This is a genomic window from Methylobacterium sp. TK26 (assembly GCF_055361565.1).
The window spans coordinates 1,137,501-1,193,031 of sequence record NZ_CM143965.1; the positions used below are offsets into that span (position 1 = coordinate 1,137,501).

The 55,531-nt window shown below is 68.7% G+C and carries 53 protein-coding genes, 1 tRNA gene and 1 pseudogene (1 of these 55 running past the window's edge); 25 read left to right on the top strand and 30 right to left on the bottom strand.

The genetic code is table 11. The features are described from left to right. Positions 1-646 precede the first annotated feature (646 nt). Both ACXJ1Y_RS05620 and ACXJ1Y_RS05625 read left to right on the top strand, forming a co-directional pair. The gene (locus ACXJ1Y_RS05620) at positions 647-1,759 is read left to right on the top strand and encodes a replication protein RepA (RefSeq protein ID WP_463849134.1); all 1,113 of its coding nucleotides are present in this window, start codon (positions 647-649) and stop codon (positions 1,757-1,759) included. Positions 1,760-1,842: 83 nt separating this feature from the next. Beyond that, on the top strand, positions 1,843-2,331 hold the full coding sequence (locus tag ACXJ1Y_RS05625; protein ID WP_463849135.1) for a hypothetical protein: 489 nt from the start codon (positions 1,843-1,845) through the stop codon (positions 2,329-2,331). Positions 2,332-2,395: 64 nt separating this feature from the next. Here ACXJ1Y_RS05625 and gspG read toward each other — a convergent pair whose 3' ends face one another. Then, the gene (gspG, locus tag ACXJ1Y_RS05630) at positions 2,396-2,827 is read right to left on the bottom strand and encodes a type II secretion system major pseudopilin GspG (RefSeq protein WP_463849136.1); all 432 of its coding nucleotides are present in this window, start codon (positions 2,825-2,827) and stop codon (positions 2,396-2,398) included. A 196-nt stretch (positions 2,828-3,023) separates the two neighbouring features. Here gspG and ACXJ1Y_RS05635 point away from each other — a divergent pair, with 196 nt between their 5' ends. Next, complete coding sequence (locus ACXJ1Y_RS05635; RefSeq protein WP_463849137.1) at positions 3,024-3,800, top strand: hypothetical protein; 777 nt, start codon at positions 3,024-3,026, stop codon at positions 3,798-3,800. A gap of 5 nt (positions 3,801-3,805) precedes the next feature. Continuing rightward, the gene (locus ACXJ1Y_RS05640) at positions 3,806-4,255 is read left to right on the top strand and encodes a prepilin peptidase (RefSeq protein ID WP_463849138.1); all 450 of its coding nucleotides are present in this window, start codon (positions 3,806-3,808) and stop codon (positions 4,253-4,255) included. Positions 4,256-4,346: 91 nt separating this feature from the next. Here ACXJ1Y_RS05640 and ACXJ1Y_RS05645 read toward each other — a convergent pair whose 3' ends face one another. Continuing rightward, positions 4,347-5,561 (bottom strand): type II secretion system F family protein, encoded by a 1,215-nt coding sequence (locus tag ACXJ1Y_RS05645; protein WP_463849139.1) that lies wholly within the window; start codon positions 5,559-5,561, stop codon positions 4,347-4,349. Further along, positions 5,561-7,342, bottom strand: coding sequence for a GspE/PulE family protein (locus tag ACXJ1Y_RS05650; RefSeq protein WP_463849140.1), 1,782 nt, complete (start codon positions 7,340-7,342; stop codon positions 5,561-5,563). The genes ACXJ1Y_RS05645 and ACXJ1Y_RS05650 overlap by 1 nt, the downstream gene beginning before the upstream one ends. A gap of 172 nt (positions 7,343-7,514) precedes the next feature. Here ACXJ1Y_RS05650 and ACXJ1Y_RS05655 point away from each other — a divergent pair, with 172 nt between their 5' ends. From ACXJ1Y_RS05655 to ACXJ1Y_RS05670, 4 genes are all read left to right on the top strand, one after another. Then, positions 7,515-8,594, top strand: a complete 1,080-nt coding sequence (locus ACXJ1Y_RS05655) for a hypothetical protein (protein ID WP_463849141.1) — start codon at positions 7,515-7,517, stop codon at positions 8,592-8,594. Continuing rightward, the gene (locus tag ACXJ1Y_RS05660) at positions 8,591-9,121 is read left to right on the top strand and encodes a hypothetical protein (protein ID WP_463849142.1); all 531 of its coding nucleotides are present in this window, start codon (positions 8,591-8,593) and stop codon (positions 9,119-9,121) included. The genes ACXJ1Y_RS05655 and ACXJ1Y_RS05660 overlap by 4 nt, the downstream gene beginning before the upstream one ends. Next, positions 9,118-9,618, top strand: coding sequence for a hypothetical protein (locus tag ACXJ1Y_RS05665; protein WP_463849143.1), 501 nt, complete (start codon positions 9,118-9,120; stop codon positions 9,616-9,618). Before ACXJ1Y_RS05660 ends, ACXJ1Y_RS05665 begins: the two co-directional genes overlap by 4 nt. 97 nt (positions 9,619-9,715) lie before the next feature. Beyond that, a complete protein-coding gene (locus ACXJ1Y_RS05670; protein ID WP_463849144.1) occupies positions 9,716-10,861 on the top strand; it encodes a glycosyltransferase family 2 protein in 1,146 nt (381 codons plus the stop codon). On the opposite strand, the gene ACXJ1Y_RS05675 is transcribed toward ACXJ1Y_RS05670, so the two are convergent. Both ACXJ1Y_RS05675 and gspD read right to left on the bottom strand, forming a co-directional pair. Further along, complete coding sequence (locus ACXJ1Y_RS05675) at positions 10,845-12,068, bottom strand: glycosyltransferase family 61 protein (RefSeq protein WP_463849145.1); 1,224 nt, start codon at positions 12,066-12,068, stop codon at positions 10,845-10,847. The genes ACXJ1Y_RS05670 and ACXJ1Y_RS05675 overlap by 17 nt on opposite strands. Positions 12,069-12,242: 174 nt before the next feature. Next, positions 12,243-14,624 (bottom strand): type II secretion system secretin GspD, encoded by a 2,382-nt coding sequence (gene gspD / locus ACXJ1Y_RS05680; protein WP_463849146.1) that lies wholly within the window; start codon positions 14,622-14,624, stop codon positions 12,243-12,245. 536 nt (positions 14,625-15,160) lie between these two features. On the opposite strand from gspD, the gene ACXJ1Y_RS05685 reads away from it, so the two are divergent. After that, complete coding sequence (locus tag ACXJ1Y_RS05685; protein WP_463849147.1) at positions 15,161-17,842, top strand: RICIN domain-containing protein; 2,682 nt, start codon at positions 15,161-15,163, stop codon at positions 17,840-17,842. 16 nt (positions 17,843-17,858) lie between these two features. Here the strand turns inward: ACXJ1Y_RS05685 and ACXJ1Y_RS05690 are convergent, their stop codons facing one another. Both ACXJ1Y_RS05690 and ACXJ1Y_RS05695 read right to left on the bottom strand, forming a co-directional pair. Further along, complete coding sequence (locus tag ACXJ1Y_RS05690; protein WP_463849148.1) at positions 17,859-19,214, bottom strand: HlyD family type I secretion periplasmic adaptor subunit; 1,356 nt, start codon at positions 19,212-19,214, stop codon at positions 17,859-17,861. After that, positions 19,214-20,953 (bottom strand): type I secretion system permease/ATPase, encoded by a 1,740-nt coding sequence (locus tag ACXJ1Y_RS05695; protein ID WP_463849149.1) that lies wholly within the window; start codon positions 20,951-20,953, stop codon positions 19,214-19,216. The genes ACXJ1Y_RS05690 and ACXJ1Y_RS05695 overlap by 1 nt, the downstream gene beginning before the upstream one ends. 535 nt (positions 20,954-21,488) lie before the next feature. Between ACXJ1Y_RS05695 and ACXJ1Y_RS05700 the strand changes: the two genes are divergently transcribed. Both ACXJ1Y_RS05700 and ACXJ1Y_RS05705 read left to right on the top strand, forming a co-directional pair. Then, a complete protein-coding gene (locus tag ACXJ1Y_RS05700; RefSeq protein WP_463849150.1) occupies positions 21,489-22,193 on the top strand; it encodes a sugar transferase in 705 nt (234 codons plus the stop codon). Positions 22,194-22,576: 383 nt separating this feature from the next. Next, complete coding sequence (locus ACXJ1Y_RS05705; RefSeq protein WP_463849151.1) at positions 22,577-22,870, top strand: hypothetical protein; 294 nt, start codon at positions 22,577-22,579, stop codon at positions 22,868-22,870. 5 nt (positions 22,871-22,875) lie between these two features. Here the strand turns inward: ACXJ1Y_RS05705 and ACXJ1Y_RS05710 are convergent, their stop codons facing one another. After that, the gene (locus ACXJ1Y_RS05710) at positions 22,876-24,483 is read right to left on the bottom strand and encodes an acyltransferase family protein (protein WP_463849152.1); all 1,608 of its coding nucleotides are present in this window, start codon (positions 24,481-24,483) and stop codon (positions 22,876-22,878) included. 191 nt (positions 24,484-24,674) lie between these two features. Here ACXJ1Y_RS05710 and ACXJ1Y_RS05715 point away from each other — a divergent pair, with 191 nt between their 5' ends. Continuing rightward, positions 24,675-24,908 carry a hypothetical protein gene (locus ACXJ1Y_RS05715; RefSeq protein ID WP_463849153.1) on the top strand — a complete coding sequence of 78 codons (234 nt, stop codon included), beginning with the start codon at positions 24,675-24,677 and terminating at the stop codon, positions 24,906-24,908. Positions 24,909-24,927: 19 nt separating this feature from the next. On the opposite strand, the gene ACXJ1Y_RS05720 is transcribed toward ACXJ1Y_RS05715, so the two are convergent. Then, on the bottom strand, positions 24,928-25,668 hold the full coding sequence (locus ACXJ1Y_RS05720; protein WP_463849154.1) for a DUF3750 domain-containing protein: 741 nt from the start codon (positions 25,666-25,668) through the stop codon (positions 24,928-24,930). 74 nt (positions 25,669-25,742) lie between these two features. Continuing rightward, complete coding sequence (locus tag ACXJ1Y_RS05725) at positions 25,743-26,162, bottom strand: RNA polymerase sigma factor region1.1 domain-containing protein (RefSeq protein ID WP_463849155.1); 420 nt, start codon at positions 26,160-26,162, stop codon at positions 25,743-25,745. Positions 26,163-26,296: 134 nt separating this feature from the next. On the opposite strand from ACXJ1Y_RS05725, the gene ACXJ1Y_RS05730 reads away from it, so the two are divergent. Next, positions 26,297-26,749 carry a CBS domain-containing protein gene (locus ACXJ1Y_RS05730; protein ID WP_463849156.1) on the top strand — a complete coding sequence of 151 codons (453 nt, stop codon included), beginning with the start codon at positions 26,297-26,299 and terminating at the stop codon, positions 26,747-26,749. On the opposite strand, the gene ACXJ1Y_RS05735 is transcribed toward ACXJ1Y_RS05730, so the two are convergent. Then, positions 26,750-27,322 (bottom strand): hypothetical protein, encoded by a 573-nt coding sequence (locus tag ACXJ1Y_RS05735; protein WP_463849157.1) that lies wholly within the window; start codon positions 27,320-27,322, stop codon positions 26,750-26,752. Between the two features lie 17 nt (positions 27,323-27,339). Between ACXJ1Y_RS05735 and ACXJ1Y_RS05740 the strand changes: the two genes are divergently transcribed. Next, positions 27,340-29,103: an SLC13 family permease gene (locus ACXJ1Y_RS05740; RefSeq protein WP_463849158.1), complete on the top strand. Its 1,764-nt coding sequence runs from the start codon at positions 27,340-27,342 to the stop codon at positions 29,101-29,103. 18 nt (positions 29,104-29,121) lie between these two features. Here ACXJ1Y_RS05740 and ACXJ1Y_RS05745 read toward each other — a convergent pair whose 3' ends face one another. Beyond that, complete coding sequence (locus ACXJ1Y_RS05745; RefSeq protein WP_463849159.1) at positions 29,122-29,820, bottom strand: glutathione S-transferase family protein; 699 nt, start codon at positions 29,818-29,820, stop codon at positions 29,122-29,124. Between the two features lie 200 nt (positions 29,821-30,020). On the opposite strand from ACXJ1Y_RS05745, the gene ACXJ1Y_RS05750 reads away from it, so the two are divergent. The 3 genes and pseudogenes from ACXJ1Y_RS05750 to ACXJ1Y_RS05760 all read left to right on the top strand — a co-directional run. Next, positions 30,021-30,097, top strand: a tRNA-Arg gene (locus ACXJ1Y_RS05750). Positions 30,098-30,579: 482 nt separating this feature from the next. Beyond that, positions 30,580-30,813 (top strand): hypothetical protein, encoded by a 234-nt coding sequence (locus tag ACXJ1Y_RS05755; RefSeq protein WP_463849160.1) that lies wholly within the window; start codon positions 30,580-30,582, stop codon positions 30,811-30,813. 58 nt (positions 30,814-30,871) lie between these two features. Beyond that, positions 30,872-31,099 (top strand): annotated as a pseudogene (locus ACXJ1Y_RS05760) (tyrosine-type recombinase/integrase); the annotation flags it as partial. An 81-nt stretch (positions 31,100-31,180) separates the two neighbouring features. Here the strand turns inward: ACXJ1Y_RS05760 and ACXJ1Y_RS05765 are convergent. Together ACXJ1Y_RS05765 and ACXJ1Y_RS05770 are read right to left on the bottom strand one after the other, a co-directional pair. Then, positions 31,181-32,257, bottom strand: coding sequence for a hypothetical protein (locus ACXJ1Y_RS05765; protein WP_463849161.1), 1,077 nt, complete (start codon positions 32,255-32,257; stop codon positions 31,181-31,183). Between the two features lie 39 nt (positions 32,258-32,296). After that, positions 32,297-32,833 carry an ImmA/IrrE family metallo-endopeptidase gene (locus tag ACXJ1Y_RS05770; protein ID WP_243952201.1) on the bottom strand — a complete coding sequence of 179 codons (537 nt, stop codon included), beginning with the start codon at positions 32,831-32,833 and terminating at the stop codon, positions 32,297-32,299. A gap of 452 nt (positions 32,834-33,285) precedes the next feature. Here ACXJ1Y_RS05770 and ACXJ1Y_RS05775 point away from each other — a divergent pair, with 452 nt between their 5' ends. The 3 genes from ACXJ1Y_RS05775 to ACXJ1Y_RS05785 all read left to right on the top strand — a co-directional run bounded on the left by ACXJ1Y_RS05775 (position 33,286) and on the right by ACXJ1Y_RS05785 (position 34,734). After that, positions 33,286-33,660: a hypothetical protein gene (locus ACXJ1Y_RS05775; protein WP_463849162.1), complete on the top strand. Its 375-nt coding sequence runs from the start codon at positions 33,286-33,288 to the stop codon at positions 33,658-33,660. Between the two features lie 405 nt (positions 33,661-34,065). Beyond that, positions 34,066-34,212 carry a hypothetical protein gene (locus ACXJ1Y_RS05780; protein ID WP_463849163.1) on the top strand — a complete coding sequence of 49 codons (147 nt, stop codon included), beginning with the start codon at positions 34,066-34,068 and terminating at the stop codon, positions 34,210-34,212. A gap of 183 nt (positions 34,213-34,395) precedes the next feature. Next, entirely contained in the window at positions 34,396-34,734 is a 339-nt protein-coding gene (locus tag ACXJ1Y_RS05785) for a hypothetical protein (protein ID WP_463849164.1), read from the top strand. Positions 34,735-34,978: 244 nt separating this feature from the next. On the opposite strand, the gene ACXJ1Y_RS05790 is transcribed toward ACXJ1Y_RS05785, so the two are convergent. The 9 genes from ACXJ1Y_RS05790 to ACXJ1Y_RS05830 form a co-directional block, all read right to left on the bottom strand. After that, on the bottom strand, positions 34,979-35,641 hold the full coding sequence (locus ACXJ1Y_RS05790) for a hypothetical protein (RefSeq protein ID WP_463849165.1): 663 nt from the start codon (positions 35,639-35,641) through the stop codon (positions 34,979-34,981). 175 nt (positions 35,642-35,816) lie between these two features. Beyond that, positions 35,817-36,008 carry a hypothetical protein gene (locus ACXJ1Y_RS05795; RefSeq protein WP_463849166.1) on the bottom strand — a complete coding sequence of 64 codons (192 nt, stop codon included), beginning with the start codon at positions 36,006-36,008 and terminating at the stop codon, positions 35,817-35,819. A 261-nt stretch (positions 36,009-36,269) separates the two neighbouring features. Then, complete coding sequence (locus ACXJ1Y_RS05800) at positions 36,270-36,890, bottom strand: hypothetical protein (RefSeq protein ID WP_463849167.1); 621 nt, start codon at positions 36,888-36,890, stop codon at positions 36,270-36,272. 520 nt (positions 36,891-37,410) lie between these two features. Then, positions 37,411-37,848, bottom strand: coding sequence for a hypothetical protein (locus ACXJ1Y_RS05805; protein ID WP_463849168.1), 438 nt, complete (start codon positions 37,846-37,848; stop codon positions 37,411-37,413). A 159-nt stretch (positions 37,849-38,007) separates the two neighbouring features. Next, a complete protein-coding gene (locus ACXJ1Y_RS05810; RefSeq protein WP_463849169.1) occupies positions 38,008-38,490 on the bottom strand; it encodes a hypothetical protein in 483 nt (160 codons plus the stop codon). Positions 38,491-38,703: 213 nt separating this feature from the next. Beyond that, positions 38,704-40,437 (bottom strand): AAA family ATPase, encoded by a 1,734-nt coding sequence (locus ACXJ1Y_RS05815; protein WP_463850046.1) that lies wholly within the window; start codon positions 40,435-40,437, stop codon positions 38,704-38,706. A gap of 316 nt (positions 40,438-40,753) precedes the next feature. Next, positions 40,754-40,924 (bottom strand): hypothetical protein, encoded by a 171-nt coding sequence (locus tag ACXJ1Y_RS05820; RefSeq protein ID WP_463849170.1) that lies wholly within the window; start codon positions 40,922-40,924, stop codon positions 40,754-40,756. 275 nt (positions 40,925-41,199) lie between these two features. Beyond that, positions 41,200-42,174: a TRAP transporter substrate-binding protein gene (locus ACXJ1Y_RS05825; RefSeq protein ID WP_463850047.1), complete on the bottom strand. Its 975-nt coding sequence runs from the start codon at positions 42,172-42,174 to the stop codon at positions 41,200-41,202. A 216-nt stretch (positions 42,175-42,390) separates the two neighbouring features. Next, the gene (locus ACXJ1Y_RS05830; RefSeq protein ID WP_463849171.1) at positions 42,391-43,107 is read right to left on the bottom strand and encodes a TetR/AcrR family transcriptional regulator; all 717 of its coding nucleotides are present in this window, start codon (positions 43,105-43,107) and stop codon (positions 42,391-42,393) included. A 112-nt stretch (positions 43,108-43,219) separates the two neighbouring features. On the opposite strand from ACXJ1Y_RS05830, the gene ACXJ1Y_RS05835 reads away from it, so the two are divergent. Genes ACXJ1Y_RS05835 through ACXJ1Y_RS05855 form a run of 5 tightly spaced genes read left to right on the top strand, consistent with a single transcriptional unit; the run spans position 43,220 to position 47,758 of the window. Then, entirely contained in the window at positions 43,220-44,425 is a 1,206-nt protein-coding gene (locus tag ACXJ1Y_RS05835; RefSeq protein ID WP_463849172.1) for an acyl-CoA dehydrogenase family protein, read from the top strand. Positions 44,426-44,442: 17 nt separating this feature from the next. After that, positions 44,443-45,621: a beta-ketothiolase BktB gene (bktB, locus tag ACXJ1Y_RS05840; RefSeq protein ID WP_463850048.1), complete on the top strand. Its 1,179-nt coding sequence runs from the start codon at positions 44,443-44,445 to the stop codon at positions 45,619-45,621. Between the two features lie 19 nt (positions 45,622-45,640). Further along, complete coding sequence (locus tag ACXJ1Y_RS05845; protein WP_463849173.1) at positions 45,641-46,408, top strand: SDR family NAD(P)-dependent oxidoreductase; 768 nt, start codon at positions 45,641-45,643, stop codon at positions 46,406-46,408. A gap of 2 nt (positions 46,409-46,410) precedes the next feature. Beyond that, complete coding sequence (locus ACXJ1Y_RS05850; protein WP_463849174.1) at positions 46,411-47,442, top strand: phosphotransferase family protein; 1,032 nt, start codon at positions 46,411-46,413, stop codon at positions 47,440-47,442. Next, positions 47,435-47,758: a DUF6285 domain-containing protein gene (locus tag ACXJ1Y_RS05855; RefSeq protein ID WP_463849175.1), complete on the top strand. Its 324-nt coding sequence runs from the start codon at positions 47,435-47,437 to the stop codon at positions 47,756-47,758. Before ACXJ1Y_RS05850 ends, ACXJ1Y_RS05855 begins: the two co-directional genes overlap by 8 nt. Before the next feature lie 38 nt (positions 47,759-47,796). Here the strand turns inward: ACXJ1Y_RS05855 and ACXJ1Y_RS05860 are convergent, their stop codons facing one another. The 7 genes from ACXJ1Y_RS05860 to aldA all read right to left on the bottom strand — a co-directional run. Further along, positions 47,797-49,524, bottom strand: coding sequence for a 2-hydroxyacyl-CoA lyase (locus tag ACXJ1Y_RS05860; protein WP_463849176.1), 1,728 nt, complete (start codon positions 49,522-49,524; stop codon positions 47,797-47,799). Positions 49,525-49,556: 32 nt separating this feature from the next. Next, positions 49,557-51,152 carry a class I adenylate-forming enzyme family protein gene (locus ACXJ1Y_RS05865; RefSeq protein WP_463849177.1) on the bottom strand — a complete coding sequence of 532 codons (1,596 nt, stop codon included), beginning with the start codon at positions 51,150-51,152 and terminating at the stop codon, positions 49,557-49,559. Positions 51,153-51,241: 89 nt separating this feature from the next. Next, positions 51,242-51,736 carry a hypothetical protein gene (locus ACXJ1Y_RS05870; protein ID WP_463849178.1) on the bottom strand — a complete coding sequence of 165 codons (495 nt, stop codon included), beginning with the start codon at positions 51,734-51,736 and terminating at the stop codon, positions 51,242-51,244. After that, positions 51,733-53,583 carry a PQQ-dependent dehydrogenase, methanol/ethanol family gene (locus ACXJ1Y_RS05875; RefSeq protein WP_463849179.1) on the bottom strand — a complete coding sequence of 617 codons (1,851 nt, stop codon included), beginning with the start codon at positions 53,581-53,583 and terminating at the stop codon, positions 51,733-51,735. The genes ACXJ1Y_RS05870 and ACXJ1Y_RS05875 overlap by 4 nt, the downstream gene beginning before the upstream one ends. 38 nt (positions 53,584-53,621) lie before the next feature. After that, on the bottom strand, positions 53,622-54,182 hold the full coding sequence (locus ACXJ1Y_RS05880) for a QcrA and Rieske domain-containing protein (RefSeq protein WP_463849180.1): 561 nt from the start codon (positions 54,180-54,182) through the stop codon (positions 53,622-53,624). A gap of 180 nt (positions 54,183-54,362) precedes the next feature. Then, positions 54,363-55,250 carry a transporter gene (locus ACXJ1Y_RS05885; protein ID WP_463849181.1) on the bottom strand — a complete coding sequence of 296 codons (888 nt, stop codon included), beginning with the start codon at positions 55,248-55,250 and terminating at the stop codon, positions 54,363-54,365. 179 nt (positions 55,251-55,429) lie between these two features. Beyond that, positions 55,430-55,531, bottom strand: partial view of an aldehyde dehydrogenase gene (gene aldA / locus ACXJ1Y_RS05890; RefSeq protein ID WP_463849182.1) — the end only. Its footprint extends 1,338 nt past the window's final position; 102 of the gene's 1,440 nt are visible here — the last part of the coding sequence; its start codon lies beyond the right edge, outside the window; it ends in the stop codon at positions 55,430-55,432.

The window sequence follows — 55,531 nt, forward strand, 5'->3', positions numbered from 1 at the left end:
GGCGGGCTCCTTCGAACCATGCCTGGAGGAATGAGCCTTGGGTGAAGCCTTCGCCTCGGGTTTCGTCAAGTCGGAGCTTGCTCGGGTCGTCTCACGCGCCCCGTTCTGTGGACGAAACGGGGTTATTCCCTTCAAAACATGTTCATTCCTTCCGATCTTTCCGTCCGGTTTGGCGAACGATCCTCGCGCGCATTAGGAAAACTATCAAACCATCTTTATCAGAGAGTCTGTTCAGCAGGTTATATGCCCGTGCCGTTCCTCCTGTCCGACCAAGGGGTTGAGGCCCATTCCGGTATCCGACTCTGCGCGGATACGTATGGAACTCTGCGCGGATGCGTATGGGAGTCTGCGCCCGGCCGGCGCCCTAGCGCATGGGATTCTGCGTGGCCGCGTATGCAATTCGGCGTCGATCGGCAGGGAAGGGTGTGAAGTTCGGGGACAAGGGGGCGTATCGAACTCTGCGTGAGCCTCGGAACGATGCGCCCCCGCTCCGCACCCGCGCGGGGCAAGCGTGCTGGGGAAGCGTGGCGGGGGAAACGTGGATTGCCGGGACAAGTCCGCCGCGGTCACGCCCCGCGCCCGCGAATCGTGCCATGTCCTACCGGTGGTCCGTCCGATGCGGGCCGGGGTTCGAGCACGGGACGCAATGGGGATCGAGGCAATGGTCGCGGAGATCCGCGATCCCGACCTCCTGGCCGAGCTGGAGGCCGCCCGGGGCGGCTTCCTGTTCGCGCCGATCGTCGCCCACCTGCACCACCGGCAGCGGGAGCGCGACGCGACGCGCGCGGCGCAGGGCGAGGAGGAGGCCCGCCGGGCCGACCTGTCCCGCGACCAGCGGCGGCGGGACGCGGTGCGCCTCGTCATCGAGAACGAGCCCGCCCTGCCGGAGAACCTCCAGCATATCCATTCGGTGCTGGCCCTGTGCGGCCTGCCCTATCGCGATCCCGGGGCGGTGCGGGAATTCTCCCGGACCTACGGGCGCAACTCGCTGAACCTCATCGCCGGCCGGCTCAAGGACCCCGCGACGGGCGCCTTCGAGCCCCAGGGCCTGCCCTACGGGCCGAAGGCGCGGCTGATGCTCCTGCACCTCTGCACGGAGGCCGTGCGCCAGCGCAGCGCCGTGGTGCAGGTGGCCGACACCCTCTCGGGCTTCATGCGCGAGATGGGCTTCGCCGTGACCGGGGGCGAGCGCGGCACGATCCGCCAGTTCAAGGAGCAATTGAACCGGCTGGCCGCCTGCACCATGCAGATCGGCCTGTGGGACGGGCGCGACAGCGCCACCACCCTCAACGTGCCGCCCTTCCGCAGCCTCGAACTCTGGCGCCCCCGCGCGGGAGAGGGGGACGAGGTGCAGGATGGCGGGCGCACCGTCCGCTTCGACCAGGAATTCTACGAGACCCTGATCCGCCACGCCCTGCCCGTCGACATGCGGGCGGCGAAGGCGTTCTCCGGCTCGGCGCGCAAGCTCGACCTGCTGTTCTGGCTCGGCTACCGCCTGCGGGCGCTGCCCCGGCCCCTGCGGCTCACCTGGAGCAACCTGCACCAGCAGTTCGGGGCGGAGAACGCCTCGATCCGCAGCTTCCGGCAGGGGTTCAAGGCCGACCTCGCCCACCTGCAGGAGGTGTTCCCCAAACTGCCGGCGAGCCTCGATGAGAACGGGCTCGTTCTCTCCCCCGCCGACGAGACCGCCCTGCTCGTTCCCCCCCGGAAGGGAACGAAACGGAAGATCGCAGAGAAGACGATGGAAGAGATGGAATAAGGGCAGGGAACGAGGATTATTCCGTTGCGTAGGGGCAGTCTATTCCGTTATTCCGTGCAGGGAATTGACGCGGTGGGAACGGAATGGGCCTCTCGGAACACGAGGCGGAAGAGCGGCTGGCGCAGCTGAGGCGGCAGCGGGAAACCCTCGACCGCGAGATCGCCGACCTCGTCCTCTACCTCGAACTCGGCCGGCGGCTGAATGCCGGGATCCCGCGGCCCGCCCCCGGGCCTGCCCCGGAGCCCGTCGAGGAGAGGGAAGCCCCCGCCCCGCCGACCCGCGTCCGCCGACCCGCCGCGCCCGAGCCCGTCGCCTTCGCCGAGGATCCCACCGGCGCCCGCCGCTACGGCCGCGCCCTCGTCGAAGCCGCCTGCGCCGTCATCCACGAGGCCGGGCAGCCCCTCCATGCGCGGGAGATCCACGATGCCCTGATCGCGCGGGGCTTCGCCATTCCGGGTCGCGATCCCGTGGCGGCCCTCAACACCCGGCTGTGGAAGCGCTCGGGCGAGGGCGGGCCCCTCCGGCGGCACGGGGAGGCCGTGTATGGGTTGGCTGGCGGCGGGGACACATAAAAAAACAAAGAGCCCAGGGGCCTTGCCCCTGGACCCCACCAAAGGACGCGTCCTTTGGGATCCCTCAGTTGCTGGCGACGTCGGCGCTCTCGCCCGAACCGCCGATCTTGCCGTCGCTGCCCAGCGAATAGACCTCGTAAGGCGACGCGCCGAGGCCCGGTGAGCGGTAGAGGTAGGGGTGGCCCCACGGGTCCACCAGGCCGCGCGCGTCGCGCACATACGGGCCGCGCCAGCCGGGGCCGGTCGGCTGCACCAGCGCCTGGAGGCCCTGGTCGGAGCTCGGGTAGCCGCCGAGGTCGAGGTAATACAGCTCCACCGCCTGCGCGATGTTCTTCACCTGGATGCGCGCCGTCTCGCCCTTGGCCCGGCCGAGATAACCCAGCACCTGCGGCGTCACCATCGTCGCGATCATGCCGATGATCGCCAGCACCACCAGCAATTCCACCAGCGAGAAGCCCGCCTCCCCGGCCTCCGCGCGGCCCATGGTCCCGTTCATCTCCCGGCTCCGACAATCACGACGTCTATAGGCAGGCATGATGGCGGGGCTTTCTAAAGATTTCGCTGGCGCGAGAGTGGTCGATCGGTGGTTTTCGCGGCAGGTTCCGTCGCCGGTTTTCACCTTTGTTAACGCCGTCCTGCGACAAAACCATCGCACTCCCGGAGGGACGGGCCCGCGAGGGCCGGCAGAGACGATGAGCGGTTTGCGCGCGAGCCTTGTTCTTCCCATCGGCGCGGGCCTCATGCTCGGCCTCCTGGGCGCGAGCCCGGCGCTGGCGGAGCCGCTGACCCTCGCCCTGCCGGGTCCGCTGCCGCCGGTGCGGGTGCTCACCCTGCTGGTGGGGCTGCATCTCGTCGGCCTGTGCTTCGGCCTCGGCGGGGCGACGATGCTCGATTTCTGGATCCTGCGCTGGATGCGCTGGGGCGGGCTGCCGCCGGAGATCGCGCGGATCTTCCTGTTCGTTAGCAAGGTCTGCACGGTGGGCATCGTGCTGCTGTGGCTGTCGGGGCTCGGCTTCCTCGCGGTCTACGCGGCGGAATCCCCGGAGAAGCTGCAGAACCCGAAGCTCTGGGCGAAGATCACCGTCGTGGTGGTGCTCACCCTGAACGGGCTCATCATCCACAGCGCGGTCCTGCCCGGCATCCTGCGCGATGTCGGCCGCCCGATGCTCGACGGCATCTCGGGGGCGCGCACCGGCATCTTCCTCGTCTCCGGCGCGGTTTCGGGGGTGTCGTGGTACACCGCCTTCGTGCTGGGGCTGATGCGCGAATTGAACAACGTCGTCGCCTACGGGACGCTGATCGGCCTCTGGCTCACGGGCGTGGCGGCGGGCTCCGTCGGCGCCTACACCCTCTGGCTGCACCTGCGCGAATGGAGCGCCCTGCGCCGGGGCGGGGCGGCTCCGGCCGCGTCCCGCCCCGCGCGCATCCCGGCGAGCCAGTTCGTGCGGGTCGGCGCCGCCCGAGCCTGAGGCCCGTGCCCCCCGCCGACCTCCTCCTCGCCCTCGCTCCGTTGCCTCTCACCCTGCCGATCGCCTGGATCGACCTGCGGCGGCGGATCATCCCGGACGGGCTGAACCTCGCGCTGCTCGCCGCCGGGCTCGGGCTCGCGGCCTGGCAGGACCCGGATTCCGTGCTCCTGCGCGCCGGGGAAGCGGCGGTCGCTTTCGGCCTGTTCTGGGGGGTGAGGGCGCTCCATGCCCGCCTGCGCGGCCGGATCGGGCTGGGGCTCGGGGACGTGAAGTTCCTCGCCGCCGCCACGGCCTGGACGGGCCTCGCCGGTCTCCCCTTCGTCCTCCTGGTGGCGAGCCTGTCGGCGCTCGTGGTGGTGGTGCTCGCCCGCCTCGACGCGACGACGCGCCTGCCCTTCGGGCCGTTCCTGGCGCTAGGCCTGCACGCGGCGCTGCTCCTCACGCCAGTGGCGTGAGGGCGAATAGCGAATAGGGAGTAGCGAATAGGGGCCTGACATGAGGCGGCCCGCACCGCGCTTCACCGCCCCATCTACTCCCTATTCGCTCCTACTGCGCGAGCTGCCCGACGCTCAGGATCGCCCCCATCACCGACACGATCAGCCCGCCGATCAACCCGCCGATGGCGACGGTGACGAGGGGCGTGAACAGGGCGAGCATCCCGTCGATGCGCTGGCGGGTCTGGGTCTCGTGCATCTCGGCGGCGTGGCCGAGCACGCTGCCGAGGCGGTTCACCTGCTCGCCGCTGGCGATGAGGTTGAGGGTGGAGGGGGCGTAGGGGCGCAGGCGTCCGAGGCCGGAGGCGAGGCTGCCGCCCTCCACGAGGCGCTGCCCGGCCTCGTCGAGGGCGAGGCGGAAGACGCGGTTGCCGGCGAGCGGCTTGGTGGCGGCCACGGCATCGGGCACCGGCACCTGCGCCTGCAGGAGGGTGGCCAGCACCCGGCAGATCCGCCCAAGTTCGATGCCGATCACGACCTCGCGCACCAGGGGCAGGCGCAGGGCCAGCGCCGAGCGGGCGGCGGCGAAGCCGGGCCGGCGCCAGCTCCGCGCCACCAGGGCGAGGGCGGCGGCGAGCCCGCCGAGGAGCACGGGCCACCACGCGGAGACGAAATCCCCCAGCGCCCCGGCGGCGCGGATGGCGAAGGGCGGCTCCTGCCCGCTGCCCTCGAACATCGGGGCGAGCGCGGGCACCAGCACGCCGACGATCATCGCGACGGTGCCGATCGCCATCAGCACCAGCAGGCCGGGATAGATCATCGCGGAGGCGAGGTGGCGGCGCACCGCGTCGCGGCGGGCGATGGAGGCGGTGAGCGAGGCGATGACGTCGGTGAGGGTGCCGGTGGCCTCCCCCGCCCGGACGATGTCGACCATGTCCTGCGGGAAGGCCTGCGGATGCGCGCCCATGGCCCGCGACAGGGAGGCGCCGCCGACGACCCGCTCCAGCAGGTCGGTGAGGATGGGGCGCAGGGCCTTGGAGGCCTGCCGCTCGGTGAGCCGGAGCGCCCGGTCGACGGTGAGGCCGGCGCCGAGCAGGGTGCCGAATTCCCGCAGGAAGGCGACGCGGGCGGCATCGTTCACCCGGTCGCGGCCGAACAGGTCGCGCTTCCAGAAGGCGTCCGGCCCGGCGGCGGCGGGTTCGATGGCGAACACGCGCAGCCCCTCGCCCTGCAAGAGCGCCACGGCCCGCTGGCGGGTCTCGGCTTCCACCTTGCCGGCGCGGGTGCGCCCGTCGGCGGCGTAGGCCCTGTAGGCGAAATGGCCCATCAGGCGATCCCCTCGAGGACGCGGCCGACCTCGTCGAGGCTGGTGCGTCCGGCCATCGCCAGCGCCCGCCCGCTCTGCGCGAGGGAGGTCATGCCGCCGGCCTGGGCGTGGGCGGCGAGGGCCCGTTCCCCGGCGCGCTCGGCGATCATCCCGCGCAAGTCCCCGTCGAGGAGCATCACCTCGGACACGACCATCCGGCCCCGGTAGCCGGTGCCGTTGCAGGCGGGGCAGCCGCAGGGGCGGCGCAGGGTCAGGGGGCTGCCGGGGGGCAGCCCCAGCGCGATCCGGTCCCGCTCCGTGCCGGGCACGGGCTCGGCGCAGTCGTCGCAGAGGCGGCGCACGAGGCGCTGGGCGACGACACCGTTCAGGGTCGCGGCGATGAGATAGGGCTCGACGCCCATGTCCATCAGCCGGGTCACGGCGGCGGCGGCCGAGTTGGTGTGCAGCGTCGAGACCACGAGATGGCCGGTCAGCGACGCCTGCACGGCGATCCGCGCGGTCTCGCCGTCGCGGATCTCGCCGACCATGACCACGTCCGGGTCCTGGCGCAGGATGGAGCGGAGCGCGGCGGCGAAGTCGAGGCCGATGCCGGGATGGGCCTGCACTTGGTTCACGCCGGCCATCCGGTATTCCACCGGGTCCTCGACGGTGACGACCTTGAGATGCGGTCCGTTGAGGCGCTTCAGGGCGGCGTAGAGGGTGGTGGTCTTGCCCGAGCCGGTCGGGCCGGTGACGAGGACGAGGCCGTTCGGCCGGTTCGTCATGGCCTCGATCCGCGCGATGGCCGGGGCGTCGAAGCCGAGATCGGAGAAATCCTCCACCCGGCGGGAGCCGTCGAGGACGCGCAGCACCACGCTCTCCCCATGGGCGGTGGGCAGGGTCGAGACGCGGATATCGACCTCCTGGCCCCGGTCGGGGGCCTTCATGCGCCCGTCCTGGGGCAGGCGCCGCTCGGCGATGTTGAGCCCGGCCTGGATCTTGATGCGGGTGGTCAACGCGAGCTGCACGGATTTCGCGAGCCGCTCGGCTTCGATGAGCACGCCATCGACCCGGTAGCGCACCCGCATGTCGGCCTCCTCGGCCTCCAGGTGGATGTCCGAGGCCGAGAGTTCGAAGGCCTTGCGCACGAGGCGGGCGGCCAGCCGCACGATGGGCGCTTGGCTCGCCACGTCCTGCAGGCGGGCGAGGTCGTCGTCGACGGCGCCGTCCTCCTCCGGCGCGGCATCGCCGTAGACGGCCCGGTGCGCCCGCTCGAATCCGCCGGGGCCGAGGAGGCGCCGCTCCACCGGCCGGTCGGCGAGGTGTTCGAGCGCCGGGACGGTCTCGGGGTCGAAGGGATCGACCACGGCCACGGTGAGCCCGTCCGGCCCGGCGGCGACGGGCAGGATCCGGGCGCGGGCACAGTATTCGGCGCCGATCGCCTCCGGCAGGACGGGGGCGGGCGGGATCTCCTCGGGGTCGAGGATCGGCAGGCCCGTCGCCTCCGACAGGGCGGTGACGAGGGTCGCCTCGTGGATCAGCCCGAGTTCCACCAGCAGCACCGGCAGGGCGCGCCGGCCCGGCAGGTCGAGGGCGGCGAGCGCCCGCTCGTGCCCGGCCGCGTCCAGCGCCTCGCGCTCGGCGAGGAAGGCGATGAAGTCGCGCGCCGCGTCGCGGGCCCCGCGCCGGTCGCCGCGCCGGTCGGGCACCGCCCGCAGCGGGCGGCTCTTGGCGGCCCAGATGTTCAGCATCGCCCGGTCGTCCCGTAAGGGCTGGGAGGAGGCCCCGATGGTCCCATCCATCCCCCTCATCCCGAGGTGCCCGCCCCGGCGGGCCTCGAAGGATGAGGATCGGGATGGGATGGATGTCGCGGCGATCCCCACGCGGTGGAATCAGGTTTCGTCACTACAACCTTAAGCGGTTAGCAATACCGGAGGCTTAACGAAGGCTCATGCGATGAACCGGAGCCTGACCGTGAGCGCCCCATCCGCCGTTCCGTCCGCGTTCCGCCACTGGCTGGCCGGGGCGGCGCGGCTGCGGCCGATCCTCGATGCGGCGGTGCACCTGTCGGGCTTCGCGGAGCCCCGGGCCGACCGCCTGCCCGCCGCCCTCACCGTGCGCCTCGGCGCGCCGGGGGACGCGGCGGTGACGGTGATCGACCGCCGCGAGGGCGTGGCGCGGACCTACCGGTTCGAGGCCGGGGCGGCGGACCTGTCCGAGCGCATCGCGGCGGTCGCGGGCGGGCGCGGGGGAATGCGGGCCAAGGTGCTCCTCGACCCCGCCGCCTGCTTCATCCGCTGCCTCGACGTGCCGAGCGCCGCCCTGCCGCGGATGCGCGCGCTGCTGGCGGAGGAGCTGGAGGCCGCCACCCCGTTCCGGGCGGCGAGCGTCTACAGCGACTGGTTCGTGGAGGGCGAGGACGTCGCCGCGCGCGCCCTGCGGGTGCGGCACGTGGTGGTCAAGCGGGCGCGGCTCGATCCGGTGCTCGACGCCCTCGCCGCCGCCGGGCTGCCGGTCGGGCCGGTGGCGGTGGGCCGCGCGGAGGACCAGACCCTGCCGGTCGATCTCCTGAGCCACGGGCACCGGGCCCTGCCGGCCCTGCTCGGCGGCGCGGGCAGGGGCGACGCCGCCCTGTGGCTCGGGGCGGGGCTGCTCCTCGCGGTCGCCGTCTGGGGCTGGCGGGCGCAGCAGGACGCGACGCTCGCCGCCCTCGACGAGGGGTTCGCCGCCGCCCGCCACGCGATCGTGGGTGTGGCGCCGCCGGTCCAGGCGGGTCTCTCGACCATCCTCGCCACCCGCGCCCCACCGCTCGCCCGCACCTGGGACGCCCTGGCCGCCGCCCTGCCGGACGGGGCCTCGGCGGTGAGCCTCCGTCTCGACGGGACGGGGGCGCTCGTCACCCTCTCGGCGCGGGACGAGGCGGGGGCACTCGCCGCCCTCGGCCGGGTGCCGGGTTTCGGGCCGCCGGTCCTGCAGGGCGCGGAGGACGAGGCAGGGGGCACGCGGCGAATGACCGTGCGCCTGCCCCGCGCCGACCGGGGGGGCCGCCCGTGACGCTTCTGCCGGATCTCGCCCTGCGGCCGCTGCTGGTGCGGCTCGCCGGATGCGGGCTGCTCCTCGCCCTCGGGGCGGGGGCGGTCTCGTCCTCCCTCGACGCCTCGTCCGCCCTCGAGACCGCCCGCGACCGCCTGGACCGGGCGCGGGAGCGGGCGTCCCGGCCCGAATCCGTCCCGCCGCTGGTCGCGGCGGACGGGGAGGCGCTGCTCGCCGCCTTCCGCGCCCGGCTCGACGCCCTGGCGGCGGATAGGGCGGTGGTGATCGACGCGGCGACCCTCGATCCCGATCCCGCCCGCCCGGACCTGCCGCGCCTGCGCGGGATGCTGCGCGGCACGGCCGAGGGCCTGCACGGGCTGGTTTTCGCGCTGGAGACCGGCGCGCCCCTCGTCGCCCTGGAGGAGGCCGACCTCGGCATCGAGCGCCCGGCCGACGGGGAGATCGGCCGCCCGACGCTCATGCGCCTCACCCTCGTCACGCGCGGCGTGGTCGCGTCGCCCGCGCCCTCGCCCCGGAGGACACCGTGACGGCCCTCATTCGGATGCTCGCCGCCAGCGGCTGGGGATCGCGCAGCGCCTGCGCCCTGGCCGGTCTCGCGGCGCTGGCCGCCTTCGCGATGCCGGCGGAGGAGATCCCGGCCGTGACCCGCGCGGCCTCCATCGCCCCCGCCCAGGCCGAGGGCTCGGCGGTTCGCCGGCCGCTCTTCGACCCCGAGCGCCGCCCCTGGACGGCGCAGGGCAGCCGCGACCTGATCCTGCGGCCCGACCCGGCGGCGCCGGTCCTGGTGCTGCGCGGGCTGCGCCTCGACGGCGGCCGGGCGAGCGCCTTCATCGACGACGGCAGCGGCGCCCAGGGCTGGCTCGCGGCGGGCGAGGGCAGGGGCGACTGGCGCGTCGCGGACATCCACGCGGACCGCGTCTCCGTGGTCCAGCGCGGGCGACGCTACGAGGCCGCGTTCCTCGGCCGCCCGGCGACCCTGCGCCCGGCCCCGTTCGCGGATGCCCCGCCCGCCCTGAGGCCATAGAGAGGACGAGCCTGCGCGTGACTTGACGCGGCGAGCAAGATCCGTTTGGCAACATGAAATGCAATGCGATACGACATCGTCGTCATCGGAAGTGTACGTGCTCGTGCTGGACGATCTTTACAAGTATAACATACTGGAAGTTGCGCGGGATGACCGCGCGGCCAAGCCGGACCAGCGCCCGGACGTCATCGATGAACGCTATGATGGGCTGGTCGACCATACCGCGCCCTGGTCCGAGTGGAAGCGCGCCAACTTCGCGATGCTGCGCCGGATCCAGCCGAGCAAGACGGCGGCGGTCGTCGCGACGGTGCGGAACGAGGGCATCTACCTCGTCGAATGGATCGCCCATTGCCGGGCGATCGGGTTCGAGCGCATCTTCCTTTACACGAACGACAACACGGATGGATCGAGCGGCCTCCTGCAGCTCCTGCACCGGCAGGGCGTCATCCGGCTGATCGAAAACCGATTCGTGCCCGGCCTTCATCCGCAGATAAAGGCCTTCGAACATTCCCTGCACTTCCTGCACGAGTTGAGGGACTACGAATGGGTCGCCTATCTCGACGCTGACGAATTTCTCATCCCGCACGCCGATGCGGGCCATACGGTCGGCGGATTGATCGCGGCGCTGCGTGAGAGATATCCCGCTCAGACCCCCCTGGCGATCTGCCTGAATTGGTTCTGGATGCCTTCCGATGGGATCATCGAACGGCAGGCCGGGCTCATCCACGAGATCTTCCGGTCCGGTTTCTTCCACTCACATGTGAAATCGATCGTTCATCTGGCGAGCGTCAGCACCATGTGGGCCGTCCATATCCCGGATCCTGCCAGGAACTGGTGCGTGAATGGCAATCTCGATCCCATCTACATGGGCGGTGTCGATACCGATCCCAGATTCCACTATGCGCGGATCAACCACTATTATAATAAATCCTTCGAAGAGTACGCCTTCAAGATCGAGCGTTCCAAGGCCGGCGGGCCTTCTTTCGCCGGTAAGTCATACGAGACGTTCTTCCTGATGGACCGTGCGCCTAGAATCGTCTCGTGGCCCATTCCGGAAGGTATCTCCCTGCGGACGAAGGCGGAGATCGGGGTCCTGATGGACCTGCCGGGCATCGGCGAGGCCGTCGCCGAGGTGGAGCGATGCTTCCGCGCGCGCAGCCGGGCGATTTTCGTGGAGGGAGTGGACGCCGCGTATCGACAGGCGCGCGAGATCTTCGACGGCGCGATCACCGCCGGAGCGTGAGCGGTGCGCGATCTCGCTCGGTCGTGAGGCGCTTCAGCATGGCCGCCAGCGCCTGGGGATCGACGGAGAAGGATTTCTGGTGGAGGGGGCGCGGGTCGTCCGCGTCGGGCACGCCGAACAGCGCGTGGTAGGGCTGGCCGCAGGCGGCCGCCGCGTCCCAGAAGAAGGGCTCGGCCCAGCCGCTCGGCGCGAGGCAGAGGAGCGGCGTGCCGGGCGGGCTGAACACCGTGTTCGTCATGCCGGCCCCCATGATGCCCGCGACGATTCCCGCCCCCGCGAAGGCCGCGATCTGCTCCCGCAGCGACAGGTCGTCCGTCACGATCTCCTCGAAGCCGTGGTCGCGCAGGACCGGGGCGAGGTCCGCGAAGTTGCTCAGGCGGCGGGGCCACCGCTCCCCGCGGTTCACGAACAGGCGCCGCCCCGACGCGGCGGCGGGGGCCGCGCGCTGCCCGAGATCCCGCAGGTAGGCCAGGGCCTGGGGGTTCTTGACGAACGGGTGCTCGGAGCACGGCGTCACGTAGAGGAGGTCGCGCACCCTGAGGGGGATGTCGCGGTCCACGAAGCGGCAGGCGCAGGCCTGCGGCCCGGCGGCCAGGGCCACGCCCTCCTGCCGGATCCGGTCGATCGCCGGGTCGAACGACGAGAACAGGCACAGCGGGGGCCGTTCCGCCTCCGCGAGCACGGCGTAGCGCGGGAAGTCGTCGACGAGCCAATGGCCGTAATTGAACGATCCCACCGAGCCGTAGAAGATCACGTCGGCGCCGCCGCTGTCGAGATCCAGGATGGCGTGGCCCTTCAACTCTTCGGCGACCGCGCCGCCCCGCTCCTGCCTGTCGATGATCCGGAAGGTCTCGTAGAGGGGGATCGTGTCGCCGCCGGCCTCGACGAAGATCATGTTCCGCCAGACGACGGCGCTCCGGATCCGCACCCAATAGGAGGGGCTGGCGCTGGCATGGCTCCGGTTGACGTCCGCGTAATGGGCGCGCAGCGCGGCGATGTCGCCGGGCGACGGCCCGTCGAGGGCCGCCGGCATCGGGCGCTCCACCGCGTGCCGCCCGAAGACGGGCCGCAGGATCTCGAAGGCGGAGCCGGCGAGGGCGGAGAGGGCGTGGATCCGCGCGAAGGCGATGTGCGGATCGTGCCATTCGGCGTGTGTGTAGAGGTGATGGGGGGCGCACGACACGCCCTCGTGACTCGTTCTCCGCATCGCGCGCGGTCGCTCCCGGAACTCCCGCGCGATCCCCGATTCCCCCGAGCGTAATGCGGTGTCGAATGAGGCTTCGCGCAAGAAGAGTTGGCTATAAGGAGCGGGTGGAAGCCCGGTCCATTCCGCACAATACGCGAATTTACGCCCCGGTGGAAGAATGGGCGGGGTCTTCGTCTAGTCCATCATGCGCCGGAGCACGCCCTCGGTGCCGGGCAGCGGCATCGCCATGGGCGGGGGCGGGGGGACCGGGCGCACCGGCATCATCGCCCGGAACTGCTGCCGGAAGTCGTCGGCGATCCTGTCCGCCTCGGCGGTGCCGCGGATGACCTTCGGGCGAATGAAGACGATCAGTTCCGTGCGGACGCGGATGTCCGAACGGTTGCGGAAGGCGGTGCCGATGAGGGGCAGGTCGCCGAGGATCGGCAGACTCTCGTTCGAGAGCTGCGACTTCTCCTGCACGAGGCCGCCGAGCGCCAGGGTGTGGCCGTCGTTCACCGCCACGCTGGTCGCCACCCGCCGCTGGCGGATGGTCGGCGAGTTGATGGTCGAGGTGGTGGTTGGCACCACGTCGCTGACCTCCTGGTTGATGTCGAGCACCACGAGGCCGTTCTTGTTCACCCGCGGCGTCACCGAGAGGATGACGCCCGTGTCCTTCAGTTCGATCTGGTTCAGGATCGGCGCGCCGGCGGCGAGCGCGCTCTGGCCGCTCTGCCTCACGATCGGCACCTGGTCGCCGATCTGGAGCTTCGCCGTGCGGTTGTCGAGCACGGTGATGTTCGGCGAGGACAGGACATGCACCGTGGTGATGCCCTGCAGGGCGTTCAGCACCACGTTGAAGTTCGAGCCGCTCATCAGATAGTTGAAGCCGGGGATGCCCCGCGTCGCGGCGCTGATCAGCGCGGCGGTGCCGCTGACGGCGGTGCCGGTGCCGGTGACGGGCACGGCGGATTCCGCGAGGCCCGCCGAGGCGTTGGAGGCGAGGTTCAGCCGGTCGCCCCGGTTCTGCAGGAACCATTGCACGCCGAACTGCAACTGGTCGTTCAGCGTCACCTCGGCGATGACGGTCTCCAGCAGCACCTGCGTCGGCATCGCGTCGAGGCGCCCGAGGATGCGCAGGATCTTGTCGTACTGGTTGCGGGTCGCGGAGACGACGAGGCTGTTGTTGGTCTCGTCGGCGACGATGCCGATCATGTCCCGGCGCGGCAGGCCGGCGGCCATCCCGCCCCCCGCCATCCCGTAGCCGCCCCCGGCCTCGGCCCCGTAGCCGCTCGCGAAGCCCGAGGCGAAGCCGGCCCCGCCCGGCGCCCCGCCCCCGAATCCGGCCGGCTGCGCCCCGGCGCCCTGGCCGAACCCGCCGCCGCCGCCGAGCGGCGCCGTGGCGGCGAGGCTTCCCGCCCCGCCCGACACCCCACCCGAGGGGCCGCCGGAGAACCCGGCCTGCGCACCGGACCCGGTTGCGGGATCGCCGCCGAAGCCGGAGGTGCCGAGTCCGGCCCCGATCCCCGATCCGTCCGCGCCGAAGCCCGCCCCGCCGGCGGCGGCACCGAGGCCACCCGCGCCGAACCCGGCGCCGGAGGAGACGTTCACGCTGGTGCCGGTCTCGGCGGCGACGACGCTCTGGAGCACGGCGGCGAGTTCCTTCGCCGAGCGGTTCTGGATCCGGTAGACGAAGAGCTGCCGCTCCCGGTCGGCGGCGAGGGATTCCAGTTCGCCGAGCCAGATCCGGGCGCGGTCGAGATAGGCCGCCCGCGACGTGACCACGAGCACCGCGCTGAGGGCCTCGTTCGGCACGAAGCGGATGACGTCGCCGGTCCCGGCGGTCTCGCCGCCGAAGATCTGGGTGAGGTCGCGGGCGATGGCCCGGGGATTGGAGCTGCGCACCGGCAGCATCGCCGTCGACATGCCGCGCATCCAGTCGACGTCGAAAACCGCGATGGTCTGGCGCAGGGTCCGGATCTGGCCGGCATCCCCGGTGAGGATCAGGACGTTGCGCGCCCGGTCGGCCCGCAGCACCACCTCGCGCGGGGCGACGGCGGCCAGGATCGCCTGCATCTCGGCGGCCGAGATCCAGCGCAGGGGCACCACCACGGCGCCGGCCTCGGCGCCGACGCCGCGCACCGGCTGCAGGGAGCCCGCCCCCGCCGCCACGATCTGCGCCATGCGGCCCCGGCGCCTGAGGGCGAGGCCCCGGCTCGACAGGGCGCCCTCGAACAGCGCGAGCAGGGCGGCGCGGCTCACCGGCCCGCCGGTCTGGAGGGTGATCGGCCCGCCGGCCTCCGCGTCCAGGGTGTAGCCCCAGCCGAGGGTGTCGGTGAGCACCGCCTTGGCCGCCACGGGCAGGGGCACGTCCACGAGGTCGAGGCTCACCATCCCGGCGGGGAGGGAGTCCGGCGCGGCGCTCTCGCTGCCGACGAGCCGGTCGTTGCCCCGGACCACGATCCCGGAAGTCCCGCGCAGCCCGGCCCCGGGGATGTCCGACAGGGGTTCGGCGGCCGGCGCTGCGGTGGCCGCGGCGCACAGGAGTGCCGCGCCGATCATCTGTGCGCGACCCTTCATACGACCTACGGTCCCCGCTTCGGCTCTGCGTTCCGGGGACAGGAATAGGATTTCGTGGTTAATAAATCGCTTATTTACAACTTACGATCATTTCTAACACCCGATAAGCTCCTAAAACCACAGAGCAAGTCAAAATTGAGCGGACACTGAGCGACCGATCACACTGTTTGGAGTTGCATCACCTCTCAATCGAAGATGCAATCTCGGGTTACATCAGAACAACAGTCCATCTCCCCGCGACCCACCCTTGACGCGGTTCGGAGCGGGCGGGATCGGTGGGCGCATCCCCGACTTACTTGCCGCACGGGCCGCGCGCGGGGGCCGCAGGACCCGCCGAATCGATTTACCCTGGCGCCGGGAATCGGCTGGAAGGGATAGTTTTCGGCGCTGTCCGTCGCTTAAAACAGGACTGTTCATCGCGATTGGATTGTCTATCGCACAATCCATTTGCCGTGAAAGCAGTTCATTCCGCTCGAGGCGCCGGGCGGAGATCCTGAGAGTAGCGCGCCGCTCCGTTCATTACCCCGAGGAACATCATGTCCCGTGCCGCTCCCCGGCCCCTCCGGCTCCGCAGCGCCCTGCTCTGCGCGACCGTGCTCGCCAGTGGCCCCGCCCAGGCCGCCCTGTACGGCATCGTCGTCAATCCGGTCGCCGACCCGCTGCTCGCGGGCCTGTCGATCCCGGCCTCGGCCCCGAGCGCGGGCCTGTTCTCGCCGGTGCGCGACTGGCCGATGAACGCCGTCACCCTCGGCCTGCTGCCGAGCGGCAAGGTCGTGTCCTTCGGCACGCCCGGCGGGAATCCCGGCGTGCAGGACGGCCGGACCTTCGACATCTGGGATCCGACCCTGGGCTTCACCGGGGGCAGCCACAAAACCCTGCCGGGCATCACCGGCGTGAACAGCTTCTGCGGCGCGCAGGCCTTCCTCGGGGACGGGTCGCTGCTCGTGGCCGGCGGCATCTTCGACAACGGCAACGACAAGGGCAGCGTCGTCCTGAACAACCAGGCTTCGGGCCTCGGCGCCCTGCAGGCCAAGCTCGCCAACGACCGCTACTATTCCACGATGATCACCCTGCCCGACGGGCGCCAGCTCATCATGGGCGGGTCCTATCCCTATCTCGGCGGGTTCAACGACCCCCAGGGCAGCATCGACAAGGGCTACATGACCGGCATGACGCCGGAAATCCTGGCCGGAGGCCAGTGGAGCAGCCTGTTCGGCGCCAAGAGCCGCGACGCGTTCGGGCCGGACAACAGCCGCTGGTGGTATCCCCGCGCATGGGTCGCGCCGAACGGGCAGGTCTTCGGCATCTCCGCCGACAAGATGTGGGTCCTGAACTCCTCCGGCACCGGCTCGGTGACGACGTGGGCCTTCAAGCAGCCGCAGCGCAACGCCGCCAGCGCCACCGACGCGCCGAATGTCGGGCCGGTCTCGACGGCGGTGATGTACGACACCGGCAAGATCCTCCAGGTCGGCGGCAACAGCTACACCAACGGCGACGGGTTCCTGTCGTCGAGCCTCGCCACCACGATCGACGTGAACGGCGCCACCCCCGTCGTCGCGGACACGGCGCCGATGAGCGTGGGCCGGGCCTGGGCGCAGGCGACCGTCCTGCCCACGGGGCAGGTCGCCGTCACCGGCGGCAGCAAGTACAATGATCAGGCGGGGGACAACGCGGTCCTGCAATCGGAGATCTGGGACCCCCGCACCGGCAAATGGTCGGTCGGCGCCTCGGGGGCGGTCTATCGCGGCTACCACTCGACGGCGATCCTGATGCAGAACGGCGCCCTGCTGATCGCCGGGGGCGGCGCGCCCGGCCCGGTGAACAACCAGAACGCCGAGATCTACTACCCGCCCTACCTGTTCACCGCCGCCAACGGCACCGCCGCCCTGGCGACGCGGCCCCGGATCGTCAGCCTCGCTTCGATCACGCCGGGCTACGGCCAATCCCTGTCATTCGAGCTGAACTCGCCGAACGGCCTGTCTCAGGTGGTGCTGGTCGGGCTCAGCGCCGTCACCCACAGCTTCAACGCCACGCAGCGGCGCTACGTGGCGAGCTTCAGCGTCTCCGGCCAGGGCGTCACCGCCAGGATGCCGGCCTCCGGCGCCGTCGCGCCCCCCGGCTATTACCAGCTCATCGCCATCGACACGAAGGGCGTGCCCTCGCCGGGCGTGATCGTCGGCCTCGGCGGCGTCACGGCGCCGGTCCAGGTGATGACCCCCGTCGCCCCCTCGGCCGTGGCCTCCAACGGCGGCGGCACCGGGACCGGCGGCACCGGCACGGGTGGGACCGGCGGCGGCGGGACCGGCGGCACGGGCACCGGCACCGGGGGCAACGGCGGCACGGGGAGCCTCGGCGCCACGATCGGCCCGGTCGGCCTCGCCCTCAGGGCGGCGCAGTCCGGCCAGTGCCTCGCCGTCCCGGCGGGCAACACCGCCGACGGTGCCCCGGTCACGCAGCAGCCCTGCACGGGGGCGGCCGAGCAAACCTGGCAGGTCGCGGCCGGCAATGGCGGGCGGACCCTCGTCAACGCGGCGACCGGCAAGTGCCTGGACATGACCCTGGCGGGGACGCCGGGGCCGGCCTCGCAGGTCTACCAATGGACCTGCAACGGCGGCACGAACCAGGGTTGGACTCCCCGCGGCCAGGGTGCGGGTAACGCCCTCGTCTCGGCCTACAACGCCAACCTCTGCCTCGACGTGAACGGCGCCTCCACGGCGGCGGGGGCGGGGGCCATCGTCTGGTACTGCCATGGCGGCGCCAACCAGACCTTCACCCCCGGCCCGGCGCGGATCGCCCTGAAGGCCGCCCATTCCGGCCAGTGCCTCGCGGTCCCGGCGAACAACGGCAACGACGGCGCCCCGGTGACGCAGCAGCCCTGCACCGGCGCGGCCGAGCAGGCGTGGCAGGTGAAGCTCACCGGCGGCGGCCAAACCTTCGTCAACGCCGCCAACGGCAAGTGCCTGGACCTGACCCTGGCGGGGACGCCGGGCCCGGCCTCCCAGGTCTACCAGTGGGGCTGCCACGGCGGCACGAACCAAGCGTGGCTTGGCCGGGCGCAGGGCAGCGGCGCGTCGCTCGCCTCGTCCTACAATGCCGGCCTCTGCCTCGACGTGAACGGCGCGGCGGTCACGAGCGGCGCGGGGACGATCGCCTGGACCTGCCAGGGCAGCGCCAACCAGACCTTCGGCGCGGTGGCGGTGACCTCCGCGACGCAATAGGCCCCGGCGGGGGCCCTCACCGTTCCTTCCAGGCCTTGGCGATCTGGTCGGTGAGGGGCTTCGTCAGATAGGAGAGCACCGAGCGCTCGCCGATCTGCATGTAGGCCTCCACCGGCATGCCCGGCACGAGGCGCAGGGCGCCGAGGGCCTCCTTGGCGCTCGGCTCCAGGCGGACGCGGGCGGTGTAGTAGGATTGCCCGGTCTTCGGGTCCTGGGTCACGTCGGCCGAGACCCGTACGACCTCGCCCGCCACCTCCGGCGTGGTGCGCAGGTTGAAGGCCGAGAAGCGCAGCATCGCGCTCTGCCCGATGCGGACGTTGTCGATGTCCTGGGGCTGGACCCGCACCTCCACGAGGAGCTGGTCGGCCTGGGGCACGATCAGCATGGCGGGCTCGTTCGGGGTGACGAGGCCCCCCACCGTGTGGACCGTCAACTGGTGGACGACGCCGTCCTGCGGGGCGCGCATGTCGATGCGCATCAACTGGTCCTGCGCCGCCACCCGCTTCTCGATGAGCTCCGACCACTTGCCCCGGATCTCGGCGAGGTCCTTGCCCACCTCGGTGCGCATCTCCCGGTCGATCTGGTAGATCTGCAACTCGGTCTCGGCGATCTTGCCGCGCGAGGAGGCCGTGGCGGCGACGAGCTGCCCGCGCTCGCCCTCCAGCCGCGCCGCGTCGCGCTCCAGCCCCGTCACCCGCGAGATCGGCACGAGGTTCTTGGCGAAGAGGTCGCGCACGCCCGTGAGTTCCTGCTGGATCAGGGCGATCTCGCGGTTCTTGGCGCCGGCCTGCTCGCCGAGGCCCCGGATCTCCTGGCCCAGCTGCGCGATGCGCTCGGTCAACTGCGCCTTCTGGCCCTCGCGGGCGGCGACCCGCGACTGGAACAGCCGCGCCTCGCTCTCGATCAGGTGGGCGATGGTGGGGGTGCCGCGGGCGCGGGAGACGAGGTCGTCGGGGAAGGCGACCGCCGTCGCCCCGTCGCGCTCGGCCTCGTCCCGCGCGCGGCGGGCGGCGAGCTCGTCCAGGGCGTTCAGGACGATGTCGAGGTTGGTGCGGATCTGCGTCCCGTCGAGGCGCACGAGGACGTCGCCTGCCTGGACCCGGCTGCCCTCGCGCACCAGGATCTCGCCGATCACGCCCCCGGTCGGGTGCTGGACCTTCTTCACGTCCGACTCGACCACGAGCAGGCCGGGGGCGATCACCGCCGCCGAGAAATGGGTCAGGGCCGCCCAGCCGCCGATGCCCGGCACCAGCACGAGGCCGAGGCCCAGCGCCGCGATGAGGTGGCGGCGGATCGAGGGCAGGGCCAGCGCCGGGGGCGGCGCGAGGGGCGCCCCGAGGGAGCCGATGGCGGGGACGGTGGTCGTGCTCATCACGCGCTCTCACGCAGGGTCGCGACGGCCTGGGCCGGGGAGGGGGCAGGAACCGGGGTCGCCGGACGCAGGACGTGCTTCAGCACCTCCTCCTTGGGCCCGAAGGCCTGGACCCGTCCGTCCGACAGGACGAGGACCATGTCGAGGGCGGCGAGCGCGCTCGGCCGGTGGGCGATCACCACGCAGATGCCGCCCCGGCGGCGCACGCCGACGATGGCCTCGGTGAGGGCGGCCTCGCCCTCCGCGTCGAGGTTCGAGTTGGGCTCGTCGAGGACCACGAGGAACGGGTCGCCGTAGAGGGCGCGGGCGAGGCCGATGCGCTGGCGCTGGCCCGCCGAGAGGCCCGCGCCGTTCTCGCCGATGCGGGTGTCGTAGCCCTCCGGCAGGCGCAGGACCATGTCGTGGACGCAGGCCGCTCGCGCCGCCGCGAGCACCTTGGCCGGGTCCGCCCCGTCCTCGAACCGGGCGATGTTCTCGGCCACCGTGCCGGGGAACAGCTCCACCTCTTGCGGCAGGAAGCCGAGATGCGGGCCGAGGGTCTCGCTCGACCATTGGTCGAGGGCCGCGCCGTCGAGGCGGACCTGGCCGCGCACCGGCGCCCAGATGCCCACCAGGGCGCGGGCGAGGGAGGACTTGCCCGAGGCGCTCGGGCCGATCATCCCGAGCCCCTGGCCGGCGGCGAGGGCGAAGGTCGCCTCCTGCACCGCCAGCCGCCGGGAATTGGGGGGCGAGACGGCGATCCCCTCGACCGCCAGCGAGCGCATGGGGGCGGGCAGGGCGTGGGGCCGGGGCGCCTCCGGCAGGCGGGTGAACAGGTCCGACAGGCGGCGCCAGCTCTGCCGCGCGGCGGCGAAGCCCTTCCAGTGCGCGATGGCGAGCTCGGCCGGGGCGAGGGCGCGGGAGACGAGGATCGAGGAGGCGATGATGATGCCGCCCGTGGCCTCGTTGTGGATCACCAGCCACGCGCCCAGCGCCAGCACGCCCGATTGCAGGGCGGTGCGGAACACCTTCGACAGGGCGCCGTAGCCGCCCACCGCGTCCGAGGCGCGCTGCTGGGTGAGGGCGTAATCGCGGCTCACGAGGCCCCAGCGCCGGCCGAGCCGGCCCTGCATGCCCAGCGCCGCCAGGGATTCGGCGTTGCGCCGGGAGACCTCTGCGAGGACGCTGCGCTGCTGGGCGTGGACGGCCGATTGCACGGTGGGCTTGCGGGTCGCCCGGTCGTTGAGCAGCGTCACCGCCACCAGGACCAGCATGCCGACGACCGCCGCCACGCCGATGAGCGGGTGGAACAGGAAGCAGATGGCGAGGTAGACCGGCATCCACGGCAGGTCGAACAGGGCGGACGGCCCGCCGCTGGACAGGAAGGCGCGCAACTGGTCGAGGTCCCGCAGGGCCATCGTCCCGTCGAGGCCGAGGCCGCCCCGCAGGGGCGCGCGCACGGTGACGTCGAAGACCCGCCCGCTCAGGGATTCGTCCAGCGCCATTCCGATGCGGACCAGCACCCGCGCGCGGATCGCCTCCAGCAGGCCCTGCATCACGTAGAGGATGAGGGCGAGCACGCAGAGGCCGATCAAGGTCGGCACCGACCGGCTCGGGATCACCCGGTCGTAGACTTCGAGCATGAAGAACGAGCCGGTGAGATAGAGCACGTTCACCAGCGCGCTCATGCACGCCACGCCGATGAAGGCCATCCGGCAGCGTTCGAGCGCCGCGACGAGCGTGGGAGGACTGCCTGTCATCACAGCCGTAACTCGCGTGGAGTGGCGTTTCAGGCGTTTTACTTGTGCGGATGCTTGCAAGTACGCCGGATCGTCGCCGTTGCCGACGAATCGGGACCATGATCGCGATTGGTTAAGATTTTTCCGTGACATCCGCGGCGTCGGCGCCGCAGGGGCATCGGCCCAGGCCGGGCGCCCCAGCCCGCTGAGAAACAGCCACGTTTCCGAACGCCGAAAATTTTTTGGGCCAGAATGTTTTCCAAACCGGGCCGCGCGCGCCGGGACCCGTCGAACCGTCCCGGGCCGTCCCGAAACCGGAATACCGCAGTGCAACCTGGGCCTTGCCGGCAACCCTCGCAGTATTCAGTCAAGCTTCGAGATTTGAAGAATATAGTCCTGGAAAATTCTGAGTTGCGAAACCGTTCCACACTCAAATTCAAAAAATTAGGCAAAATGCCCCAAGTCTCGCCTTGAGTTGTGCAACGCAATCTGGCAATCGAAACTTAATACCCCGTAAAAATTGACGACCACATTTGTGCGTCGAGAAGGATGCGGCATGCTGCTTCACAACCTGTCTCCGGTCGCGTGGCGATCCCGCAAGGTCGCCACCGGCACACAGACCGGGGCTGGGTATGGCCGCAGCCTCATCCTGGACCGGGCGCCCAAGCGTCTGTTCGACCTCAGCGTCGCCCTGAGCTGCCTCTTCCTGCTGCTGCCGCTCTTCGTGCTGGTGGCGTTCCTGGTCTGGGCCGTCGATCGCAAGTCGCCGTTCTACAGCCACCTTCGCCTCGGGAGAGGTGGTAAGACCTTCGGCTGCCTGAAGTTCCGCTCCATGCGCATGAACGGCGACGAGATCCTGCGGCGCCACCTCGCCGAGAATCCCGCCGCGATGGCGGAGTGGACGCAGAACCGGAAGCTCAAGAACGACCCCCGCATCACGATCATCGGCCACGTCCTGCGCAAGACCAGCCTGGACGAGCTGCCGCAGCTCATCAACATCCTGCGCGGCGAGATGAGCCTCGTCGGCCCGCGCCCGATCGTCGATGCCGAGTTGGAGAAGTACGGCGACGCGGCCTCCGCCTATTTCGCCGTGCGGCCGGGCCTGACCGGCGCGTGGCAGATCAGCGGCCGGTCGGACACGACCTATGCCGAGCGCGTCCGCCTCGACCGGCAATACGTCGAGTCGCGCAGCTTCGCCGGCGACATCGCGATCATCCTCCGCACGGTCCCGGCGGTGTTCCTGGTCAAGGGCTCCTACTGAGCCCCACGCCCACCTCGGATCCGGTTCGACGAACCCCCGCGCGGTCGCCCGCGCGGGGGTTCGTCGTTGCGCGGCCGGGCTGTCCGGGATCGGGAAATCGCATTATGAATGAATCTTGTGCCACTGATCTATGTAATCGTGGCTGTGATCCGTTTTCCGTCATGCTGCGGATCGGGCGCGGCGCTCACGGCGTCGTGCTGGTGTGAATTGTTTCGATCTCGGAAAATTGTCTTTCTTTTCGGGGGTCGAATGCGGACAAGGCACACCTATATGAGTTTCTTTATGGATGCGGCGCATGGTGTCCGCATCAGGCACGGATGAGACGCCCGGATCTCGCTGCCTAGCCTTCGCGATGCCGTGGAACCGGAAGTCGGAGTAGACCGATGGAGACGACGGGAGTTCTGGGACTCTTCGGCCTGTTCGGAATCGTGTGCGGCTTCTACGTTTCCGTGGTGGGCTTCGCCGTGACCGCCGTGGCGATCGTGAGCGTGCTCGGCCTCCTGGCCCTGTTCTTCGGGGGGCCGCTGGGGGGCTGGATGCCAGCGGGCGCCTTCGTCGCCATGCAGGTCGGCTACTTCCTCTGTCTCGTCGGCACGGCCTTCGTCGGCCATCTCCGGGGCCTGTCGCCCAAGGATGCGCGCCGCACCGAGCGCGACCTGCACATCCACCACGAGTAGGGACCTCACCCCCCGGATGGGAGGGTGAGCACCGCCATCCGGCCCGATTCGTCGATGGCCACCGGCACGAGCGGGCCCGCGCCGCAGGCCCCGGCCGGCACGCGCACCCGGTAGCCGATCCGCCGCTGGCCCATGCCCGCGAAGCCCGGCTGCCCGGTCAGGTCCCGGCGCAGGCGGCGGGGCCGCTCCACGGCGACGAGCCGCCCGCCGCAGAACAGCGCCAGCTGCATCCCCCGCCCCGGCTTCGCCGGATCGAAGGCGTAGGCGCCCACCAGGATCTCGTCCGCCCCGAGGGGCTCCAGGCTCTCGACCCGCGCCAGCAGGGTGTCGGGCAGGGCGAGGCCGCGCGCGGCGATGGCCGTGCCGGCGGAGGCGGGGGACGCGAAGGCGTCGGGGGGCAGGGCGGCGATGGCGCCCTTGGCCCGGTACTCGGCCCAGTCGTTGCGGGCGGTCTCGGTGCTGCCCCAGAGGGCGCAGGCCGTGAACACGACGAGGAAGGCGCTCACGCCCCGCGTCAGCGCCTCCGGGCGCGCCCCGTCGAGGCGCGCGCGCAGGCGCCGGTAGAGGGCGACGTCGAGGGGCCCGAGGAGCGCCGCGACCGCCAGCGCCCCGGCGAGGCTCACCGCCGCGTAGGCGGCCCCGTTCCAGTGGGGCGGGCAGGCCCAGTTGGCCAGCATCAGCACCGGTGGGTGGGCGAGATAGAGCACGTAGCTCCAATCCCCCAGGGCGATCAGCCCCCGCGCCGCCCGGCCCTCGCGGCGGATGGGCGTCGCGGTGACGGCGGCGCCGACCAGCAGCACCGCCGCGATGCCGCCGAGCCAGCGCGCGGCGGCGGTGTCCACGAAGAAGCACGCCGCCGCGAAGGGCAGGATGAGGAGCGCCGCCGGCGGGCGCACCCAGCCTGCCGCGATCAGGCGCGGCAGGAGCAGCCCGCCCGCGAAGGGCACGCAGGCGGCCGTCACCGGCACGAGGTAGAGCGGCGGCGGCATCATGTTGCGGCTGTCGGGGGGCAGCAGCGGGAAGGCCACGGCGAGCAGCACGAGCCAGCCGGCCGCGACCGGCACGAGGCGCCGCGCCTGCCCGGCCAGGGCGAGGAGGAACAGGCCGACGTAGAACGTCACCTCCAGAACGAGGGTCCATTCCACGTTGAGGGGCGACGAGCGCGGCCCCCCCGGCGCGAGGGACAGGGCGAGCACGGAGAGGCCGCCGAATTCCTGGCGCAGGGCCGCGAACAGGGCGGCGAACAGGGCCACCACCGCGAGATAGGTCGGGAAGATGCGGCTCACCCGGTGGGCGAGGAAGACGAGGGGCGGATCGCGGGTGACGAGCCGCGCCATCAGGAACCCGGACAGGGCGAAGAAGATCGCCACGCCCCAGACGCCCATTAGCCCGTCGAGGGCGGCGAAGGGGCGCCCGGCCCCGCGCAGGGTCTGCCCGTAGACCGCGACGTGGTGGACGAGGACGAGGCTCGCCGCCAGCGCCCGCAGGAGCTGCAGGTTGGTGAGTTCCCCGCCCGCCCGCGCGATGCCCTCGGCCGGCGCCACCGCGCCGGGCGCGGAATGGGGCGCGGCGGCCGCGATCTCCGGAACGTCCCGGCTGAGGCGTGTCGGCATGGTCCTGGTCCCGGGCGGCACCGGTCCCCGGCCGGCGCGCCCGTGCCCGATGGGCAAGAAACATGGCTCCCGTGTGGTCGGCCCGGCAGGGGATGGGGCGGGGATGGGGCGGCCGGCCGCACGGAACGTGATCGGCCCTGCCCGGTTGGCCCCCCACACCCACCCCCATCGACACCCGAAGGACAAGAGCCATGGCCAAGGCGAGCAAGCACAGCGTCGGCTCGGGCGCGCAGGGCAAGGGCTCCGGCTCCGGCGCGATGACCGAATTGCCGGACGGCGTCCTCCCCGAGAACATGGTGCTGAGCAACCGCGACAAGGCTCAGCACAGCGACGAGCGCGGCCTCGACGGCAAGAACGTCCAGACCGAGCAGTACCAGGACCACGCGGGCAACCGCCGGAGCGACGACGGCCAGCAAGACGGCTGAGCCCGGCTCAGATCCCGGCTCAGATCCCGACCCGGCCGAGGCCGGGGAGCTTCAGGCCGGGTCGGCGCAGGTCGAACCCGGCCACCGCCCCGAGGAGGTTCACCTCGACCCCCTCCACCCAGGCCACCGTCAGCCCGACATAGCCGCCGAGGTTGATACGGAAGCCGGTGCCGGAGGGGGTGGGGCCGACCCAGCGCCCGTCATAGGGGAAGTCCTTCCCGATGGCGGTCGCGGGCAGGCTCGCCCGCATCTCGGGCACGGCGCTCATCACCGCCGCCACGAAGGTGTTGGAGTTCGGCCCCGGCCAGAGCCGGTAATCGCCGATCTTCGCGTAGCGGTAGGTGGCGATGGTCTCGCGGATGCGCGGCAGCATCCGTTCCGCCTCCGCGCCGTCGGCGGCGAAGACCACCTCCGGCACGCTGCCGAACCAGCGCCCATCCGGCACGAAGCGGTCCACCCAGATCGGCAGGCCCCAGGCGGTGTAGTCGAAGCGCCGGTAGGCGCGCTCGCCCGGCCCCTTCACGACGATCCAGCTATGGGTGGCGACGATGCCGCGCCAACTCACCGTCCGCGCGGAGAACACGCGCACCACCGCCTCGGGCTTGCGCGCGGCGGGGGGTAGCAGCCCCGCGCTCGACCGGTCGGCCGAGCGCCAGTCGGCGATGTCGTTGCTGAGGTAGTAGCGCGCCGCCGAGACGGCGATCGGCGCGAGGAACACGATCACGAAGGCGAGGAAGGCGATACGGAGCACGGGTCTCATCCGGGGGAGGGGGACCTCGCTGATCTAGGCGCCCGCGACGGCCGGCGGCAGGGCCGTGCGACCCCGCGTGTGCCTCAGAGCCACAGCAGGATCGCCCCGATGACCAGCACCACCGCGAGGCCGGCGAACAGGACGACCCGGCCGACGCCCTCGTCCCCGGGATCCGCGCGGCCCGGCTCCGCCGCCGGGGGCGGCTGCGCCCCGGGGGCGGGCCTATCGCCGGGACGGGTGGAGGCGAGGGCGGGGGGCGGATCGGGGTCCGGCGCGGCGAGGGTGAAGCGTGGGGCGGCGACGGTCTCGCCGCGCGGGCCGAACGCGTCCGGCTCGACGCTCACCCCGGCCGCCTCCAGTTCGAGCATGACGAGGACGAGGACATCGACATCGAGGGCCTCGACCGGCAGGGCCGCCTGAAGCTCGCTGGCGGTGAGTTCCCCGCGCTGCCGCCCGAGGGCGATCAGTCGGTCCAGGGTCGCGCGGTCGATCGGAGCAGCCATGGACATCCGTCAGCGGGCTCGGGGAGGGGGCGTCTCGCCTTGGATGTAGGGCGGAGGGAGAACCCGGCCGAGGCTGCCCTAGATCGAGGGCCATGCGCGACGGCCCCCGGCCGCCGCGCCCTGCCGAGAGCGCGATGCCCGACCTGCCCGCCGAACACCTGCGTGTCGCCGACGTGATGGCCCGCGACGTCGAATTCATCGAGCCGCAGGCGAGCGCCCAGGCGGCGGCCGTGCTGATGGGCGAGATCGAGGTCGGGGCCCTGCCGGTCGGCTCGGCCGAGCACTGCGTCGGCATCGTCACCGACCGGGACCTGCTCTACCGCGTCGTCGCCCGCGGGCGCGATCCGACGTCCGTGTCGGTGCAGGACGTGGCCTCGCGCCCCGTCCTGTCCTGTAACCCGGACGACACGCTCCGCGCGGCCCTGGACGTCATGGGGGCGAACTATGTGCGGCGCCTCCCGGTCCTCGACGGGAACCAGCGCGTGGTGGGATGGCTGACCCTCGCCGACGTCGCGCGCCACCTGCTCGTGAACGACGACGCGCTGCAGGTCTCCCTGCAGGACCGCCTCGAAGGAACGGCGCGCTGATCACACCCGATACCGGCGCTCCGCCGCGCGGACGAGCGTCGAGGGCAGGGCGCGGGCGGCCGCGACGTAATCCGCGAAGGCCGAGGCCGCCGGCCCGGCCTCCCGCGCGGCGACCAGGCACAGGATGAAGGCGATCAGATCCGTCTCCGGCCGCGTCAGCCCGGCCAGGACCGCGCTGAGGGGCAACGGCGCGCGCAGGGCGTCCGCGAAGGCGATCAGCGTCCCGTCGTCGGCTCCGGCGGCCGCGAGCCACTCCCGCACCGGGCGCGGCGCCCCCACCGCGCCTCCCGCCAGCGCGGCCACGGCGGCGAAGCGGGCAATGGCCGCGCGATCCTCTCCGGTGAGCGCGGCGAGGTTGACGCTCAGGGGCATCAGGGTCTGGTGCCGGTTCTGCAGGAAGCCATGAAGGACCTTCTGGCCGACCGCGTCCAGGATCTGGCGACGGCCGGGGGCTATGTCGCGGTGGCGGCGATCGATCGCCTCGCGCTCCCCTGCGGTTGTCCGGTGGTCCTGCCGTCCCGCGACTCGCTCCAACGCCCGTCCCTTCCAGCCCGCGCCGCTGCGGCGGCGCACCGAACAGGTGCTCCCGAATGACCGTCGATCAAGTGCTCGCCTTCGGCCTGATCGGCGTGACGGTGGCCGCCTTCGTCTGGGACCGCCTGCCCTACGACGTCGTGGCGCTGACCGCGCTCGCCGCCGGGATCGCGCTCGGCCTCGTGCCGGCGGACAAGGCCTTCTCGGGCTTCTCCGACGACATCGTCGTCATCGTGGGCTCGGCCCTCGTCCTCTCCGCCGCCATCGCCCGCTCGGGGGCGGTGGAGACCCTGATGCGCCCGCTCATGCCGCGCCTGACGAGCCCCGGCCGGCAGGTGCCGATCCTCGTGGCCGGGGTCCTGCTCCTGTCGATGGTGACGAAGAACGTCGGGGCGCTGGCCATCTTCATGCCCATCGCCCTGCAGCTCGCCCGCCGCAGCGGCACGCCGCCCTCCGCGCTGCTGATGCCGATGGCCTCCGCCTCGCTCATCGGCGGCATCGTCACGCTGGTCGGCACCTCGCCGAACGTGATCGTCTCGAAGGTCCGCGCCGACCTGACCGGCAAGCCCTTCGGCATGTTCGACTATGCCCCCGTGGGGCTCTGCGTGGCGGCGGCCGGGTTCGCCTTCCTGTGCCTCGGCTGGCGCCTGCTGCCCCGGCGGGACGGGGGCTCGCGCTCCATGGAGGCCGCGTTCACCCTGGAGCGCTACACGACGGAGGCGCGCCTGCCGCCCGGCCACCCGGCCATCGGCGGCACGGTGGCCGCCCTGGAGGCGCAGGGGGACGGCGAGGCCGGCATCGCCACGATCCTGCGCGAGCGCTTCCGGCGCTATCCGGCGAGCCCGGATTTCCGCCTCAAGGCCGAGGACGTCCTCCTCCTCGACGGCGAGCCCGACGCCCTGGAGCGCTTCGTGGCCCGCACCGGGCTCACCCTGGCCGGGGCCGCGCCCACCGCCGAATCCGTGGTGATGGAGGGCGTGGTGACGGCGGAATCCGGCCTCGTCGGGCACACCGCCGCCCAGCTCGACCTCGCCGACAGCGCGGGCCTCGCCATCCTCGCGGTCAGCCGGCGCGGCCGGCGCATCGAGCAGCGCCTCTCCTCCGTGCGGTTCCGGGGCGGGGACGTGATCGTGGTGCGCGGGCGCGCCGCCGCCATCGCCCCCGCCCTCGGCACCCTCAAGGTGCTGCCCCTCGCCGCGCGGGAGATCGCGCTGGGCCGCAACGACCGGAGCTGGCTGCCCGCCGCGATCCTGATCGTGGCGATGGGCCTCGTCGCGCTGCACGTCGTGCCGGTGGCGGTGGCCTTCTTCGGCGCCGTCGTGGCGGTGCTGCTCCTGCGCTGCATGACGCCCCATGAGGCGTATCAGGCCGTGGAATGGCCGGTGCTCGTGCTGCTCGGCGCCCTGATCCCGATCTCCGAGACGGTCAGTACGACCGGCGGCGCCGACCTGATCGCCGGCCATCTCACCACGCTGGTGCAGGGCTTCTCGCCCGTGACGGCGCTCGGCGCGATCCTGATCCTGGCGATGGCGGTGACGCCGTTCCTCAACAACGCCGCCACCGTGCTGGTGATGGGCCCGATCGCCGCCAAGCTCGCCACCAAGCTCGGGCTCAACCCCGATCCGTTCCTGATGGCGGTGGCGCTGGGCGCGGCCTGCGACTTCCTCACGCCCATCGGCCACCAGTGCAACACCCTGGTGATGGGCCCCGGCGGCTACCGCTTCGGCGATTACGCCAAGCTCGGCTTTCCGCTCTCGCTCATCGTGATCGCGGTGGGCCTCCCCATGATCGCCCTGGTCTGGCCCCTGCATCCGGCGTGAGGCGGGACCGGCCCGGCGCTAGTTGGTCAGCCCGGCCAGTTCCTCGATTCCGCCGCCATCGGCGTAGGCCTTCCGGAAGCTGTCCCGCGCCTTCCACCGCTGCCAGAACCGGTCGAGCTGCTCGAAGCGCTCATCGAGCGGCGTGGCCACCGGCCCGAACTTCGAGAAGGCGATGGCGGTGCAGAGGGTGATGTCGGCGAAGGTCGGCTCGCCGCCGCCCAGCAGCCAGTCGCGGCCATCCGCGAGATGGCGATCGACGAGGCCTGCGTGGGACAGGGCCTCCTTGCGGCAATGCTCGCCCCATTGCGGATTGTGCGTCAGTTCGAGTTTCGGCCCGAGCCCCTGGTGCAGCACGTGGAACTGGGTGGTGAGCCGGTAGAGGATCTGCACCCAGACGCGATCGTCCCACATCGCATCGAGCCCCTGCTCCAGGGGCGTCGCGCCGGTGATCCTGCGGCCCTCGTGCAGGGCATCGAGGTAGCGCACGATCGCGGCCGATTCCGACAGGTAGGTCCCATCGGCCAGTTCGAGGGTGGGCGTCTCGCCCCACGGGTTCATCGTGAGATGACGCCAGCCGCGCTGCTCGCCGCCCGGCGCCATGTCGTAGATCACCTCGTCGTAGGCCCCAGCGATTCCCTTCTCATGCAGGAAGAGGCGCAGGCGCTGGGGGTTCGGGAAGGCGGACGGCGACGTGTAGAGGCGCGCTTTCGTCGACAAGGATCATCTCCGCTGGATGGGGCACCCGGTGAAGCAGGTGTTTGGCTCACCGGATCAACCTTTCAAGGCGGCATCACGAAAGGTCGCAGGGCGGCGGCGCATTTGTGGTGGGGCCGCTCGCGCCTCCCTGTCGAGCCCGAGAGGGCCCCACGCCACCGTTGCGCTCTCCGCCCGCTTGGGCTAGGTGAAAGACACGGTCAGCACCCGTAGCTCAGCTGGATAGAGCGTTGCCCTCCGAAGGCAAAGGTCACACGTTCGAATCGTGTCGGGTGCGCCAAATTTCCTTACATTTTGCAAGCACTTAGGCAGGCTCTCTTGAGGGCATCACTGTGTTGGTGCGCGGTTGGGTAGCACCGGGGTAGCACTCAGGCCTACCTCCACTGTCCCTCCGAGTCCGCCGGGAAGTGTTTTCGGATCGAGATTCGCTGAGTCGGTCCTGTGGCTCGGGGTGGGGGATGGACCTCCGCCGATCTTTAATAGGTGCTGGCACGGGCCGGGTGAGACCGCCGGGCAGGGCGGTCCGACCTGGAGCCAATCCGCCCCCTGGCCAGGGCGACCCGGCCCCCGGGGTGGAGGGCCGCTCATCCTTTCGTCGGTCCAGGATGCCGCTCGACAAATTTTAAATCGACCGGGATCCTCGGGCCAGGGGCTGTCTCGCCCTGTTCGAGCGGCTGGCCATGGGCCGAGGGGCGAACCGACAAGATCATCCGGCGTTGCAGCGTAGGTGTCGCGTAGCGCGGCGCTCAGTCTGAGAACCCGATGACATACACCCTTCAACGGCTTGCCCCAGGCAGCTTCGATCTTCTCTTAGACGGCGAGGTCGTCGGCAGCATCGTCCGCGAGGTATCCAAGGACGGCTACGAGGGCGACTGGGTGGTCGAGACGCTTACCGAGAGCCCGCCCTATCCTGCCCCGTTCACAGCCGAGACGCACAAGTTCGGGACGCTGAAGGCTGCAGCGGACTGGCTAGAGGCGGACGTTCCCGATCTCTGATCTGGATCGCTCTCGCCGTGGTCAGTGAGGCCGCTGGCCGGTACATGGTGAGCGGGCGAAGCTAGAGAGCATCACGCTGCACGAGTTACGGCACTCCTACGCGAGCGCGATGGTGCGGAACGGCGCGCCGCTGATCGTCGTGGCGGAAGCGCTCGGGCATTCCGGTACCCGCATGGCCGAGAAGCACTACGCTAACCTGGCGCCTAGTTATGTGGCGGATACGATCCGCCGAACTGCGCCGGATCTGTCGCTTCTTGGATCGAGTGCGGTGCTCCGGCAGATGTAACGATCAAGGAGATGTGGCGTCAGGCTAAGCCAAACAGCCGGAAGGGGGCCTATCGAAATGTCGTCTTACCGATACAGTATATTAGATAGGTCCCTTGGACCAGAATTTATCAACTAACTTGTCGATAGCTATGTTGATCTCGTCTATGTTTTCGGGGCCTTCGACGGTCTGATTAGAAGCTGGGAGGGGGTCAATAAATTGCCCTGCTTCCTGGTTTGATTTCTGCCTCTCAGCATCCTCTTTTTCGCCAATATCCCAGGCGGCTTCTAGATCTTTGTAGCACTGTGGTAGCTCATCTCTGCTGTATGTCTCTCTATGCAGTGCAATTATTGGTATCTCAATATCGTTTTGCATCATAAACATATGTGTGTAGTTTCTCAAACCAATATGTTCCGCGAATGAAATTCCAGCGACGGCGCGCTCAAGCGCATCCAATTCGCGTCGTGCAACCGATCTTTCTGTTTGTACCGTAATAACCGGGTACGGAACGCCAGCGATTACGCCTTTTAGGACTTCCTTTCCTCTGTAAGTAAACTGAAAATCGATTAGGTTAAGGTGTTTCAGTAGGATTAGCAACCACACCAAATCAATTGACAACGCAAGCTCATGCCGCTGAGCGAATTTCGAAATTCTGAAGCCCGTATCAATCTGCTTGCCGAGAAAATCATAATCACCTGGCGTTACGTCAGCTCTTTTCTCATCATCTTCCCCGAGTTGGTCGCCAACGATACTGGAACTCGGTTCGAGGGAGAGGCGGCTCGCCGATGCAACTGTCGCGTTTGGCGCTGGGAAAGACGCCACCCAGGCTGATCCCTTGACGTCAAGTTCTGGCTCTTGATCGTTGATCAACTCACCGTACGCAGAGAGCGCTTTAGTAAAGGCCAGGAGGCAGCACGCTAAGTGCTCTAAGCAAGTTATACGGATACAGAAGATGATTTCATCGCCGACAGTCTTCCAAACTTTCGGCGAACGTTCTGCAAAAGAGGCGTGTCCCTCGAACGCGCCAAGGTACCCGCCGTATCGCTCGCTTAGGATTTGAGGAAATTGCCGGTAGAAGCTGCGAGTACGGTTTAGCCATACGGGGTACGGCTCGTTGCCTTCGCGCCTATCGCGGTGCTTCGCCTTGAATGCCGTGGACCCCACAAGATCGACGGACATAAATAGCCGCACGCGATACTCTGGACAGTCGCCCATTCTTCAGCAGCCGAGTGATTGAGCACGTACTTCGGCGGCCTTCGGACTAACAGCAAAATGCCTTGCCGTCAGTTCGATCGAGCGGCCATTGCTCGTATATATCTCCCTAAACTCGGTTGCTGGCATAAGGAATGCTGCCGCAAACCAGTTAGCTTCCCATTCAGTCCTGATAAGATCAGGATTGTCTTTGTTTACCCAGCGTGTGGCTATCATAATTGCGCCTCGCTGACGGGCAGAAACTAAAGGGTAATGTAAGAACAGATGCCCAAGCTCATGCGCTATGGTAAAGCGATCGCGCACCAAGGAGGTAACGCTTGGTAGAAAAATAGTGAAGTCATCCATCGCGCGGACAATGATAGCTTCAGGCAAGTTTCCTTCCACTATCTCAGCAGTTTTGTATTCTATACGCCCCCCGAGTTTGACAACCAGCGGTTCAATGGCGTCTCCCACCTTGAACTTTAGGCGCGAAGCTACGTTCTCGGCGACGGAATGAACCTTTGCCTTCATCAAGTGCGTAGGAGAGGGGGGCGCGATCGTCACCGGGCTACCTCATGAACCGGAAACTTTAACGTCCAGGCGTCTAGTGAACATATGAGGAACAAACACGATATACACAACCTTTTACAGAGGGCTGCTATGACCTGCGACAAGGTGCTCTGAAGTGCGATGATACACCTATCCACAGACAGAATAAGGGCTCCTATGGCGCGATCGCGGCCTCGCCAATCCCAGATCAGTGCATCGTCGCCGCTGGCTCCGGCGTAAATGGTACTTCGAACAGGGCGCTTAGCGGCATGGCGGTCGGACCAATCACTGCCATGCTGAGAGGGACGTATACGCTGTCGAGGTCATTCACGGAGACCCGCAGCATGAAGGCAAGCGTTCGCGCAACAGCGGTGCATCAGTGCGCGGCTAGGTACGCCGCGATCATCTCTGGCGTCACGTCCGTCGCGTAGCACAGCGGCGCATAGCCGCCCGGCCGGACGCAGGCGGTGCGCATCCCGCAGGATGTGCCGTTGCGCGCGCTCCGGGAGAGGCGACGCCAACTTGACGGCACGCTGGTTGAAGCAACCTTGGTTTCTCGCGGACAGATCCGGGCCACTTTATGCCGCAAGCGTCGAGCCTTGTTTTCGGTGGTCGGTCAAGCTGACGAAGGAATTGCGCTCCTGCGGGGCGGACGGTGCGGCAGTTGGATGATGCTCGACGGTAACGCGATCCCCGCCGGTCTTTTCGTGCTCGGCATCTCGCTATTGTTGGTTGCCGACAGTCGCCTGCGCGTTCGAAACGGCGCATCCTGGCATCAGGGGTGCGTGACTGCAGTTGGCGCCGGGCTCGCGTTCCTGGCCTGCGCGTTCGCAATCCACTGAGACGTGAACCCGATTTCATGTGACATTGCCCTCGGACGCCCTAATGTCGCACCCGCACAGGGTGACGCGGCATGGACCCCCGAGAAATTTCAGCGATTGCGTGCGGCTTGATCCTGGCGGGCTTGGCTGCCGAGAATTTTCACGCCCATCGCTGGGTCCGCGCCGAGGGACCGGCCCGCTTCAACCCTCTGGCGGCCCTGGCGCTTGGTTTGCCCGTCTTGGGCTTGTGCGTGCTGGCGATCTTGACAAATTAGGACCGGGCCGGGAGGCACGCTATGTGCATCCACATCTGTCGCTCTGCCGACGATCGTCACGCTTAAGGTTGTTGCAACTCTGCGATAGCGAGCCGACAGATTTCGCGCATAGGTTGTGTCACGGGCCCGTGAGGTCCCGGAGGAGACGACCATGAAGAAGACCTTCCTCGCCTTGGCTCTCGTCGTGTTGAGCACTGGCGCCGTGATGGCCCAGAACTGCCAGCACGACAGCGACCGCGCTTCGGACGGTTCGCGCTGCGGACACCGTTCGTCGGATTCTCGAGCCGGCGGCCGCTGAAGCTAAGACCGAGGCGGGCTTCAAGTAGGATCGCCTCGGATCCTCCAGAGCAGTGTGGACACCGAGACCGGCCTGCTCAGCTGGGCATGCCGTCTTGGCCGCTAAGCCGAGCCTATCTCGCCCTGCCAATTGGATAAGGCCGGCGTGCGATCGGCGATTGCTCAGATGCATCGAGCGCACAGCTTGGCGCCGACCGAAGCGATATCGTTGGGCATGGATAACGTGATTCGCCCGACTTTCCGCCGCGCCGAGGCCGAAGCGCCTCCTGAGACCGTGGACGCCTTCAGCCCGCTTCAGGTTTACGGTGCCGCAGTCGGCCACTTCGTGGCGCTGATCCGCGCCGAGGACGAAAAGGTCGGCATGACGCTGCAAGTGATCGTCGGGCGCGAGGGTGGCGCGAACGCCGAGGCGGTCGCGCTCTTTCCCGACAACGCCGAGGGCGAGACCGACGCCGAGGCGACAGCATTCGCAGTCATCCGCGCGCTGGAGATCGTGAAAGAGGCGATGGTCGGACCCCAATAGTCCACTACCGCCCCTTTCCGCTCCTGGCGTACTCCCACACCGGCACGCCCCACACCTGCCCCGGCTTGTTCCGGTAGGCGGATCCGCGAGCCGTCACGATACGGGTTGCCTCGACCGCCGAGGGGTGAAGCTCCGTCATCATGAGCGCGCCGCCCTACGCCCCAAGGTTCATGTCTTAGCCCCTAAAATTTCCATATAGGCCAGTCAAATCAGGGGCGTAGCTTTAGATTTGAGCTCGCCAAGTCTACATGTTATTCAATATTTCGTTCCAGGCAAATCCCCCAAGAATGTAGGCAAATATGAAGAACATTGCGACTGATAATAGAGACGATAACAAAACAGTCCATTCGACATGCTTATTAATTATATTATATAATTTGATAATTATAATGTAAAGCACCGAAAGCGGGCAAACAATCGAGACAATCATGGCGACTGTCGCGCGGAGATATTCCCAACCCTTTCCTTCTGCTCTATATTCGCCATAAAAATAGGAGAAAATCAGCAAAGATATTATTGCGATTGTAGACAGATATGCGATCCTCGATCGACTATCTACATTACTGAATAAAATCAGCGGCCTGAGTGCGCAAGCAAATATACCGCCGGCAACAATGGAGATGAATATAGCCGCTTCGGGCTCCGCATTTCTTTGAAATGCAATGCTAGCGATTGCCGCCGCCGCAGCTAAGGGCCAACCGTACGCAACAACATTATTGTCAATATGGTCCAACTCCAATAGGGAGGCCTTCTTGTCGTAAGCAGCAGCTTTTCGAGCATTTTCCGCGCGCATGATAGTTGTTAATAGTGAGTATGCTGCGCCGCCTAAAACTATCAGACTAGGGTGAGAAAATATCCATGGAAAAAGCGTACGTACGTATGGATCAATTTTATCTATCATTATCATGTCTGCAGGATTGTGAGTGATTATTGCACCATAGCATTACGTGCGCTATGTGTTAAATCGCCGTATATTTATGTGGTGCTGAAAAAAACGTTTAAAAACTCCTATATGGATTGCAAGAGCCCGCTAACGACAGCAACGCACCGAAGGAGGTGGCCAGCGAGAGCGGCGCCATGGGCTACGCTGCCGCAATGCCCTCAATTGTAGGGCTACCAAACCCGGCGAAGGTCGGCAGCGACGGCGAGCCGGTGTCAGGGCCCTTGCCGAACCCGCTCAACCCGGCCGCTACACCGACCTTGCCGAGCCCGCCCGCGAGACCGCCGATCGTCTTGGACGTGTCGCCGGCATGGCTGGCGGCGTTGAGCTCCATCGGCAGGACCGAGGACGAGCCGTGCGCTCGGCAGAAGGTTATCTCGGACCGGACCCACCAGACGCTTCAGGACACCCTTGAGCGGTTCCAACCGAAGCAGGAGGCGCAGCAGCAAAAGGCGCAAACCGACGCCACGCAGCAGCTCGAGAAGGCCATGACCCCGGCGGATGGCGACTACAAGTCGGCCGGCGGGAGCTCGGGAACTGATCCGCCTACTTCGGTCCAGCCACTTCGTCTAAGGTCTACGGCGACACGTGCCGCCTACCGCCGCCCCGGGGATATCATGCGCCGACCGAGGAAACGGTCCCACTCATCCGTGGAGTGATGGGCCCAAGCGTCGAACCCAAACACGATGTCTGAGACCATCTCCAGACCCGCGGCTGTGGAGGCGATATGCGCGACCACGTAAGGATGGGCGCCGAGACCTCCCAGTTCGGCGGCAAGGGCGGCCAGCACGTCCAGGTGGGTCTGGCTGCAGCGGAACTGCGTGAAGTCGTTCCATACGCGCCGGAGGATGCGCGCTTCGCGTGTGGCTTCGGGCATGGTGAGGCCTAGCGCCCGGAGCGCGTCGGCAAGCTTCCAATAGGCCGGTATCAGCCGACTTGGCTCTGCCCGTGCGTAGGCCAGCCATTGCGGATCATTCATCGTCGCAACGGCTGGAATGGCCATCCCCTCGCGCTCGGCGAGATGGCTGAGATCCCTCGCACCGCCCCTGCGAGCCCGCTTCGCGGCTTCGATCGAGGCGTCCGGCTCGTAGCGGTATTCGGCGTAGCCGAGGTCTCGAGGGCGGCCCCCGCGGTCGAGATGGCGGAGGTAGGCTTTGAACTCGACCAGGGCGCGGCGCCGGTCGCGCTCGGCTTGCGAGATGATCTTGCGCACCATGTCTCGTCCCGGGGATCAAATGAATGCGGCCGGTCAGCCCCTTTGCTGACCGGCCGGTGAACGGTGCTCTCTGATTCTGTGGGTGGTCAGGGCAGTCGGCGCGAACCTCCGACCTTGCCGCCGACCGCCCGCGCGTTCGGCAAGGTCTTATCCGGTGGGGCGGGAGCGGCGGCCTACATAGGGCCCAGGCTAGGATCCGGCGCTCCGGCGGCGGGGTAGAGGTCGGCCCGGGGGAGCCCGAGGCCTATAACTGGCCGCCATCATCGGTCAGAGCGCCGTGGCCGGATAAGCCCGAGCCGCCTCGCGCCCTCCAGGGCCACCTCAATGCGGGCTGCGACCCTGGCCGCAGCGCCACCCTGCTCTCGCGCCTGCCGGGCGGCGCGTTCCATATCGGCCACCACGTCAAGCGATGGTCCACCGTCGTTGCGGAGGGACTGCGTGAAGCGGCGTAGGAGGGCGAGGAGCTCGGCCTTGCCGATAGGTCGTTCGGGTGACGCCACTTGAAGCACGTAGGCTCCTCTTACGCTGCCAGGGGGAGGGCGGCGAAGGACGGCCGGGCGAGCGCCCGCGCTGCTACCTTCAGACGCAGGACCGCGCCGGGGTGGTGGTCGCCGAGGCCGCTAAGGCCGGTGGCGTGGAAGGTCAGAAAGGCTAGGTCTCGGGCGTCCGAAGCACCGGTCCGCACCCGCCCTGCAAGCTCGTTGAGCTCGGCTACGTCCGCGAGATCCGCAGCGTCGGCGTCGATGCTTGTCTCCACCATGGCCCGGGCATCGTCCGCGGCGGCGGCTACGCCCTCGGCGGTCGTAGGAACGGTGGCGAGGATGCGTGCCTCAAGTAGGTCCACCGTACGGTCATGGTTCTCGGCCGCACCGGTACGGCCTTCGGCTTCCGCTAATAAGGAGGCGGCTCGCTCCTCGCGGATGGAGCGTAATAATGGAATGATGGCGTCTTGCAACATTGGTTCCCCATGCACGGCTCGCGGCGCTGATTCCCGCTCAATTGAAGCCGTGTGTGAGGTTAATTGCAAACGACAAGGCGATTCGTCAACTAAGAAACAAATGTATTATTTGTCGTATATTTTAAATCTCAATTCTCACACTCCCGCCAAATAGCCCCTTTATTCCAAGAAGCTCTCCAGGGACGATTTGGCCGCCGGCGACCCGTTCACCGGCTGAGCGCGGTCCGCCCGCTCGTTCAGGATTTCGGCGAGCCCGGCCTCAAGCTCGGCATACGTCATTTGGCTCGGGTGCTTCGTCACCGCGTCGTCGTCGGTCTTCGAGCTCGCCACGGCCGGGTGGCCGGCGCGGTCCAGGATCGTCTTGGCCACATCCGCCCGCACTCGGGCCGGGGTTTTCGGATCGCGCATGAGGCTCTGCAGCACGTCGACCGCCTCGGGCGCTCCGTGCTTCAGGCGGGTCGTGATGGCGCTTCCCAACTGGAAGGAGAATCGCTTCGTCCGCATCGCGTGATAGATCCGGGTTGCATCCGGGAAGGCGAGGGTTTCAGCCGCCGTCTCGGGCGTAGCGCCTAGGGCGATGAGCCGGGCGAGCTCGTTCTCCTCTTCCGGCGACATACTGGTGACTGTGGGCTTTCCGGCCATGGGGCACTCCTCGTCTGTAACGTTGTAACATAAGGTTTTTCGGCCCGAGATGGTGGGCGATTTTCCAGTTTTGTGGGCGGTCCGCCTATCGGTGTGAGGCCATCCCTTCGCAACCAGCCGTCCACTGGCAGAAGGGTTTGGATTGGCGACAAGCTCAGTGTCTCACCCTAAAGGGGGGTGAGACACTGAGCTTCTGGGTGTCGGGAGTCTCAGTCAGATCTGAGACACTTCTGAGCCTCTGAGCCAGTCAGTAATAAGCCATTGGCCATAAGTAGCTTTTCGGATCTGGCCGGCTGAGCCCCATCGGTCTAGCCAACGCCGCACAGACGCCCGCGAGGCTTTCTGCCCCTCCCGGGCCGAGTCGTTGAAAAACGCCTCCACCATGGCCGGTTTGAAGACGTATGCATGCGCTTCGACGCGCTCCATCTCAGCCAGCCGCTCGACGTGGTTTCGCCACTCACCGAACGCCTCGCGGGCGACCGCTTCAGCCCCCGTCTCGGGCAAGGCGCCGAACTCGGTCTCTTCCTTCCAGGCGACCACAGCGCCCATGAGCGGGCAGCCTTCGCCGTCCTGTCCGACGATGACGGACTTAAGGGTGAACGCGATCTCCGGGCGGGCCTCCATGTCGCGCTGCTTGCGGGTGATAAGCCGCCCCCCGGCCACTTCCATTTCCGTGTCGGTCGCGGCCCGCAGCAGGGAGTGGCCACGCGCGCCGCGGGCCGCGTCCTTGCCTGTGTGGTGAACCACCGCCAGGTGCGATCCGCTGGCCGCCCGGAGCCGGTCGAGGTTGCGGACGATCGCGCCCATATCGACGCTAGAGTTTTCGTCACCGCCGGCGAGAGCGCGAGAGAGGGTGTCGACCACGATGAGTTCGACGGGGGCGCCGCGCTTAGCCTCCGCCGCTTTCACGGCTCCGATGAGGTCGGCGAGGTCCTCTCCGGCCCGCAACAGGTTCACGGGGCTCACGATGAGATCGAGCAGGACGTCAGCGGATCCGTACCGTTCCCGGAGAGCTTTCGTCCGCTTGTGGATCTGGTTGCCGCCCTCCGCCACGATGTAGACGACAGGGCCCCGCTTCACTGCCCTTCCGTTCCAGCGGCGACCGGTGGCGACTGCATAGGCGATGTCGAGCATGACGAAGGTCTTCCCCTCGTTCGAAGCGCCGTACAGGACTGACATGGCGCCGCGGTCGAGCAAGCCTTCCACCAATGGCTGCGCCGCCGCCGTCTCGGCGCGGTCCGCCGAGGCGTTGAAGTCGAGAAGCTCGAACTTGGGGGCACCCTTTTTCGCCGCTTCCGGGGGGGCGGCGCTGTCGAGACCCTCCTCGGGCGGTAGCGCGCCGAACTCCGCGTCCGCGCTCGCTACACCGGCCGGGCGCGTGGCATAGCGATAGGCGTTCTCCACCTTCACCGCGAGCCGCTCGGGTGCCCATTGCGGCGAGCCGCGCTCGTTCCAGTGGTCGAGCATGAGCTCTAGGCACGTCGTCTCGGAGATGCCGAAATCGCGGGCACCGCACGCCGCGGTGTAGGCGGCGGCATCCCCGCCGGATCCCTTGAAGCTCGGCTCGGCCTCGGTCTTCAGCCAATCCGTGGCGCGGGAGATGGCCTCGGGAGTGTCGAGGTCTACAAGGGCCGTGGCGGCGTCGGCGGACCGGACGCGCTGCTTCTCGCACAGGGCGATGAGCCAGTCCGGCGCGTTGGCGATGGGGAGATCTTCGGCGAGGGTGTAGGCGCCCTTCTCCGTGACGCTGCCCGGAGCGACGACGTAGCCATTCTCGGCTCGCACATCCACGTTGGTCATGACCTTGCTGACGCTGTTGGCCAGCTTCAGGTCGGCCGGGATCCGCAGGTACTTGTGAAATCCGCCACTCGCAGTTCTCACAGTCCGGGTCGCCGGAAGGCCGAGCGCGTCACCGGATGCGCGAGCAGCGTTCGTGAGCAGGCTGATAAGCCTGTGGGTCGCCCTTCACCCCCGGAACTGCATCGCGTCTTAACCGTACGCTTCCTGTCGCAGTCGGGAGGGAGGCCAACATGATGTCGTTGGGCGTGTTCTGTATCGTTGCAGGCGCGGGCATCGTCGCTGCCTCCCTATGGACACGGCGTCAGCGCCCGGTCTTCGAGGCGATGGGCGGCGGTCTGTTTTTGGTGGGCCTTGGCTTGGCAGGGGCTGCCTTCGCCTTGGTCGCGTAGGGGGTTGCCTGTTCTGGTAATGCAGGCGCCACACTGGCGTCTGCACCCAAGGGGGCCGCGAAAAGCTATACCCTTTAGCGGGCCTCGAACCCTGCTCGCCGGGCGAGGCTATTGGCGAGATCCACCCGACGCCTGGATCGGGCGAAGGCTTCATCTGCGTCGCGCAACAGCAGGTCGGATCGCATAAGGTCGTGGCGGGCGAGGCGGATCTGCGCGACCGCAAGAAAGGAGAGGATCAGGCGCAAGAACAGGATTAACTCCAGTTCTTGCCCGGCAAGCGTCAAGGTGGTTGAACAACCGATTGTCTCGGCGACATCGCAGACGAGTACGTCGAAAGCTTGTCAGTCGCCTTTCTCAGGGATTTCGTCGTAAGTCATTGAGAGCAATGCTCGCATAGCGTCGAGACGTACACTCGTCCGGCCTTAACAGTAGTTGCTGCTACTGACTCAGAGCCGAAGGATGAGTGTTGAGCATAATTTCCCGAAAATCCCGTGGAGAAAATGCTCGATCGTTTAGCCTATCATCCGACGGTTCCAGCATATTTTTCCAGTAGCGCCCAAGATTCGGCGCCGAACTTCGCTTTCCACGTCTTGTAGAAATCGGTCTTTTCCAGGTGCTGCCGAAATTCGTTAGGATCGGTTGAATTAAATATCATACCCTTGTTTTCCAGGGCGGCCTTCAGTGCGAGACTGTCCTTCAGATTATCTTCACGCTGTCTTAATGCGGCAGCATTGAAGTGCTTGGCCATGACATCTTTGAACTCGGCGGGTAATGATCTCCATGAGCGACCGCTGGCCAGGAGCCAAAAGCCGTCCCACGCATGGTTGGTGAGGGAGCAGTACTTCTGGACCTCGTAGAACTTGGTCGCATTGATGATCGCCAGCGGGTTCTCCTGCCCATCCGTGATCTTGGTCTGGAGCGCGGCATAGGCTTCACTCAGCGGAATGCTCGTTGGCGCAGCATTGAGCGCCGCAAACAGCGAGACCCAGAGCGGAACGACCGGCACGCGGATCTTGAAGCCTTTGAGAGTGCTCGGGTTCACGATCGGTTTCGTGCTTGTCGTGATCTGGCGAAAGCCATTGTCCCACATCGCTTCAAACGGCTGCAGGTTCGCCTTCTCGATGTTGCGCCGCATGAAGGCGCCGACCTCACCGTCCATCGCCGGCCAAACCTTGTCGTAGCTCGGGAAGACGAACCCGATCGCCGGGAGGGCGGCGGAGGGAACCAGGGTCGACAACAGGGTCGTGGGCATCGTGGCGAGCTCGAGCGCCCCGGAGCGCAACTGCGAGATCATGTCCGTGTCGCTGCCGAGCTGGTTGTTCGGAAACACGGAGATCAGAAGACGCCCGTTCGTTTCCTGCTCGATTGCGCCGATGGCCTCGGCGAGCCGCACGTTGAGGGAATGGGTGAGCGGCACATCATTGCCGAATTTCAGCTTCGTGGGAGCGCCCTGCGCGCGGACGATCGCGGGGCTGAACACGCCGGCCGTCCCCATGACGGCGGCGCCCGCCAGACGCAGCGCCGTGCGGCGGCTCAAGGCGGCGGGGCCATCGCGACGTGCGACATCGTCGTTCGGTTGACCCACGGCGTTTCTCCCTCGTTCGCGACTTGACCGCCGCTCTCTCGACTGGCGTCGATTTGTATTCAGATATTGAATGCGAACTTGCTTGGCGGCAAGGCCGGAATCCGCCTGCCGTGGACTCTTCCGCCTTTACGGCTTCGTGATCGCGCGCTCGACGAAGGCGATCACGCCGGCAATATAGGCGCCGATGGGCGTTCCGCGCTTCCGGTATTTCGCGCGCTTGACGTACCAGTCCTGCAGCAACGGCTTGATGAGCGCGGCCGTCAGGCCAACATCGGGGATCACGAAGACGCCTCGCTCGACTCCACGCGCCAGCACATCCGCGAAGATCCGCTCCGTGGCGAGTTCGCTCTCGATGGCGAAGGCCCGCGCGGCGGCGGGGAAGCCCTTCGCCTCCATGAAGGCGAAGACGAACCACGGCTGCATCGCCTCGGTGAGCCGGATATGCGTCTCGATCAGCCAGCGCAGATGCGCGGCGGGATCGGCCTCGAGTCCGGCGGGCGCATCCCGCAAAACCGCCTCCACCGTCTCGGAGACTTCCGTGAGGATCATCACGAGGAGGGTGTTCTTGTTGTCGAAGTAGGAATAGAGGCCGCCCATGCTGAGGCCGGTGACGCGGGCGAGGTCGCGTAGGCTGATCTCGTGGAAGCTCTGCCGGCTCGACAGCTTCAGCACCGCCTCGATGATCCGGGCGAGGTTGGCGGTGGCGAGGTGCGGCTTGCGCACGCTCACGTGGTCGCGATGGCGTTCGAGGATGCGGGCGCAGATCGCTTCGGTCGTCGTGGCGTTTCTGGGGAATGCCTCCACCGCCGCACCCTTCACATCCGGGTCCCGTGCCAGCGTCATCGGTGCATCGTCTCGCCCATGGGGTCTCATAGCCTGTTGCCACGGCCGAGTTCAAACGCTAAATAAAACGAGCGCTCGCTCGATTTTTGCCGATCTGGGGAAGCCGGTCCCGATGGATTTCACGATTTCCCCGCGCGTCGAGGATTACCGCGCGCGCATCGCGGCCTTCGTCGACACCCACGTCATCCCCGTGGAGCGGGACAAGGCCGCCTATGACGGCCACGGCAACATCGCCCTGCCGGAGTTGGAGCGCCTGCGCGGCCTCGCCCGCGCGGAGGGCCTATGGTGCCTTCAGCTGAAGCCGGAGACCGGCGGGGCGGGCCTCGACAAGGTCGGGATGGCGGTCTGCTACGAGGCGATGAACCGCTCGATCTTCGGGCCGGTGGTGTTCAACTCCGCCGCCCCCGACGACGGCAACATGATGGTGCTGGAGAAGGTCGCGACGCCGGAGCAGAAGGCGCGGTGGCTCGATCCGATCGTGCGCGGCGAGGTCCGCTCTGCGTTCGCGATGACCGAGCCCCATCCCGGCGGCGGCTCGGACCCCGGCATGATCCAGACCCGCGCCGAGCGGCGGGGGGACACCTACGTCGTCACCGGCCGCAAATGGTACATCACGGGCGCGGAGGACGCGGCCCACTTCATCCTGATGGCGCGGACCTCGGACGACGCCCGCAAGGGCCTCACCGCCTTCCTGTTCCACCGGGACAGCCCCGGCTGGCACATCGTTCGGCGCATCGGGATCATGGGGCCGGAGGAGCACGGCGGCCATTGCGAGATCGCCTTCGACGGGCTGGAGATTCCCGCGCGCGACGTGTTGATGAACGAGGGCGACGGGCTCAAGCTCACGCAGATCCGCCTCGGCCCGGCGCGTCTCACCCATTGCATGCGCTGGCTCGGCCTGTCGAAGCGCTGCGTCGAGATCGCCCGCGCCTACGCCGCCGAGCGGCACGGCTTCGGCATAAGGCTGGCCGACCGGGAGAGCATCCAGCTCATGCTCGGCGACCTCGCCATGCGCATCGAGATCGGCCGGCTCCTCGTGGCCAAGGCCGCCTGGGCGCTGGACCGGGGCAGCTTCGCCCGCAAGGAGGTCTCCATGGCGAAGGTCCATGTGGCGAACCTCCTCCACGCGGCGGCCGACACGGCGATCCAGATCAACGGCGCGCGGGGCTACTCCACGGATACGCCGCTCGAATGGATCTACCGCTACGCCCGGCAGGCGCGGCTCGTGGACGGGGCCGACGAGGTCCACAAGATGGTGCTGAACCGCAACCTCGAGGCCGAGGGCGACGCCTTCTGGACCTGGGACGTGGGCGCGTAGGAAAGGGAATGGTCGCCATGACGGACGTGGTCATCACCGGGGCCGTGCGCACGGCCATCGGCACCTTCGGTGGGTCGCTGGCGGCGATCCCGCCCTCCGACCTCGCCGCGCGATGCGTGACCGAGGCGCTCAAGCGCTCCGGGACCAAGGGCGAGGAGATCGGCCACGTGGTCTTCGGCCACGTCATCCCCACGACCCCGCGCGATGCCTACATCGCCCGCGTCGCGGCGATGGAGGGCGGCATCCCGCAGGAGGTGCCCGCGCTCACCGTGAACCGTCTCTGCGGCAGCGGCCTGCAGGCCCTCGTCTCGGCCGCCCAATCCGTGATGCTGGGCGATGCGGACGCCGCGCTCGCGGGGGGCGCAGAGAGCATGAGCCGGTCGCCGCATCTCCTCTCGGCGGCCCGGTTCGGCCAGAAGATGGGCGACATCACCGCCGTCGATTACATGACCGACGCGCTCTCCGATCCGTTCGGCAACGGCCATATGGGCGTCACCGCCGAGAACATCGCGAACCGCTACGGCATCTCCCGCGAGGACCAGGACGCCTTCGCCGAACAGAGCCAAGCCCGCGCGGCCAGGGCCATCGCCGAGGGCCGGTTCCGCGACCAGATCCTGGCGATCCCGGTCCAGCGCAAGCGCGAGACCGTGCCCTTCGACACCGACGAGCACCCCAAGGCCACGAGCCGCGACGACCTCGCCAAGCTTCGCCCGGCCTTCGCCAAGACCGGCAGCGTCACCGCCGGCAACGCGTCCGGCCTCAACGACGGCGCCGCCGCCCTCGTGCTGATGAGCGCCGACAAGGCCGCCCGCGAGGGACGGACGCCGCTCGCCCGCATCGTCGGCTACGCCCATGCCGGCGTCGACCCGTCCGAGATGGGCATGGGCCCGGTCCCGGCCGTGACACGCCTGTTCGCGCGTACCGGCCTGCGCGCCTCGGACTTCGACGTCATCGAGTCGAACGAAGCCTTCGCCGCCCAGGCCTGCGCGGTGTCCCGCGCCCTCGACCTCGACCCGGAGAGGGTGAACCCGAACGGCGGCGCCATCGCGCTCGGCCATCCGATCGGCGCCAGCGGGGCGATCATCGCCGTGAAGACGCTCTACGAGCTCGCCCGCATCGGCGGCCGCTACGGCCTCGCCACCATGTGCATCGGCGGCGGCCAGGGCATCGCCGTCGCCTTCGAGCGCGTGCAGTGAGGCGGGCAGGGAGACTCGCATGAGCGGCATCTTCGACCTCACCGGCCGGCACATCCTCGTGACCGGCGCGTCGAGCGGGCTCGGGCGCCACTTCGCCTCCATGCTGGCGACGACCGGGGCGACCCTCTCCCTCGGCGCCCGCCGCGCGGAGGCGCTGGCCGAGACCGTCGCCGCCGTCGAGGCGCGGGGCGGGCAGGCGCAGGCCGTCGTGATGGACGTCACCGACCGGGCGAGCATCGAGGCGGCCCTCGACCGCGCCCAGGAGCGGTTCGGCCCGGTCATGGTGCTCGTGAACAATGCGGGCGTCACCACCACGACCCCCGCCCTCGACCTCTCGGAAGCCGAATGGGACGGGGTGCTCGACACCAACCTGAAGGGCGTGTTCCTCGTCGCCCAGGCCACCGCCAAGCGCATGGTCGCGGCGGGGCAGGGGGGCAGCATCGTCAACGTCGCCTCGATCCTCGGCTTGCGGGTTGCCGGGGGGCTCGCCCCCTACGCCGCCTCGAAGGCCGCCGTGATCCAGTTGACCAAGAGCCTCGCCCTCGAATGGGCGCGCCACGGCATCCGCGTGAACGCCCTGGCGCCGGGCTACGTGCGCACCGAACTGAACGCCGCGTTCTTCGAGTCCGAGCCGGGCAAGGCGCTCATCAAGCGCGTGCCCCAGCGCCGCCTCGGCGAGGCCGGCGAACTCGACGGGGCGCTCCTGCTCCTCGCCTCGCAGGCCGGATCGTACATGACCGGCTCGGTCCTCGCCGTCGATGGCGGCCACCTCGTCTCGGGGCTGTGAGCATGGACGAGACGCGTCTCAGCGCCTGGATCGCCTCGCATCTCGGTGTGCCGGACCTGCGGATCGAGGAGAGCCGCCCCCTCGGCGGCGGCTCGATCCAGGAGAACCGCCTGATCCGCTGCCGGAGCGGGGAGGGGGGGCGGGAGTTCGTCCTGCGGCGGGACGCGGCCGCCACCATCGCCTCCAGCCGCTCCCGGCGGGAGGAGTTCCGCCTGCTCGAAGCCGCCCACGCGGCGGGGGTGCGCGTGCCCGAGCCCGTCGGCTTCTGCGACGATGCGGGGGTGATCGGCGCGCCCTTCGCCCTGATGGGGCTGGTGGCGGGGGTGGGCCTCGGCCCGCGCATCGCCAAGGACCTCGCCCTCGGGGGCGACCGCGAAAAACTCGCCGAAGACCTCGGCCGGGAACTCGCCAAGATCCACGGCGTCCTCGATCCGCGCCAGGACCCGCCGCCGGCACTCGCCTTCCTCGGCCCGCCCGAGCCGGACCCGGCCCGCGCCGAGATCGCGCGCCTGCGCGAGAACCTCGACGGGATCGGCGCCAAGCGCCCGGCCATCGAATGGGGCCTGCGCTGGGCCGAGGCCGCCGCGCCGCCCTGCCCGGCGCCGGCCCTCGTCCACCGGGACTTCCGCACCGGCAACTACATGGTCGATGAGGCGGGGCTGACCGCCATCCTCGATTGGGAATTCGCCGGCTGGGGCGATCCGGCCCAGGATCTCGGCTGGTTCTGCGCCGCCTGCTGGCGCTTCGGCCGCCTCGACAAGGAAGCGGGGGGCATCGGCTCCCGCGAGGCGTTCGAGCGTGGCTACGCCGCCGGGGGCGGCCAGCCGGTGGAGCGCGAGCGGGTCGCCTATTGGGAGGTGATGGCCCATCTGCGCTGGGCGGTGATCGCCCTGGAGCAGGGGGCGCGGCACGTCTCGGGCCGGGAATTCTCCCTCGAACTCGCCCTCACCGGGCGGATGGTGCCGGAACTGGAGCAGGCGATCCTCGCCGCCACCGCCCCCGCCGCCTGGCCACGGAGCCATTCCGATGCGTGACGATCCCTCCGGCGCCGACCTGATCGAGGCTGCCCGCCGGGCGCTCGCCGAGGAGGTCGTGCCCGGCCTCACCGGCCGCCCGCGCTACGTGGCGCTGATGGTGGCGAACGCGCTGGGCATCGCCGCCCGCGAGATCGGGGAGGCGGACAGGCTCGCCGCCGCCGAGGCCAACCTCCTCGCCGGGGATGGAGCCGATGCGCTCGTGAGTGCGATCCGGGAGGGGCGCCGGGACGCCGACCCCGCGCTCCACGCCGCTCTTTCAGCCAAGGCCGACCTGGCCTCCGGAATCTGGAAGCCGCGCCCACCGGTGAAATAACCCGAGTTGAAATCACCCGGGCCTGAAGCGAGGGCCTGTCAGGCCGCCGGCCCGTCGCCGGAGCGCCAGGCGCGCTCCGCCTCGTCCCAGGCGGCGAGGGGCTGGAGGTCCGGCACCCAGGCGAGACCGGTCTTGGCATCCGACGAGACCGCCTCCGGCGTGACCACCACGTCGAGGAGCGCGGGCCTGTTGGCGAGGGCGCGCCGGATCGCCGGCCCCAGATCCTCCTCGCGCTCCACGCGCTCGCCGTGCATCCCCAGGGCGCGCGCCATCCCGGCGTAATCGCTGAACGCCAGCCGCGTGCCGACCACCTTGCCGTGGGTCACGGTCTGGTCGTGCACCTCGATCTGCCACGCCCCGTTGTTGGCGACCACGATCAGGACCGGCGCCTTGTGGCGCGCGGCCGTGTCGAGCTCGATGGCGTTGAAGCCGAAGGCGCCGTCCCCCGTCGCGACCACGGTCGTGCGCTCCGGGCAGGCGAGGCTCGCCGCGATGCCGTAGGGCACGCCGACGCCGATGCACCCGAACGGTCCAGGATCCAGCATGGTCGAGGCCGAGAGGCCGATCCGGGCGAAGCTCAGGAAGTCGCCGCCGTCGGTCACGACGATGGAATCCGGCTCGATCGCCGCCTGGAGCGCCGCGATCACCCGGTTCGGATGGAGCCGCCCGTCGCTGCCGGGCGCCGCCGAGGCCATGGTCTGCTTGAGCTTCCGCGCGCGCTGTTCGTGCTGGGACCGGAGCGAGGCCGCCCAATCCCGATCGACGGCGCTCGCGCGGTTCCCGGCGGCGTCCAGGAGGGCGCGGAGGGCGGCGGCGGGATCGGCCAGGACCTCGACGGCGCCCCGGCGGTTGTCGCGCAACTCCGCCGCCGTGTCGGCGAACCGCACGAAGCGGGCGTCCCCGAACACGGCCGGCGACCCGTAGGCGAGCTGGAAATCCAGCCGGCGCCCGATGGTGAGCACCACGTCGGCGTCGCCCATCACCGCGCCGCGCATGGCGCCGACGACGGACGGGTGGGCGTCCGGCACGAGGCCGCGGCTCTCGCCGGTGTCGAGGTAGACCGCGCCGAGCCGGTCGAGCAGGGCGACGAGTTCCGGCCCGGCCCTGCGGGCGCCGCGCCCCGAGATCACCAGGACGCGCCGGGCCGACCAGAGCAGATCGACCGCCGCCGCGATCCGGTCGGGGTCGGGCTGCGGGACGGGGCGGGGCTTGGCGCCGAGGTGCTCCTCCATCTGAAGGGGCTTGGGCACGAGGCCGCGCAGGGTGTCGGCGGGGAAATCGAGGTAGGACGGACCCGGCTCGCCGCCCTCCCCGAGGGCGCGGGAGACCGCCTCATCGAGTTCGGCCAGGGCCAGCGCCGGCTCGCGTACCGTGCGGGCGTAGCGGGTGATCGTGCGCACGAGGTGCGTATGGTCGAGATCCTGCAGCCCGCCGCGATTCTCCTGGCCGCGGGGGTTGGTGCCGGACAGGACCAGCACGGCGGCGCGGGAGACGTGGGCGTTGGCGATGCCGGTCACGGCATTGGTCATGCCCGGCCCGGCGGTCACGAGGGCGACCCCGAGTTCGCCCGTCACCTCGTGATGGGCCTGCGCCATGTGGACGGCGGCCCGCTCGTCGCGCACGTCGATGATCCGGATGCCCTCGGCGTCGAGGCGCATCCAGATGGGCATGATGTGGCCGCCGCAGAGCGCGAAGACGCGCGTGACGCCGCGTGCCTTGAGGGACCGGGCGACGACGGCGGCGACGCTGTCGGATGAGATCTGCATGGGCGTTTCCTTCGCTCGTCGGAGGCGGCGCGTCAGCTCGCGGCCCGGTGGCCCGCCTGCGCGGCGCGCTCACCCTCCAGCACCTGCTCCTTCAGGACGCGGTGCAGGACCTTGCCGGTGGCGTTGCGCGGCACGTCGTCCACCAAGACGAAGGACACGCTGCGCGGGCACTTGTATCCGGCCAGATGCTCCCGGCTCCATTCGATCAGCTCGTGGCCGTTCAGGGCGGCGCCGTCGTGGAGCACGACCACCGCATGGACGCGCTCGCCCCATTTGACGTCGGGCAGGCCGATCACCGCCACGTCGCGCACCACGGGGTGGCGTCCGAGGGCCGCCTCGACCTCGGACGGGTAGACGTTCTCGCCGCCCGAGATGATCATGTTGCTCTTGCGGTCGACCAGCTGGATGAAGCCGTCCGCGTCGCGGATCGCCATGTCGCCTACCGTGCAATACTCGCCCCGGAAGGCCGCCGCCGTCTTCTCCGGGAGCTTCCAGTATCCGTCGAAGAGGTAGGGGTTGTTGCAATACAATTCGCCCGGCTGTCCGTCGGGCACCTCGTTCCCCTCGGCGTCCAGGAGCTTGATCGGTGCCGAACCGACGCATTCGCGGCCGACCGAGCCGAGTTTCGTGAACTGATCGCGCGGGTGGAGCATCGTGACCCAGCCGGTCTCGGTGGCCCCGTAGAGCTCGAACAGGCCGGAATTCGGGAACAGCTCCATCACCGCGCGCTTGGTTTCCTGCCGGGCCGGCGCGGACGAGATCATCAGCTTGGTGACGCGGTCGAGGTTGTACTTGTCCCGCACCCCGGCCGCGAGGCCGAGCATCATGATGTAATGGGTCGGGACCAGGGAGGTGAAGGTGGCCTCACCCTCGGCCAGGGTCTTGAGGCAATGCTCCGGGTCGAAGCTCTTGCGGGAATAGATCGTGATGCTGCCGCCGCAATAGACGAACGCCCCGAAGAAATAGAGCGAGTTGGCGTGGCACATCGGCATGACGAGCAATGCGCCGTCGTCGCGGTGGATGCCGAGTTCGATCTCCGTGCACAGGGCGAGGTTCGCCGCCCCGCGATGGCTGCGGATCGCGCCCTTCGGGTTTCCGGTGGTCCCCGAGGTGTACATCAGCATCCAGGGATCGTCGGGCGACACCGCGACGTCCGGCTCCCCCGGGCTCCCCTGGCCGAGGAATGCCTCGTAGTCGCGAAAACCACCCTCGCAGGGCCCGCTCCGGCCGAACTGGATGACGTTCGCCGCCGGCACCGGTAGATCGGCGCGGATCGCCTCGATGAGGCCGGCGAGTTCATCCTGAACGATCAAGGCTTCGGCCTCGGCGTTCTCGACGATGAACCGGACCTCCTTGCCGACGAGCCGGAAGTTGATCGGCACCGCGACGAGGCCGGCCTTGGCGGTCGCGGCGTAGATCTCGGCCCATTCGACGCAATTGTAGGCCAGCACCGCCACGCGGGCGCCCTTGGCGAGGCCGAGGCCGAGGAGCGCGTTGCCGAGGCGGCAGGCCCGCTCGTTCCAGAGCCGGAAGGTCATGGCGCGCTCGAGGTCCCTCGCGCCGCTCGCCTCGGGGCGGAGGCGGGCGTGAACCGCGAGCATCTGTCCGAACGTCAGAAGGTCCTTCATCACACTCTCTCAGGCGTGGCGAGGCGGCGCCCCCCCGAGCCAGCCGTCGCGCGGCCGGTCGGCGGCGAACGGGGCGCCGCGTGCGGTCTCTACTTGCCTCGCGGCGGGCCGACGGAGTTCAGGACCGCGATCCGGTAGGCGCCGTCCTTCTCGCCGAGGAGGAAGACGTTGGCGGATGCCTCGCCCTCGGGTTGGCCCGCCTCCTCATCGAAGACGATGCGGAGGCGCTTCGTCACCGTCATGTTGGGCTTGAAGGTGCCCCGCGCCTCGACCTCGGCGAGGCCGTCCGCCGGGAAATCCTCGATGGCCATGTCCTTGATCGGCCGTCCGAAGGTGGTCCGGATCTGGTAGAGCGTCAGCCGCCTACGCGGCAGGCGCACGCCGTCCCAGTTCACGAGCCGTTCGATGGCCGCCTCGTCCCGGTCGCGCAGCGCGGCCTTGACGTAGGCGACCACCCCCTGCGGATCGGACGGCAGCGCCGTCTGCTCCGCGGCGGCGGCGGAGGGCGCGGCCTCCGCTTGCAATGGGGGGGCGAGGCCGCAGAGCCCCGCCGCCAGCGCCAGGGTGAGGAGGGCGGTCCTCACTTCGCGCCCGCGCCGGCCGCGTCGGCGCGCTTTCCGCCCGTAGGCTTCTCGACCGCCTGGTCCATCACCTTGAACACCCACACCACGCCGCCCTGCGGGGCCATGCGGACGCGCCGCTCTTCCGGCAGGTGGCTGTTGATGCCGCCGAGCATCCGGTCCGCATCGACGCCCCAGCCGGACTGGACCGCCACGTACTGCACGCCGTCCACCGCGAAGGAGGAGGGCACGCCGATCGTGCCGGAGTTCAGCCGCATCTCCCACAGCACCTTGCCGGTCTTGCCGTCGAAGGCGCGGAACTTGCGGTCGCTGGTGCCGCCGGAGAAGACGAGGCCGCTGCCGGTGGTCAGGACCGGGCCCCAGGTGGCCGAGTCCATGAAGTCATGGGTCCAGACCTGCTTGCCGGTGTTCGGGTCCCAGGCCTGGAGCTGGCCGATCCGCACCGGCTTGCTCACGTCGAGCCCGTCCTTGAAGTGCAGGCTCGACAGGATCTCCTCCACCGGCACGCCGATGTAGAGTTCGCCCGGCTTGCGGTTCTTCACCGCCACGCCCTGGATGTCGGCGCAGAGGTTGGTGTTGGCCGGGATGTAGAACAGGCCGGTGCCGGGGTTGTAGGCCTCCGGGGGCCAATCCTTGCCGCCCCACAGGCTCGGACAGAACGATGCCTTCCGGCCGGTGTTCGGGGTCTTGGCCGGGTCGTAGGTCGGGCGCCCGGTCTTGGGATCGAGCGAGGTGAACACGTCCTGCTCGACGAAGGGCTTGGCGTCGATGAAGTTGATCGGCCCGTCCTTCGTCCGCTCCAGGGTCCAGAGATAGCCGTTCCGGCCGGCATGGATCGCGGCGGGGACCTTCTTGCCGTTCCGTTCGATGTCGATCAGCACCGGGGCGGACACCTCGTCCCAGTCCCACGCGTCGTTGTAGTGGTACTGGTGGTGGCCCTTGATCTTGCCGGTGTTGATGTCGAGCGCCAGGGCCGACGACGAATAGAGGTTGTCGCCGGGGCGGGTGTCCGGCATCCACGGGCCGCCGTTGCCGGTGCCGTAATAGGCGAGTTCCGTCTTCGGGTCGTAGGTGCCCTGGATCCAGACCGGCGCGCCGCCGGTCTTCCACGCATCGCCCTTCCAGGTCTGGAAGCCGGGATCGTCCGGGCCGGCGACGGTGAAGGTCTTCCACGCCTCCTCGCCGGTCTCGGCGTCGAGGGCGGTGATGAAGCCGCGGATGCCGAACTCGCCGCCCGACACGCCGACCACGACCTTGCCCTTCGCCACCAGGGGCGAGAGCGTCATGTAGTAGCCGTCCTTCCACTTGGCGACGCACTTGGTCCAGGCGACCTTGCCGGTCCTGGCCTCCAGCGCGACGACGCAGGCATCGGTGGTGGCCACATAGACCTTGTCGCCGTACAGCCCGACGCCGCGGTTGGTCGGATGAAGCTGGAACAGCTCCGGCGGCAGGTCCTTCTGGTAGCGCCACAGCACCGTGCCGTCGCGGGCATCGACCGCCAGCACCTGCGCCTGGGGCGTCGAGATGAACATGACGCCGTTGTTGACGATGGGCGGCGACTGGTGGCCGTCCATCACGCCGGTCGAGAGCGTCCAGGCGGGCACGAGCCGGCCGACGTTCTCGGGCGTGATCTTGTCGAGCGGGCTGTAGCCCCAGCCGGCATAGTTGCCGCGATATTGCAGCCAGTTCTCCGGCTCGGGGTTGGCGAGGCGCTCGTCGGAGACCGGCTTGTAATCCTGCACCGCATCGCCGGCCTCGGCGGCGCCGAGCGCGGCGCAGGTCAGCGCCGTCGCGCCGAGGAGGGCGGCGAGCATCGTCCGCCCGGTCTTGCGACCCACATGATTGGACATCGTTCCACTCCCTGATCGTCTGTTCTTGTCGTGTCGCGTCAGGCGCCCGGACCGGGTTTGCCGAGGAAGCTGCCCGCGACCTGGGCCTCCCCCTTGTCGTTCTTGGCCAAGGGCAGCACCGGAATGCGCTTGCGCGCCGGCCCCTTGGCGACGCGCCCGCCCTCGCCCGGCACGAATTCCGAACCGTGGCAGAAGCAGAGCAATGCCTTGTTGGCGGGGTCCCAGCCGTTCACCGTGCAGCCCTGGTGGGTGCAGATCGCCGAGAGGGCGACCACGTTGTCGGCGGCGTGGGGCTTGGTGTCCTCGTCGATGTCCGCCTCGGGCACCCGCACGAGGACGATCTTGGCGAAGCGCGATTCCGTCCGTTGCACACCGGACGGATCGACGGCGGTGGCGAGGACCGGCTCGGCCTCCTTCAGCGCGGACAGCACGACCGGCTTACCCTCCAGGTCGCCGTCCGCGTAGACGAGGCTGTCGCCCTTCTCGGGCAATTCTTCCTCGGGCCCCGCCAGGACGGGACTGGCGAGGCAGCAACCGGCGAGCCCCAGAAGGGCGGTTCGCCGGTCGATCCTCACCTCGCAACCATTCTTCACCGACATCTCAAGCGTTTCCTCTGCTGACCGGATGGCGCGGCCTGGGCCCGTGGGCGAACGCAGCACATGCCGCGTTCGGACGCCTTTTCGATCGGCTTCCCTTACAATGGACCAATCTCCGTCACCTCAGAGATCAGTCCTGCCCCGTTTTTATTGCCGAGTTTAGCTTGCTGCCATAATGCATCATTACGGAATGTAGACGTACTTCAAATATACGGCATTCGTCGGTGTCATGTTGACGCCGTAGACGCTGCGCGAGTAGCGCACGGTGATCGACTGCTTGGGATCGTAGAACCACGCCAAGCCGGCGCCGAGGGCGAGATCCTGCCCGTGGCTGTTCGGGATGATCAGGTGGCTCAAGGCCAGGTCGGACGCGGTGTTGTACTGGTAGTCGAGCGACAGGAACGGCTCGACCGGGAATTTCGGCTCGTTCAGCTTGTAGCCGAGGCGCAGGTTGGTGTGGAACGTCATGCCGGGATTGATCCGCGGCTGGCCCGGCGCGTTCTGCTCGCTGCGGAAGATGCCGCCCGCGTCGCCGGTAAAGCTGAAGCGCTCGCCCTGCACGTCGAACAGGATGCTGGAGAGGTTGGCGTAGTAGTTGTTCGTGAAGTTGTCCGTGCCGATCGGCGCCTGGAGAAAGGTCTGGAAGCCGAGCGTGCTGTTCTCGGTCGGCTTGATCCAGGTGGCCACGCCCCAGATCGTGTCGCCGAAACCGAGTTGCTCGCCGCCGCCGCGCACGCCGAGATAGGCCTCCGGCAGGATCGCCTCGAAGGCGATGCCGACGCCGGGGAGCGAATCGAACGTCGTGAAGTAGACGAACTTGCTGAGGCCGACGGCAAGGTTCTGGCGAGGCTGGCTCGTCAGGTTGCCGCGCGCATCGAAGTATTGCGACGACGAGTTGAATTGTCCGTATTGGACGAAAGCGAAGAAATCTTTGTAGTTGACCGGCAGTTCGTACTCGCGCGGGCCGATCACCGCGAAGGTGATGTCGGCGGCCGAGGCCGAGCCGTGTGGTGCGGCCAAGCCGGCGAGGCTCAGCGTGGCCGCAGCGAAATGTTTCCAACCCTTCGACATGGCGTTCCCCCGGCATGCGTTTGATCACGCACTCGCGAGGCGGATTATTATGGTTATAGCCGCTCTCGCGATTGGTTTATGGTATGTCCGCACTTAGTGGCGTGTAAATACCAAGTCAGTCGCTGTACCTTTGATAGCCGATTCTTGTTTTATGGCGTTGCAAATTCGCATCGATCGGATCAGGACTGTATATAAACGACGTGCGTGCTGGTGTACTCGTAGAGCCCGTGCTTGCCGTCGGCCCCGCCGATCCCCGACTTGCGGTTGCCGGCGTGGAAGCC

Bases quoted from the DNA above. Each gene is read 5' to 3' on its own strand.
- bktB (WP_463850048.1), top strand. From the start codon at position 44,443: ATGACGGACGTGGTCATCACCGGGGCCGTGCGCACGGCCATCGGCACC.
- ACXJ1Y_RS05650 (WP_463849140.1), bottom strand. From the start codon at position 7,342: ATGGATGGGACCATCGGGGCCTCCTCCCAGCCCTTACGGGACGACCGG.
- ACXJ1Y_RS05755 (WP_463849160.1), top strand. From the start codon at position 30,580: ATGACATACACCCTTCAACGGCTTGCCCCAGGCAGCTTCGATCTTCTC.
- ACXJ1Y_RS05690 (WP_463849148.1), bottom strand. From the start codon at position 19,214: ATGAGCACGACCACCGTCCCCGCCATCGGCTCCCTCGGGGCGCCCCTC.
- ACXJ1Y_RS05710 (WP_463849152.1), bottom strand. From the start codon at position 24,483: ATGCCGACACGCCTCAGCCGGGACGTTCCGGAGATCGCGGCCGCCGCG.
- ACXJ1Y_RS05830 (WP_463849171.1), bottom strand. From the start codon at position 43,107: ATGACGCTGGCACGGGACCCGGATGTGAAGGGTGCGGCGGTGGAGGCA.
- ACXJ1Y_RS05700 (WP_463849150.1), top strand. From the start codon at position 21,489: ATGCTGCTTCACAACCTGTCTCCGGTCGCGTGGCGATCCCGCAAGGTC.
- ACXJ1Y_RS05790 (WP_463849165.1), bottom strand. From the start codon at position 35,641: ATGATAATGATAGATAAAATTGATCCATACGTACGTACGCTTTTTCCA.
- gspD (WP_463849146.1), bottom strand. From the start codon at position 14,624: ATGAAGGGTCGCGCACAGATGATCGGCGCGGCACTCCTGTGCGCCGCG.
- ACXJ1Y_RS05860 (WP_463849176.1), bottom strand. From the start codon at position 49,524: ATGCAGATCTCATCCGACAGCGTCGCCGCCGTCGTCGCCCGGTCCCTC.
- ACXJ1Y_RS05885 (WP_463849181.1), bottom strand. From the start codon at position 55,250: ATGTCGAAGGGTTGGAAACATTTCGCTGCGGCCACGCTGAGCCTCGCC.
- ACXJ1Y_RS05620 (WP_463849134.1), top strand. From the start codon at position 647: ATGGGGATCGAGGCAATGGTCGCGGAGATCCGCGATCCCGACCTCCTG.
- ACXJ1Y_RS05855 (WP_463849175.1), top strand. From the start codon at position 47,435: ATGCGTGACGATCCCTCCGGCGCCGACCTGATCGAGGCTGCCCGCCGG.
- ACXJ1Y_RS05875 (WP_463849179.1), bottom strand. From the start codon at position 53,583: ATGTCCAATCATGTGGGTCGCAAGACCGGGCGGACGATGCTCGCCGCC.
- ACXJ1Y_RS05635 (WP_463849137.1), top strand. From the start codon at position 3,024: ATGAGCGGTTTGCGCGCGAGCCTTGTTCTTCCCATCGGCGCGGGCCTC.
- ACXJ1Y_RS05800 (WP_463849167.1), bottom strand. From the start codon at position 36,890: ATGGTGCGCAAGATCATCTCGCAAGCCGAGCGCGACCGGCGCCGCGCC.
- ACXJ1Y_RS05720 (WP_463849154.1), bottom strand. From the start codon at position 25,668: ATGAGACCCGTGCTCCGTATCGCCTTCCTCGCCTTCGTGATCGTGTTC.
- ACXJ1Y_RS05715 (WP_463849153.1), top strand. From the start codon at position 24,675: ATGGCCAAGGCGAGCAAGCACAGCGTCGGCTCGGGCGCGCAGGGCAAG.
- ACXJ1Y_RS05810 (WP_463849169.1), bottom strand. From the start codon at position 38,490: ATGGCCGGAAAGCCCACAGTCACCAGTATGTCGCCGGAAGAGGAGAAC.
- ACXJ1Y_RS05705 (WP_463849151.1), top strand. From the start codon at position 22,577: ATGGAGACGACGGGAGTTCTGGGACTCTTCGGCCTGTTCGGAATCGTG.
- ACXJ1Y_RS05845 (WP_463849173.1), top strand. From the start codon at position 45,641: ATGAGCGGCATCTTCGACCTCACCGGCCGGCACATCCTCGTGACCGGC.
- ACXJ1Y_RS05725 (WP_463849155.1), bottom strand. From the start codon at position 26,162: ATGGCTGCTCCGATCGACCGCGCGACCCTGGACCGACTGATCGCCCTC.
- ACXJ1Y_RS05795 (WP_463849166.1), bottom strand. From the start codon at position 36,008: ATGGAGCTCAACGCCGCCAGCCATGCCGGCGACACGTCCAAGACGATC.
- ACXJ1Y_RS05625 (WP_463849135.1), top strand. From the start codon at position 1,843: ATGGGCCTCTCGGAACACGAGGCGGAAGAGCGGCTGGCGCAGCTGAGG.
- ACXJ1Y_RS05675 (WP_463849145.1), bottom strand. From the start codon at position 12,068: ATGCGGAGAACGAGTCACGAGGGCGTGTCGTGCGCCCCCCATCACCTC.
- ACXJ1Y_RS05695 (WP_463849149.1), bottom strand. From the start codon at position 20,953: ATGACAGGCAGTCCTCCCACGCTCGTCGCGGCGCTCGAACGCTGCCGG.
- ACXJ1Y_RS05780 (WP_463849163.1), top strand. From the start codon at position 34,066: ATGAAGAAGACCTTCCTCGCCTTGGCTCTCGTCGTGTTGAGCACTGGC.
- ACXJ1Y_RS05865 (WP_463849177.1), bottom strand. From the start codon at position 51,152: ATGAAGGACCTTCTGACGTTCGGACAGATGCTCGCGGTTCACGCCCGC.
- ACXJ1Y_RS05645 (WP_463849139.1), bottom strand. From the start codon at position 5,561: ATGGGCCATTTCGCCTACAGGGCCTACGCCGCCGACGGGCGCACCCGC.
- ACXJ1Y_RS05835 (WP_463849172.1), top strand. From the start codon at position 43,220: ATGGATTTCACGATTTCCCCGCGCGTCGAGGATTACCGCGCGCGCATC.
- ACXJ1Y_RS05880 (WP_463849180.1), bottom strand. From the start codon at position 54,182: ATGTCGGTGAAGAATGGTTGCGAGGTGAGGATCGACCGGCGAACCGCC.
- gspG (WP_463849136.1), bottom strand. From the start codon at position 2,827: ATGAACGGGACCATGGGCCGCGCGGAGGCCGGGGAGGCGGGCTTCTCG.
- ACXJ1Y_RS05740 (WP_463849158.1), top strand. From the start codon at position 27,340: ATGACCGTCGATCAAGTGCTCGCCTTCGGCCTGATCGGCGTGACGGTG.
- ACXJ1Y_RS05730 (WP_463849156.1), top strand. From the start codon at position 26,297: ATGCCCGACCTGCCCGCCGAACACCTGCGTGTCGCCGACGTGATGGCC.
- ACXJ1Y_RS05765 (WP_463849161.1), bottom strand. From the start codon at position 32,257: ATGTCCGTCGATCTTGTGGGGTCCACGGCATTCAAGGCGAAGCACCGC.
- ACXJ1Y_RS05825 (WP_463850047.1), bottom strand. From the start codon at position 42,174: ATGGGGACGGCCGGCGTGTTCAGCCCCGCGATCGTCCGCGCGCAGGGC.
- ACXJ1Y_RS05685 (WP_463849147.1), top strand. From the start codon at position 15,161: ATGTCCCGTGCCGCTCCCCGGCCCCTCCGGCTCCGCAGCGCCCTGCTC.
- ACXJ1Y_RS05850 (WP_463849174.1), top strand. From the start codon at position 46,411: ATGGACGAGACGCGTCTCAGCGCCTGGATCGCCTCGCATCTCGGTGTG.
- ACXJ1Y_RS05805 (WP_463849168.1), bottom strand. From the start codon at position 37,848: ATGTTGCAAGACGCCATCATTCCATTATTACGCTCCATCCGCGAGGAG.